This is a genomic window from Kitasatospora sp. NPDC059795 (assembly GCF_042732175.1).
Lineage (GTDB): Bacteria > Actinomycetota > Actinomycetes > Streptomycetales > Streptomycetaceae > Kitasatospora.
Map to the genome: position 1 here is coordinate 171,407 of NZ_JBHWID010000014.1, position 57,671 is coordinate 229,077.

45 protein-coding genes and 1 other RNA gene (2 of these 46 running past the window's edge) are annotated in these 57,671 nt (G+C 72.9%); 13 read left to right on the plus strand and 33 right to left on the minus strand.

Going from position 1 to position 57,671, the window contains the following annotated elements; genetic code table 11:
* The 7 genes from ACFV4P_RS26650 to ACFV4P_RS26680 all read right to left on the minus strand — a co-directional run.
* On the minus strand, nucleotides 1-199 hold the 5' portion of the coding sequence (locus tag ACFV4P_RS26650) for a S8 family serine peptidase (protein ID WP_380475215.1). 1,154 nt of this gene lie to the left of the window's left edge; only the first 199 of its 1,353 coding nucleotides appear in the window; it begins with the start codon at nucleotides 197-199; the stop codon falls past the left edge of the window.
* A 216-nt stretch (nucleotides 200-415) separates the two neighbouring features.
* Nucleotides 416-2,713, minus strand: a complete 2,298-nt coding sequence (locus ACFV4P_RS26655) for a xanthine dehydrogenase family protein molybdopterin-binding subunit (RefSeq protein ID WP_380475217.1) — start codon at nucleotides 2,711-2,713, stop codon at nucleotides 416-418.
* On the minus strand, nucleotides 2,710-3,768 hold the full coding sequence (locus ACFV4P_RS26660; protein ID WP_380475219.1) for a 2Fe-2S iron-sulfur cluster-binding protein: 1,059 nt from the start codon (nucleotides 3,766-3,768) through the stop codon (nucleotides 2,710-2,712). The genes ACFV4P_RS26655 and ACFV4P_RS26660 overlap by 4 nt, the downstream gene beginning before the upstream one ends.
* Nucleotides 3,765-4,661, minus strand: coding sequence for a xanthine dehydrogenase family protein subunit M (locus ACFV4P_RS26665; protein ID WP_073815384.1), 897 nt, complete (start codon nucleotides 4,659-4,661; stop codon nucleotides 3,765-3,767). The genes ACFV4P_RS26660 and ACFV4P_RS26665 overlap by 4 nt, the downstream gene beginning before the upstream one ends.
* 221 nt (nucleotides 4,662-4,882) lie before the next feature.
* A complete protein-coding gene (locus tag ACFV4P_RS26670; RefSeq protein WP_380475221.1) occupies nucleotides 4,883-6,505 on the minus strand; it encodes a beta-N-acetylhexosaminidase in 1,623 nt (540 codons plus the stop codon).
* Nucleotides 6,506-6,573: 68 nt separating this feature from the next.
* On the minus strand, nucleotides 6,574-6,849 hold the full coding sequence (locus tag ACFV4P_RS26675; RefSeq protein WP_030459614.1) for a DUF3039 domain-containing protein: 276 nt from the start codon (nucleotides 6,847-6,849) through the stop codon (nucleotides 6,574-6,576).
* 60 nt (nucleotides 6,850-6,909) lie between these two features.
* Nucleotides 6,910-7,488 carry a YqgE/AlgH family protein gene (locus ACFV4P_RS26680; protein ID WP_380475223.1) on the minus strand — a complete coding sequence of 193 codons (579 nt, stop codon included), beginning with the start codon at nucleotides 7,486-7,488 and terminating at the stop codon, nucleotides 6,910-6,912.
* Nucleotides 7,489-7,706: 218 nt separating this feature from the next.
* Between ACFV4P_RS26680 and murA the strand changes: the two genes are divergently transcribed.
* Entirely contained in the window at nucleotides 7,707-9,062 is a 1,356-nt protein-coding gene (gene murA / locus ACFV4P_RS26685) for a UDP-N-acetylglucosamine 1-carboxyvinyltransferase (RefSeq protein ID WP_380475225.1), read from the plus strand.
* A 71-nt stretch (nucleotides 9,063-9,133) separates the two neighbouring features.
* Here murA and ACFV4P_RS26690 read toward each other — a convergent pair whose 3' ends face one another.
* The 10 genes from ACFV4P_RS26690 to ftsE form a co-directional block, all read right to left on the minus strand.
* Nucleotides 9,134-9,415, minus strand: a complete 282-nt coding sequence (locus ACFV4P_RS26690) for an HU family DNA-binding protein (protein WP_014136004.1) — start codon at nucleotides 9,413-9,415, stop codon at nucleotides 9,134-9,136.
* 439 nt (nucleotides 9,416-9,854) lie between these two features.
* Nucleotides 9,855-11,330, minus strand: coding sequence for an NAD-dependent malic enzyme (locus ACFV4P_RS26695; protein ID WP_380475227.1), 1,476 nt, complete (start codon nucleotides 11,328-11,330; stop codon nucleotides 9,855-9,857).
* Nucleotides 11,331-11,658: 328 nt separating this feature from the next.
* Complete coding sequence (locus ACFV4P_RS26700; protein WP_380475229.1) at nucleotides 11,659-13,959, minus strand: HelD family protein; 2,301 nt, start codon at nucleotides 13,957-13,959, stop codon at nucleotides 11,659-11,661.
* Between the two features lie 147 nt (nucleotides 13,960-14,106).
* Nucleotides 14,107-14,485: a transfer-messenger RNA gene (gene ssrA / locus ACFV4P_RS26705) on the minus strand.
* A gap of 90 nt (nucleotides 14,486-14,575) precedes the next feature.
* On the minus strand, nucleotides 14,576-15,862 hold the full coding sequence (locus ACFV4P_RS26710) for an alpha/beta hydrolase (protein ID WP_380475231.1): 1,287 nt from the start codon (nucleotides 15,860-15,862) through the stop codon (nucleotides 14,576-14,578).
* A gap of 79 nt (nucleotides 15,863-15,941) precedes the next feature.
* Nucleotides 15,942-17,207, minus strand: a complete 1,266-nt coding sequence (locus tag ACFV4P_RS26715) for an alpha/beta hydrolase (protein WP_380475233.1) — start codon at nucleotides 17,205-17,207, stop codon at nucleotides 15,942-15,944.
* Between the two features lie 84 nt (nucleotides 17,208-17,291).
* Nucleotides 17,292-17,768: an SsrA-binding protein SmpB gene (gene smpB, locus ACFV4P_RS26720; protein WP_073815396.1), complete on the minus strand. Its 477-nt coding sequence runs from the start codon at nucleotides 17,766-17,768 to the stop codon at nucleotides 17,292-17,294.
* Between the two features lie 44 nt (nucleotides 17,769-17,812).
* Nucleotides 17,813-18,931 (minus strand): S41 family peptidase, encoded by a 1,119-nt coding sequence (locus ACFV4P_RS26725; protein ID WP_380475235.1) that lies wholly within the window; start codon nucleotides 18,929-18,931, stop codon nucleotides 17,813-17,815.
* 43 nt (nucleotides 18,932-18,974) lie between these two features.
* Nucleotides 18,975-19,883 (minus strand): permease-like cell division protein FtsX, encoded by a 909-nt coding sequence (ftsX, locus tag ACFV4P_RS26730; RefSeq protein ID WP_380475237.1) that lies wholly within the window; start codon nucleotides 19,881-19,883, stop codon nucleotides 18,975-18,977.
* An 11-nt stretch (nucleotides 19,884-19,894) separates the two neighbouring features.
* Nucleotides 19,895-20,584, minus strand: a complete 690-nt coding sequence (gene ftsE / locus ACFV4P_RS26735; protein ID WP_380475239.1) for a cell division ATP-binding protein FtsE — start codon at nucleotides 20,582-20,584, stop codon at nucleotides 19,895-19,897.
* Between the two features lie 261 nt (nucleotides 20,585-20,845).
* On the opposite strand from ftsE, the gene ACFV4P_RS26740 reads away from it, so the two are divergent.
* On the plus strand, nucleotides 20,846-21,040 hold the full coding sequence (locus ACFV4P_RS26740; RefSeq protein WP_073815405.1) for a hypothetical protein: 195 nt from the start codon (nucleotides 20,846-20,848) through the stop codon (nucleotides 21,038-21,040).
* A gap of 161 nt (nucleotides 21,041-21,201) precedes the next feature.
* On the opposite strand, the gene prfB is transcribed toward ACFV4P_RS26740, so the two are convergent.
* The 3 genes from prfB to ACFV4P_RS26755 form a co-directional block, all read right to left on the minus strand.
* A complete protein-coding gene (prfB, locus tag ACFV4P_RS26745; protein ID WP_380475241.1) occupies nucleotides 21,202-22,305 on the minus strand; it encodes a peptide chain release factor 2 in 1,104 nt (367 codons plus the stop codon).
* A gap of 34 nt (nucleotides 22,306-22,339) precedes the next feature.
* Nucleotides 22,340-23,587: a serine/threonine-protein kinase gene (locus ACFV4P_RS26750; protein ID WP_380475243.1), complete on the minus strand. Its 1,248-nt coding sequence runs from the start codon at nucleotides 23,585-23,587 to the stop codon at nucleotides 22,340-22,342.
* 130 nt (nucleotides 23,588-23,717) lie between these two features.
* Nucleotides 23,718-25,556 carry a protein kinase gene (locus tag ACFV4P_RS26755; protein WP_380475244.1) on the minus strand — a complete coding sequence of 613 codons (1,839 nt, stop codon included), beginning with the start codon at nucleotides 25,554-25,556 and terminating at the stop codon, nucleotides 23,718-23,720.
* A gap of 342 nt (nucleotides 25,557-25,898) precedes the next feature.
* On the opposite strand from ACFV4P_RS26755, the gene ACFV4P_RS26760 reads away from it, so the two are divergent.
* Entirely contained in the window at nucleotides 25,899-28,601 is a 2,703-nt protein-coding gene (locus tag ACFV4P_RS26760; protein ID WP_380475294.1) for an FtsK/SpoIIIE domain-containing protein, read from the plus strand.
* 21 nt (nucleotides 28,602-28,622) lie between these two features.
* Here the strand turns inward: ACFV4P_RS26760 and ACFV4P_RS26765 are convergent, their stop codons facing one another.
* Nucleotides 28,623-29,156, minus strand: a complete 534-nt coding sequence (locus ACFV4P_RS26765; RefSeq protein ID WP_380475246.1) for a M15 family metallopeptidase — start codon at nucleotides 29,154-29,156, stop codon at nucleotides 28,623-28,625.
* Nucleotides 29,157-29,299: 143 nt separating this feature from the next.
* On the opposite strand from ACFV4P_RS26765, the gene ACFV4P_RS26770 reads away from it, so the two are divergent.
* Complete coding sequence (locus ACFV4P_RS26770) at nucleotides 29,300-29,962, plus strand: response regulator transcription factor (protein WP_380475295.1); 663 nt, start codon at nucleotides 29,300-29,302, stop codon at nucleotides 29,960-29,962.
* Nucleotides 29,959-31,095, plus strand: coding sequence for a sensor histidine kinase (locus ACFV4P_RS26775; RefSeq protein WP_380475248.1), 1,137 nt, complete (start codon nucleotides 29,959-29,961; stop codon nucleotides 31,093-31,095). The genes ACFV4P_RS26770 and ACFV4P_RS26775 overlap by 4 nt, the downstream gene beginning before the upstream one ends.
* On the opposite strand, the gene ACFV4P_RS26780 is transcribed toward ACFV4P_RS26775, so the two are convergent.
* The 6 genes from ACFV4P_RS26780 to ACFV4P_RS26805 form a co-directional block, all read right to left on the minus strand.
* Nucleotides 31,046-31,579, minus strand: a complete 534-nt coding sequence (locus ACFV4P_RS26780; protein WP_380475250.1) for a hypothetical protein — start codon at nucleotides 31,577-31,579, stop codon at nucleotides 31,046-31,048. The two genes, ACFV4P_RS26775 and ACFV4P_RS26780, sit on opposite strands and share 50 nt — an antisense overlap.
* A 142-nt stretch (nucleotides 31,580-31,721) precedes the next feature.
* Entirely contained in the window at nucleotides 31,722-36,662 is a 4,941-nt protein-coding gene (locus tag ACFV4P_RS26785) for an NAD-glutamate dehydrogenase (RefSeq protein WP_380475252.1), read from the minus strand.
* Nucleotides 36,663-36,956: 294 nt separating this feature from the next.
* On the minus strand, nucleotides 36,957-38,591 hold the full coding sequence (gene pruA / locus ACFV4P_RS26790) for an L-glutamate gamma-semialdehyde dehydrogenase (protein WP_380475296.1): 1,635 nt from the start codon (nucleotides 38,589-38,591) through the stop codon (nucleotides 36,957-36,959).
* A gap of 91 nt (nucleotides 38,592-38,682) precedes the next feature.
* On the minus strand, nucleotides 38,683-39,339 hold the full coding sequence (locus ACFV4P_RS26795; RefSeq protein ID WP_380475254.1) for an HAD family hydrolase: 657 nt from the start codon (nucleotides 39,337-39,339) through the stop codon (nucleotides 38,683-38,685).
* Nucleotides 39,340-39,362: 23 nt separating this feature from the next.
* Nucleotides 39,363-39,905 (minus strand): hypothetical protein, encoded by a 543-nt coding sequence (locus ACFV4P_RS26800; RefSeq protein ID WP_380475256.1) that lies wholly within the window; start codon nucleotides 39,903-39,905, stop codon nucleotides 39,363-39,365.
* A 184-nt stretch (nucleotides 39,906-40,089) separates the two neighbouring features.
* Nucleotides 40,090-40,599, minus strand: a complete 510-nt coding sequence (locus tag ACFV4P_RS26805; protein ID WP_380475258.1) for a DUF6912 family protein — start codon at nucleotides 40,597-40,599, stop codon at nucleotides 40,090-40,092.
* A gap of 308 nt (nucleotides 40,600-40,907) precedes the next feature.
* On the opposite strand from ACFV4P_RS26805, the gene ACFV4P_RS26810 reads away from it, so the two are divergent.
* Nucleotides 40,908-41,423, plus strand: coding sequence for an Rv3235 family protein (locus tag ACFV4P_RS26810; protein WP_380475260.1), 516 nt, complete (start codon nucleotides 40,908-40,910; stop codon nucleotides 41,421-41,423).
* Nucleotides 41,424-41,509: 86 nt separating this feature from the next.
* Here the strand turns inward: ACFV4P_RS26810 and secA are convergent, their stop codons facing one another.
* Nucleotides 41,510-44,284 (minus strand): preprotein translocase subunit SecA, encoded by a 2,775-nt coding sequence (gene secA, locus ACFV4P_RS26815; protein WP_380475262.1) that lies wholly within the window; start codon nucleotides 44,282-44,284, stop codon nucleotides 41,510-41,512.
* Between the two features lie 219 nt (nucleotides 44,285-44,503).
* Between secA and ACFV4P_RS26820 the strand changes: the two genes are divergently transcribed.
* Nucleotides 44,504-45,670 (plus strand): winged helix-turn-helix domain-containing protein, encoded by a 1,167-nt coding sequence (locus ACFV4P_RS26820; RefSeq protein ID WP_380475264.1) that lies wholly within the window; start codon nucleotides 44,504-44,506, stop codon nucleotides 45,668-45,670.
* Nucleotides 45,671-45,688: 18 nt separating this feature from the next.
* On the opposite strand, the gene ACFV4P_RS26825 is transcribed toward ACFV4P_RS26820, so the two are convergent.
* A complete protein-coding gene (locus ACFV4P_RS26825) occupies nucleotides 45,689-46,402 on the minus strand; it encodes a response regulator transcription factor (RefSeq protein ID WP_073815440.1) in 714 nt (237 codons plus the stop codon).
* Between the two features lie 185 nt (nucleotides 46,403-46,587).
* Entirely contained in the window at nucleotides 46,588-47,280 is a 693-nt protein-coding gene (gene hpf, locus ACFV4P_RS26830; RefSeq protein ID WP_380475266.1) for a ribosome hibernation-promoting factor, HPF/YfiA family, read from the minus strand.
* A gap of 369 nt (nucleotides 47,281-47,649) precedes the next feature.
* Here hpf and ACFV4P_RS26835 point away from each other — a divergent pair, with 369 nt between their 5' ends.
* Entirely contained in the window at nucleotides 47,650-48,429 is a 780-nt protein-coding gene (locus ACFV4P_RS26835; RefSeq protein ID WP_073815444.1) for a ComF family protein, read from the plus strand.
* Here ACFV4P_RS26835 and ACFV4P_RS26840 read toward each other — a convergent pair.
* Genes ACFV4P_RS26840 through mtrA form a run of 3 tightly spaced genes read right to left on the minus strand, consistent with a single transcriptional unit; the run spans nucleotide 48,413 to nucleotide 53,038 of the window.
* On the minus strand, nucleotides 48,413-50,278 hold the full coding sequence (locus tag ACFV4P_RS26840) for an LpqB family beta-propeller domain-containing protein (RefSeq protein WP_380475268.1): 1,866 nt from the start codon (nucleotides 50,276-50,278) through the stop codon (nucleotides 48,413-48,415). The two genes, ACFV4P_RS26835 and ACFV4P_RS26840, sit on opposite strands and share 17 nt — an antisense overlap.
* Nucleotides 50,253-52,358, minus strand: a complete 2,106-nt coding sequence (gene mtrB / locus ACFV4P_RS26845) for an MtrAB system histidine kinase MtrB (RefSeq protein ID WP_380475270.1) — start codon at nucleotides 52,356-52,358, stop codon at nucleotides 50,253-50,255. Before mtrB ends, ACFV4P_RS26840 begins: the two co-directional genes overlap by 26 nt.
* A gap of 2 nt (nucleotides 52,359-52,360) precedes the next feature.
* Complete coding sequence (gene mtrA / locus ACFV4P_RS26850) at nucleotides 52,361-53,038, minus strand: MtrAB system response regulator MtrA (RefSeq protein ID WP_030459579.1); 678 nt, start codon at nucleotides 53,036-53,038, stop codon at nucleotides 52,361-52,363.
* 226 nt (nucleotides 53,039-53,264) lie between these two features.
* Here mtrA and ACFV4P_RS26855 point away from each other — a divergent pair, with 226 nt between their 5' ends.
* The 5 genes from ACFV4P_RS26855 to ACFV4P_RS26875 all read left to right on the plus strand — a co-directional run.
* Nucleotides 53,265-54,374, plus strand: coding sequence for a glycerophosphoryl diester phosphodiesterase membrane domain-containing protein (locus ACFV4P_RS26855; protein ID WP_380475272.1), 1,110 nt, complete (start codon nucleotides 53,265-53,267; stop codon nucleotides 54,372-54,374).
* Between the two features lie 5 nt (nucleotides 54,375-54,379).
* Entirely contained in the window at nucleotides 54,380-55,054 is a 675-nt protein-coding gene (locus tag ACFV4P_RS26860; RefSeq protein ID WP_073815453.1) for a DUF4129 domain-containing protein, read from the plus strand.
* Nucleotides 55,051-56,289, plus strand: coding sequence for a DUF4350 domain-containing protein (locus ACFV4P_RS26865; RefSeq protein ID WP_380475274.1), 1,239 nt, complete (start codon nucleotides 55,051-55,053; stop codon nucleotides 56,287-56,289). The genes ACFV4P_RS26860 and ACFV4P_RS26865 overlap by 4 nt, the downstream gene beginning before the upstream one ends.
* Nucleotides 56,268-57,272 (plus strand): MoxR family ATPase, encoded by a 1,005-nt coding sequence (locus ACFV4P_RS26870; RefSeq protein WP_073815454.1) that lies wholly within the window; start codon nucleotides 56,268-56,270, stop codon nucleotides 57,270-57,272. Before ACFV4P_RS26865 ends, ACFV4P_RS26870 begins: the two co-directional genes overlap by 22 nt.
* Before the next feature lie 112 nt (nucleotides 57,273-57,384).
* A protein-coding gene (locus ACFV4P_RS26875) for a DUF58 domain-containing protein (protein WP_380475276.1) crosses the window boundary here: on the plus strand, nucleotides 57,385-57,671 show its 5' end (the start). Its footprint extends 1,027 nt past the window's final position; 287 of the gene's 1,314 nt are visible here — the first part of the coding sequence; it begins with the start codon at nucleotides 57,385-57,387; its stop codon lies beyond the right edge, outside the window.

A 57,671-nucleotide genomic window follows, 5' to 3' on the forward strand; every position in this document is an offset into this window, starting at 1 on the left:
GCCCCGCAAGGTCTGGGTGGTTGGGATCCACACCGGCATCGATCACGGCGACGGTGACACCCTCGCCCCTGGTGATCGACCACACCTTGTCGAGGTTGAAGTACTGGTTCGCCCATTGCGTGTCACGAACTTGGTCCGCGGACGCCGTCGGCAGGCCAGCGAGCAGGAAACCCGCGGTCAGCGTGGTCGCGCCGAGCACGCGTGTGAGTCTGGTCAGCCTCATCAGTACCCCGTCAGTCGAGTGACAGCCCGTTCGTTCTCGCAACGCCCCCGGAACGCAGGACCGTTCGATGGTATCGCCCGCCCCGGCCTGTGCGCAGACCCTCTGTGACGAGCCCACTGCATTTCACCCGCCGCAGCCAACTGCGACTGCGACGGGTGTTCTGATGCAGCGTCTGCTGCCGCCGGGCGGTGCTCAGGCGAGGGTGGCGTCCTCCGGGAGGATGGGGAGGCGGCCGACGGGGAGGCCGGTGGCGGCGCGGACGGCGGCGGCGACGGCGGCGGGGGCGACGACGGCGGGGGCGGCGCTGACGGCTTTGGCACCGAAGGGGGCGACGACGTCGCGTTCTTCGAGGAGGGCGGCGATGCGGATGTCGGGGGTGTCGAGGGCGGTGGGGAGGCGGTATCCGGTGAGGGAGGCGTTGAGCGGGATGCCGTGTTCGGTGCGGAGGTTCTCGAGCAGGGCGAGTCCGACGCCCTGGGCGACGGCGCCCTCGATGCGGTTCTCGATCTGGCGGGGGTTCAGGGCCCGGCCGACGTCCTGGGCGACGGTCATGTCGACGACCCGGACGGCGCCGAGTTCGATGTCGACGTCGACGACGGCGCGCATCGCGCAGAAGGCGATGGAGACGAAGGCGTCGCCCTGTCCGGTCTCGGGGTCGAGGGGTTCGGTGGGGTGGGGGCGGCACTGGGCGGTGGCCCAGAGCTCGCGGCCTTCGAGCGCCTGGCTGACGGGCATGCCGAGCACACCGTCGTACGAGGTGATCTTCCCGTCGCTGATGGTGAGGAGTTCGACGGACATCCCGAAGTCCGCGGCGATCGGCTGCAGCATCTGGTGGCGGACCATCAGCGCGGCCCGTTCGACGGCGCCTCCGGAGACCCAGGTGTGCCGGCCGCGGGCGGCGGGGCCGGCCGCGGTCTGGTCGGAGTCGACGGGCGCGATGTACACCTCGCTGACGCCGAGCACGGACTGGACGATCTGCCGGGCGAGGGTGGCGAAGCCCTGTCCGGAGTCAACGGCGGCGCAGATGACGGTGGCGTGGTCGCCGGAGACCCGGACGGTCGCGGTGGAGACCTCGTCCTCGCCCTCGGCGCCGAGCATGTGCACCATGCCGACGGCGTAGCCGATGCCGCGTCGCACCGCGGCGGGGTCGCCGGCGCCGCCGGGTCCGCCGGGCAGCAGCCAGTCTGCCTCGGGGTCGTCGAGGGGCAGCGCGGGCAGCGGGGAGTCGGCGAGCGCGTCGAGCAGCGCGGTGACCGGCGCGGGGCAGGTGACGGCCTGTCCGGTGGGCAGCGGGTCGCCGGTGGACATGGCGTTGCGGCGGCGGATCTCCAGCGGGTCGACGCCGAGCTGCTTGGCGAGCTGGTCGAGCTGCGACTCGTACGCGAAGCAGCTCTGCAGCGCACCCTCGCCGCGCATCCGTCCGGCCGGCGGGTTGTTGGTGCGCACCGCCCAGGCGTCCACGAAGACGTTGGGGCAGGTGTAGGGGCCGACGGAGAACGCGACGGCGGCGGCCAGGGCCTCGGCGGAGACGTCGGCGTAGGCGCCGCCGTCGAGCAGGATCTGCGCCTCGACCTTGACCAGCGTGCCGTCGGCGTCGGCGTGGTGGCGGTAGCGCAGCAGCGCGGGGTGCCGGGTGGCGTGCGCCTGGAAGGACTCGGCGCGGGTGAGGGTCATCTTGACGGGGCGTCCGGTGCGCAGCGCGAGCAGCGCGAGGGTGACCTGGAAGGAGATGTCCTCGCGGTCGGCGGTGGCGCCGGGGACGCCGGTGGCGACGAGCCGGACCCGGTCGGGTTCGAGGCCGAGGCAGGCGGCGGTGCGGTCGCGGTCGCCGTGCGGGTCGGTGGAGGAGAGGTGCAGTTCGACGCCGCCGTCGGGGCGGGGCACGGCGAGGCCGGCTTCGGCGCCGATCGGGGCGGGGTCCTGCCGGCCGACCTGGTAGAGGCCTTCGACGACGATCGTGCCGACGGCGTCGGGGTCGCCGGTGCGCAGCGGCAGGTGCCGCAGCAGGTTGCCGTCGGGGTGCAACGGCGGGGCGTGGAAGGCGACTTCGGGGTCGGTGACGGGTTCCAGGAGCTCGTACTCGACCAGGATCGCGGCGGCGGCGACCCGGGCGGTGTCGGGGTGGTCGGCGGCGACGGCGGCGACGGGTTCGCCGTGGTGGCGCACCACGCCGGCGGCGAGCACCGGCCGGTCGGCGACGACGGGGGTGCCGTCGGGGCCGGCGGGCAGGTCGGCGGCGGTGACCACGGCGTGCACGCCGGGGACGGCGAGCGCGGCGGAGGTGTCGACGGAGACGATCCGCGCGTGCGGGTGCGGGGAGCGCAGCACGGCGCCCCAGAGCAGTCCTTCGGCCCACAGGTCGGCGGCGTACGGGTAGATGCCGAGGGCCTTGGGCAGGGCGTCGGTGCGCAGCGGGGAGGCGCCGAGGCCGGTGGTGCCGGTCTCGTCGTCCGCGGGGGCGGCCGCCGGGAGCTCGGTGGCGGAGGTCATGCGTTCTCGTCCTCGGGGAGCCTGATGCCGTGGGCGGGGGTGGCGTCGTGGCCGGGGGTGGCCTGGTAGCCGGTGTACTGGTGTCCGTAGTCGTCGGTGGCGTAGACGGTGCCGTCGTAGCCCGGGTCCTGGTGCGGGACGCCCTGGTAGACGCCCGGTTCCTGGTGCGGGGTGCCGTGCGGCGGGGTGGGCAGGTAGGGGGTGCCCTGGGCGGGGGTGCCGTAGAGGGCGCCGTCGGCGGCGGTGCCGTGGGCGGGGGTGGGTTCCCAGCCGGCGGGCGCGGGGGCCGCGTAGACGGCGTCGGCGGGGGCGGACCAGTCCTGGACGACGGGTTCGGCCTGTGCCTGCGGCGGGATCAACTGGTCGGCCTCGTGCCAGAGTTCGGAGTCGGCGTAGAGCGGCAGCTCGCCGGCCAGCGCGAGGTCGGCGAAGGACTGCTCGGTGGCCCGCGGCGGGGCTGCGGCGGCGGCCGGTTCGTCGGGTGCGGCGGTGGCGGCGGCCTGTTCGGCGGCGTCGAGTTCCGCTTCGAGGGCGGCTTCGCGGGCTTCGGCGACGGTCTGGACGGCGGCCAGGGCGCCCCGGTAGCCGGTGCAGCGGCAGAGGTTGCCGCAGAGCGCCTGGCGGGCCTCGATCTCGCTGGGCCGGTGGTTGCGCTGCAGCAGGTCGTGGACGGCCATCGCGAGGCCGGGGGTGCAGTAGCCGCACTGGACGGCGCCGGAGTCGGCGAGCGCCTGCTGGACGTCGCTGGCGCCGCCGCTGCCGGACAGGCCCTCGACGGTGTTGATCTCGCTGTCGGCGGCGAGCGCGGCGGGCACCAGGCAGCCGTTCACCAGCTGTCCGTCGACCTGCACCGAGCAGGCCCCGCACTCGCCCTGTTCGCAGCCGTCCTTGGCGCCGGCCAGGCCGAGGCGTTCGCGCAGCACGTACAGCAGGCTCTCGCCGATCCAGGCGTCGCTGACGGGTCGTTCGACGCCGTTGACGCGCAGTGTGTACGAGGCGGTGGGGCGCACGTCGCCGGTGAGCGCCCCGGGGTGGTTCAGCAGTTCGTCGGTCACTTCAGCGCCCTTCCCAACGCCCGGCGGGCCAGCACGGCCACGGTACGCCGCAGGCGGGCGCCGGCCGGGCCCGCCCCCTCGCCGCCGGCGGCGCCCTCGGGGACGCAGGCGCCGGCCACGTAGTCGCCGAACGCGGCGAGCGCGGCGGGGTCGATGACGACGGCGCCGTCCTCGCCGCGGGCGTCCCAGTCGATGCAGCCGGCCACCCAGTTCTCGGCCTCCAGCGGCCGCAGCGGGACGGGGGCGGCGGCGCCGACGGCGCAGCGCACGCCGCGTCGGGCGGGGTCGAGGACCAGGGCGACGGAGGCGGCGGCGCGGGACGGTCCGCTGCGGCCGGTGGACTTGAGGAACACCTGCGGGGCGTGCAGCAGCGGCACCCGCACCCAGGTGAGGAGTTCGCCGGGGCGCAGCGGGTCGAGTCCGGTGAGCAGGTGGCTGATCGGCACGTCGCGGACGCCGCCGGGCCGGGCGAGGGTGGCGGTGGCTTCGAGGGCGGCGAGCACCGGGAGGGTGTCGCCGGCGGGTGCGGCGGTGGCGATGTTGCCGCCGAGGGTGCCGACGTTGCGGACCTGCGGGGGGCCGGCGGTGCGGGCGGCGTCGGCGAGGGCCGGGATCAGGGCGGCGAAGTCGGGGCGGTCCATCCGGGCGTGGGTGAGTCCGGCGCCGAGGACGGCGGTGCCGCCGTCCTCGTAGCGCCAGCCGCGCAGTTCGGTGATCCGGCCGAGTCCGATCAGTGCGGCGGGCCGCAGCCGTCCGCCGTTGACGGCCTCCATCAGGTCGGTGGCGCCCGCCACCGGCACCGCCCCTGGGGTGGCGGCCAGCGCTTCGACCGCCTCGTCGACCGAGGACGGCATCATGATCGTCCGGTTCACCAGGTTCCCACCGTGCTCCATTTGCAGTGCGGCCTGCCGCCCGTAGGGTACGGGCGATCGGTGCGGGTTGGGCAACTCTGGCACACAAAGACCGCTGATCATTTCCGGGGTCGCGGACAGGTCCGAACAACTCGGGACAACTCCGGGCGCGAACGCGCACGAACACGACCTGGCCGATGTCCAGCTGATCGGCTGTTCATCTGATCATGACGTGGCGACCGCGCCCGAAGTTCCGGTACGTCCTATTCCGTCGATCCCGGCCGGCCGTCCGTCGGCCGGCCGACGATGCCGGGCTTGCGCTGCCAGGGGCGCGGGCCCTCGGGGCGGCGGTACTCGATGCCGAGCGCGTCGAGGCGCGGGTAGTGGCCGGCCATCCGGGTCTCGAAGCCGGCCCAGTCGCGGGCGGCGGGGTCGCGCGGCAGGTCGGACCAGGCGACCTCGGCGAACGCGGCGAGCCGCGGGAACACCTTGTAGTCGACGTCCCGGCCGTCGAACATGAACTCGGTCCAGATGTTCGCCTGGGTGCCGATGACGTGCCGGGCGGCCTGCTCGTCGAGCTGCGGCGGGACGGGCTCGAAGCGGTAGACGTCCTCCAGCGAGCGCACCCAGCCGACCGGGACCGGCTCGTCCTCGCCGCCGTCCTGCCGGTGGTCGAGGTAGACGTGCTGCTCGGGGCACATCACCACGTCGTGCCCGGCCTGCGCGGCGGCGATGCCGCCCTGGTAGCCGCGCCAGGAGGAGACCGCGGCGCCGGGGGCGAGGCCGCCCTCCAGGATCTCGTCCCAGCCGATCAGGCGACGGCCGCGCTCGGCCAGCCAGCTGTCGAAGTGCCGGATGACGTGGCTCTGCAGCTCGAACTCGTCGGCGAGGCCGAGCTCGGCGATCCGGGCCTGCGCGGCGGGGCTGGCCTTCCACTGGTCCTTGGGGCACTCGTCGCCGCCGAGGTGGACGAAGGTGGAGGGGAAGATCTCCAGCACCTCCTCCAGCACGTTCTCGTAGAAGCGCAGGGTGGCCTCGGAGGCGTTCAGGATGTTCTCGCTGACGCCCCAGTCGGTCCAGGTGCCGAGCGCGGCGGTGTCCACCACGTCGGTGTTGCCGAGCTCGGGGTAGGCGGCGATGGCGGCCTGGTTGTGGCCGGGCAGGTCGACCTCGGGGACGACGGTGATGTGCCGGGCGGCGGCGTAGGCGACGATCTCGCGCAGGTCGTCCTGGGTGTAGTAGCCGCCGTGCGGCTGGTCGTCGTGCCGCTTGCCGGCCCGGTAGCCGACCATCGACCGCTCCCGCCAGGACGCGGTCCCGGTGAGCTTCGGGTAGCGCCTGACCTCGATCCGCCAGCCCTGGTCGTCGGTCAGGTGGAAGTGGAGGACGTTCAGCTTGTGCGCGGCCAGCTGGTCGATGAACCGCAGCACGCCGGCCTTCGGCATGAAGTGCCGGGAGACGTCCAGCAGCGCGCCGCGCCAGCCGAACCGGGGCGCGTCGTGGATCTCCACCGCGGGCACCGTCCAGCGCGCGCCGGGCAGCGGCGCGGTGCGGTAGGCGGCGGGGCCGAGCAGCTGGCGCAGGGTCTGCGCGGCGTACGACAGGCCCGCGGCGCTGCCGCCGGTGAGCCGCACCGCGTCCGGGCCGGCGCTCAGCCGGTACTCCTCGGCGGCCAGGGCGTCGTCGAGCGCGAGCACCAGGCCGTCGGCCTGCCCGGCCGGGGCCGGGTCCAGGTCGAAGCCGGTGGCGGCGGACAGCTCGGCGCGCAGCCGGCGGGCGACGCCCTCGGCGCCGGGCGCGGCGGCGATCCGGCTGCCGGCGTGCAGCTCGAACGGGGCGGTGTCGGCGGGGGTGTGGACGTGCGACGGGGCAGGGATGAGGTCCATGCGCCTCATCCTGCCCCGGTGAACCCCGATTGGCATAGACCACTCGGGGCCCGCGTACGGCCCGGCCGTCAGTCCTTCTTGTCGTCCCCGCCCGGATTGTTCAGCCCGTCGAAGATCTCCTTGCACATCGGGCAGACCGGGTACTTCTTCGGGTCGCGGCCGGGCACCCAGACCTTGCCGCACAGCGCCACCACGGGGGACCCGGAGAGCGCGCTCTCCATGATCTTGTCCTTCTGGACGTAGTGGGCGAAGCGCTCGTGGTCGCCGTCCCCGTGCGAAGTCTGCGGGACGGGCTCGACCAGGGTGCCGGTGCCGAGGCCGCGCTCGGGCTCAAGAGTGCTCATGGGTGCCAAGTCTATGGGGGCCGCCCGGAAGGGGGCCACCATCCGGAGACAGGCTGCCGGTCAGTTCAGCGTCGGGTCGTCCGGGTAGGTGGCGAGCATCGCCAGCGGCCCGCGCTGGCGGCGCAGCACGGCCCGCCACATCCGGTCCGGCTGCACGCAGGAGACGTCGCCGGCCTCGCACTCCACCGGGTACCAGGCGCCCTCGGCGATCTCCTGTTCCAGCTGGCCGGGCGACCAGCCCGCGTAGCCGGCGAACACCCGCATGCCGCCGAGCACCCCGGCCAGCACCTCCGGCGGGGCCTCCAGGTCGACCAGCCCGATCGCCCCGTGCACCCGCCGCCAGCCGAGCGGCCCCGGGTGGGTCTCCTCGCCGGGCACCACGGCGATCGCCAGCGCGGAGTCCAGCCCCACCGGCCCGCCCTGGAAGACCACCGCCGGGTCCCCGGTCAGCGACGCCCAGCCGTCGAGCACCGCGGCCACGTCCACGGGGGTGGGCCGGTTGAGGACGACGCCGAGCGCGCCCTCGGCGTCGTGGTCGAGCAGCAGGACCACCGACCTGGCGAAGTTCGGGTCCGTCAGCACGGGCGTCGCCACGATCAGTCGGCCGGTGAGCGAGGGGGCCGCTTCCATGCCTGCCATGATGCCTCCCTACAGGCCCTGCGGGACACCCGGCAGGCCGTCGGCGGGGCCACCCGTCCGGCGCAATGGCGGTGCCGCTCGGCACCCCTTACAGCATGATCACCAATAGGGCACACGGGAACCAATCGCCCACCCTCTACCATCTATGAGGTGGCGAAGGGCCGTTCCCTCAGCTCCCCAGCCGAAAACCTCCCCTGCGCACCCGGATTGCGAGAACGATGACCGACGACGTCCTGCTGGTCCACGGCGGAAACCCGCTCGAAGGCGAGATCCAGATCCGCGGCGCCAAGAACCTGGTCCCCAAGGCCATGGTCGCCGCGCTGCTCGGCCAGGGCCCCAGCAGACTGCGCAGCGTTCCGGACATCCGGGACGTCAAGGTCGTCCGCGGCCTGCTGCAGCTGCACGGTGTCACTGTCCGCACCGGCGACGAGGAGGGCGAGCTGATCCTCGACCCGTCGCACGTCGAGAGCGCCAACGTGGCGGACATCGACGCGCACGCCGGCTCCTCGCGCATCCCGATCCTGTTCTGCGGCCCGCTGCTGCACCGCCTCGGCCACGCCTTCATTCCGGGCCTGGGCGGCTGCGACATCGGCGGCCGGCCGGTGGACTTCCACTTCGAGGTGCTCCGCCAGTTCGGCGCCACCATCGAGAAGCACCCCCAGGGCACCTACCTGGTGGCCACCCAGCGGCTGCGCGGCACCAAGATCGAGCTGCCGTACCCGTCGGTCGGCGCCACCGAGCAGGTGCTGCTGACGGCGGTGCTCGCGGAGGGCGTCACCGAGCTGCGCAACGCCGCGATCGAGCCGGAGATCGTCGACCTGATCTGCGTGCTGCAGAAGATGGGCGCGATCATCTCGCTGGGCACCGACCGCACCATCCTGATCACCGGCGTCGACGAGCTGGACGGCTACACCCACCGGGCGCTGCCGGACCGCCTGGAGGCCGCCTCCTGGGCGTGCGCGGCGCTGGCCACCAAGGGCGACATCTACGTCCGCGGCGCCGAGCAGATCCCGATGATGACCTTCCTGAACACCTTCCGGAAGGTCGGCGGCGCCTACGAGATCGACGACGCGGGCATCCGCTTCTGGCACCCGGGCGGCGAGCTCAAGGCGATCGCCCTGGAGACCGACGTCCACCCGGGCTTCCAGACCGACTGGCAGCAGCCGCTGGTGGTGGCGCTGACCCAGGCCACCGGCCTCTCGATCGTGCACGAGACGGTGTACGAGTCGCGGCTCGGCTTCACCGGCGCGCTGAACCAGATGGGCGCGCACATCCAGCTGTACCGCGAGTGCCTGGGCGGCACCCCGTGCCGGTTCGGCGCGCGCAACTTCAGGCACTCCGCGGTGGTCTCCGGCCCGTCCAAGCTGATGGGCGGCGAGCTGGTCATCCCCGACCTGCGCGGCGGCTTCTCGTACCTGATCGCGGCGCTGGCCGCCGAGGGCACCTCCACGGTGCACGGCATCGACCTGATCAACCGCGGCTACGAGAACTTCATGGACAAGCTGCGCGACCTGGGCGCGCACATCGAGCTGCCGTCGGAGGTCGACTCGGCCGAGGTCCAGCTGACCGCCTGACGCAGGGCCCGAACACGCCGGTGGCCGGCCTCCCCGAGGGGAGGCCGGCCACCGGTGCGTTCAGCGGAGGGTCACTTGCCCTTCGCGGCTTCCTTCAGCTTCGAGCCGGCGCTCACCTTGACGCTGAAGCCCTCGGCGATCTGGATCGGCTCGCCGGTCTGCGGGTTGCGGGCGGTGCGGGCGGCGCGGAGGGTGCGCTCGAAGGTCAGGAAACCGGGGATGGTGACCTTCTCGTCGCCCTTGGCGACGACCTCGCCGGTGATCTCGGCGAAGGCGGCCAGCACGGCGTCGGCGTCCTTGCGGGTCACCTCGGCGCGCTCGGCCAGCGCGGCCACCAGCTCACTGCGGTTCATGTGTACTCCTGTGGTCTGTTGCTCTGCCGTGCGCGGAGGCATGGCCGGTCCGCGCGACGGTGCTCGTTCAGGCGAGGGGTGGTCAGGGGCCGGGCTCGCACCGCGAAGCGCCGCAAACTGCCCGCCTGGGTACGAATCCTGCCCCGACCGGCACTGAGAAAGCCAATCGGGCACCGGCGTGGTTGACCCGAACAGCGCCCACCGGACAGAGGTGTGACGCTCCGTCGGCTCCGGGGTGGCCGGGGTGGGCGGCGGCCGGGACGACACGCCGTGGCACAACCGGGGACGTTCCGTACTTGTCGGACACGCCGCCTCGTGCCAGGGCTACCGTACGCCCTGTCACCGACAAGCCCAAACACGCCCCTTTCCCTTGTGTCGCAAGGGATCCGGCACGTTCGTCGCAATCCGGCCGCGGCGAACGTGCCGGGAGCTCACCGGCTCAGAGCTGAACGGCCGGGAACGCGGCGGTGTCGAGCGTTCCGACGATGCCCGAGGTGGGCTTCACGGGGGCCGTCTCGGCGTCCCCACGGGCCGCCACGGCGGCGTCCCGGACGGCCGAGGCGACGGTCTTGGCCACGCCGGGGTGGAAGACGCTGGGGATGATGTAGTTCGGGTTCAGCTCGTCGTCGGTGACGGTGGTGGCCAGCGCGCGGGCGGCGGCCAGCATCATCTCGGTGTCGACGCTGCTGGACTGGGCGTCCAGCAGGCCGCGGAAGACACCCGGGAAGACCAACACGTTGTTGATCTGGTTGGGGAAGTCGCTGCGGCCGGTGGCCACCACCGCGGCGGTCCGGCGGGCGACCGCCGGGTCGACCTCCGGGTCGGGGTTGGCCAGCGCGAAGACGATCGCGTCCTCGGCCATGGTGGCCAGGTCGTCGCCGTCCAGCACGTTCGGGGCGGAGACGCCGATGAACACGTCGGCGCCGGCCACGGCCTCCTTGAGGGTGCCGGTGCGGCCGGAGCGGTTGGTGTTCTCGGCGATCCAGCGCAGGCTCTCGTTCAGGTCCTCGCGGCCCTGGTGGACCACGCCCTGCACGTCCGCGACGGTGGCGTGCGCGACGCCCGCGGCCATCAGCAGCTTGAGGATCGCGGTGCCGGCGGCGCCCGCGCCGCTCATCACCACGCGGATCTCGCCGATCTCCTTGCCGACCACCTTCAGCGCGTTGGTCAGCGCGGCCAGCACCACGATCGCGGTGCCGTGCTGGTCGTCGTGGAAGACCGGGATGTCCAGCGCCTCGCGCAGCCGGGCCTCGATCTCGAAGCAGCGCGGCGCGGAGATGTCCTCCAGGTTGATGCCGGCGAAGCCCGGGGCGATGGCCTTGACGATCGCGACGATCTCGTCGGCGTCCTGGGTGTCCAGGCAGAGCGGCCACGCGTCGATGCCCGCGAAGCGCTTGAACAGCGCCGCCTTGCCCTCCATGACCGGCAGCGCGGCCTTCGGGCCGATGTTGCCCAGGCCCAGCACCGCGGAGCCGTCGGTGACCACCGCGACGGAGTTGCGCTTGATGGTCAGGCGACGGGCGTCCTCCGGGTTCTCGGCGATCGCCATGCACACCCGGGCCACGCCCGGGGTGTAGATCATGCTGAGGTCGTCGCGGTTGCGGATCGGCAGCTTCGAGGACATCTCGATCTTGCCGCCGAGGTGCATCAGGAAGGTGCGGTCCGAGACCTTGCCGATGGTGACGCCGTCGATCGCCCGGAGCTTCTCCACGATCTCCTCGCCGTGCGCCACCGAGGACGCCGCGACGGTGACGTCGATCCGCAGCGCCTCCAGGCCGGACGCGGTGACGTCGAGGCCGGTGACCGAGCCGCCGGAGGACTCGACCGCGGTGGTGATGGAGCTCACCGCGTTGCCGGTGGCCGGCACCTCCAACCGGACCGTGATCGAGTTCGAGACACTGGGCACCGTCGCCATCGACGTCCTTCTTCCTAGAATCAGCAGGCCGTGACCGGCCCGGTAATCGCGCAGCATGCTAGGTATCGATCGTCGCACCTACCGACCGCTTGCCAGAAATAACGTTCATTGAGTGTGCGGATCCGACAAACCGCCCCCGCCCGGTCAGGCGGCCTCCTTGCCCGCGGGCCGGGATGCGTTACATTGGAACGGCACCGGCTCGATCCAAGCCCCCGGGCCCAACCTTCGTCCCTTCGAGGGACCACTTGCCGCGAGGCGAGCATGGCGGGTCGGTGTTCAGCTTCACGAAGGCCCCCCACCTCCTGGTGGGGGGCCTTCGTGCGTGCGCCTACTTCAGCAGCGCGGGGACACCGGCTGCGTCCGGCAGGTCGTCCGGGCCGGACAGCACGGTCAGCCGCTGGGTGGCGCGGGTCAGCGCCACGTACAGCACCCGCAGGCCCGCCTCCGACTCGCCCGCGATGCCGGTCGGGTCGGCGACGACGGTGGCGTCGTACTCCAGGCCCTTGGCCTCCAGGCTGCCCAGCGCCACCACCCGCTCGCCCAGGCCCTCGGCCCAGGACGCGGCCTCCGCGCGGCGGTCCATCGGGACGACGATCGCGACGGTGCCGTCCACCTCGCCCAGCAGCCACTCCAGCTCGGCCCTGGCGGCCTTGCCGAAGGACTCCGCGCCGGTCTCCCGGACGGCCGCGAACCGCGGGCGGACGCCGGTCGCCCGGACCGCGCTCGGCGACGGGGTGCCCGGCGCGGCCAGCGCCAGCACCTTCGCCGCCACCTCGGCGATCTCCGCCGGGTTGCGGTAGTTCACGGTCAGCGTGTGCCGGCGGCGCGGTTTGCCCGCCAGCACCTCGTCCATCGCCGCCTGCGCCTCCTCGGGGAACGGCCAGGACGACTGCGCCGGGTCGCCGACGATGGTCCAGGTCGCCATCCGGGAGCGGCGGCCGATCATCCGCCACTGCATCGGCGTGAGGTCCTGCGCCTCGTCGACGATCACGTGCGCGTACTCGCGGCGCTCCTCGGGGATCCGCTCGCGCTCGCGCCTGCCGTACGCCCGCTCGCCGTACGTGGTGACTTCCTCCAGCCCGGTCAGCAGGTCGATCGCGTCGACCTCGCGGACCTTCGGGCGGGCCGGCTCGCCGAGCAGCACGTGCAGCTCGTCCACCAGCGCCACGTCGTGCGCCGACAGGTCGCCGGTGCCCCGGTCGTCCAGGTGCCGCCAGGACGCCGCCAGCAGGCGGGACTCGTCCGGGGTGACGGCGCGGCGGGCGATCCGGTTGGTGTGCCGGTGCTGGCGCAGCGTGGCCAGCACCCGGCGCGGGGTGACGGCCGGCCACCAGGCGTCCAGGAAGTTCAGGAACACGGCCTCGTCGGAGACGTACTCGTCGAAGGTCTCGCGTTCCTCCTGGCGCTGCTCGCGCTCGGCGTAGCCGGCCGGCTTCGGCAGGTCGCGGATCGCCTCCGACCAGAGCGCGTCGAGCAGCAGGCGGCGGGCGCGCGGGCGGAGCAGGTTGAGCGGGGTGCCGCCGCCGCCGACCACGTTGCCGCGGACGGCCTTGAGCCGGCCGGCGTCCAGCCGCAGCGCCTGGCCGCGGGCGAACACCTTTAGCTCGGTCGGCGCGCCCAGTTCGAGGGCGGCCCGGGCGGCCCGGCGCAGCAGCTGGACCATCCGCGAGGAGCCCTTGATCCGGGACACCTCCGGACTGTCGTAGCGGCCGGCCTCGATGCCGTCGACCAGGCTGCCGACCGCACGGATCGCGACCTGGCCCTCCTCGCCGAGCGAGGGCAGCACGCCCTCGGTGTAGGAGACCAGCAGCGCCGTGGGGCTGACCACCAGGATGCCGCCCGCGTAGCGGCGGCGGTCCTGGTAGAGCAGGAACGCGGCGCGGTGCAGGGCGACGGCGGTCTTGCCGGTGCCGGGGCCGCCGGTGACCAGGGTGGCGCCGGCCGCGGCGGCCCGGATCACCTCGTCCTGTTCCTTCTGGATGGACGAGACGATGTCGCGCATCGTGTGGCCGCGGGCCCGGCCGAGGGTCGCCATCAGCGCGCCGTCGCCGACCACGGCGAGTTCCTCGCCGCCCAGCGTCGGCGTCAGGTCGGGACGCAGCAGGTCGTCCTCGACGCCGATGACCTTGCGGCCCTTGGAACGGATCACCCGGCGGCGGATGACCCGGCCCGGTTCCAGCGGCGTGGCCCGGTAGAAGGGCGCGGCCGCCGGGGCCCGCCAGTCGATCACCAGCGGGCCGAACTCGGCGTCGAGCACGCCGAGCCGACCGATGTGCAGGCTCTCGGCGACCGCCGGGTCGGCCGGGTCCATCGGGGTCTGCGAGGGGATCCCGTGTTCCTCGGGCGCGTCGGCCTGCTGGAGGTCGATGCGTCCGAAGAGGAAGTCCTCGAACTCGTTGTTGAGTCGTTGCAGGTGCGCGCCGGCGCGGTACACCTGGGCGTCGCGCTCGGCGAGTGCGCCCGGTGTGCCCACCTGCACGCGCTTCGCGGCGTCCTCCAGGATGTACTCCGCCTCGGCGAGCTTCTCCTCCAGCCGTTGGTAGACGGTGTCGAGATGCTGCTGTTCCCCCGCGATCTCGCGGTCGCGGACAGTGTCGGTGTGGTGCTCGGCAGAGCCGTACGCGCCCAAGGAGCCCCCAGAGGTGCGGAGAAAAAGGCGGACGGACGATCTTACGGGATGAACTGTTCCGCGGACGAGGACCCCCCGGCCCGGAAGCGCCCCGGACGCACGAGAGCCGCCCTCCGGACGGAGGACGGCTCTGCGATGCACATGGGGTGGTGGAGATGCCGGGAATCGAACCCGGGTCCAGTGGAGAGGATTCAGGACTTCTCCGAGCGCAGTCCGCTGTGAGTTTCTCGGCCCTGGCAGTCACGCGGACAAGCCGCCAACAGGCCCAGCCACTGTTTGATTTCCCCGCCATCCCCGTGGCCGGGGTGGAAGGTTGAGTTCCCTAGATTATGCCAGGATCCGGGTCGGGAACGCCCCGGGCTGACACCCATTCACTTTCGCAGATCAGGCTGCGAGAGCGAACTGCTGGGAATCGCGCTTAGAGTTGGCGATTATATTTTTGCGACAGATGGTTAACGAGATCATTGCCGCGTTCCTCGGCTCGCTTCTCCTGTTTCGACAGCCACTGTCGAAACCGATCATCCCCATGTTTTATTGACAAACAGCACCGTCGGGCGAGGCCCTCCGGGTGATGCGCTGCCATAGTACTCGGGCGGCGCGTCAAGGGTCCAGCGCATTAACCAGCGGCGGCCGGCGGATTCGTCCCGGCCGCCCCCGGGGTGCCCAACTGCTGGGCCAGCCAAGGCAGTCGGCGTTCGAACGCGCCCGCCGCGAACTGCCAGGCGTGCCGTCCGGGCTCGACGCTCAGCCGGGTGCTCAGCCCGGCCTTCCCGGCCGCCGCCTCCAGCTGCTTGGCATGTGCGAGCTGCCCGCTCTCCTGGTCGCCGACCTCGAACAGCCCGGTCACCCCCCGGTACTTGCCGCGGTGCGCGGCCAGCACGGTCTGCGGGTCGTACGCGGCCCAGGCGGCGGCGTCGCCGCCGTACAGCTGCGCGATGGTCTGCTGCTTGTCGCCGATGTACGGGCCGAGGTCGCCGGAGATGTCCAGGAAGTGGCCGAACACCTCGGGGTGGGCGGCGGTCAGGGTGATCGCGCAGGTGCCGCCCATCGACCAGCCGGCCATCGCCCACTTCTTCGGGTCGGCGGAGGCGTTGAAGGTCTTCTCGACGTACTTCGGCAGGTCCTTGACCAGGTGGTCGGCGGCGTTCCCGGCCGGGCCGTCCACGCACTCGGTGTCGACCTTGAAGCCGCCGGTGGCGTCCGCGAACACCAGCACCGGGGAGAAGCCGTTGTGCTGGGCGGCGTAGGCGTCGGCGGTCTTCACGGCGTTGCCGGCCCGCACCCAGTTGTCGGGGGCGGCGAACTCGCCGCCGACCATCTCCACCACCGGCAGCTTGGGCCGCGTCTTGCTGCGGAACCAGGCCGGCGGCAGGTACACCAGCTCCTGCCGGTGCGCGAAGCCGCTCGGCACCGCGGGGACGTCCACCGCGACGACCCGGCCGGTGCCGGTGCGGCCGGTGGTGTGCAGCGCCTGGTCGAGGGTCATCTGGTCGGGCACCGGGGAGCCGGAGAGTTCGCCGATCGCGTCGCCGATCGTCGGGTAGTAGCCGGTCGCCGCGTTCAGTGTGTTGGCCCCGGCGAGCACCGCCAGCAGCACCGCGACGGGCGCCGCCGCCCACTGCCACCAGCGCGACCCGCGCCGGCCGAGCAGCACCGCGAGCACGGCCAGCAGCGCCACGCCCAGCCAGGCCCACAGCGCGGCCGGCAGCGGGTCGGTGATCCCGGACAGTTCCAGCAACCCGACCGCGAGCAGCGTCGCCGCACCGGCGGCCGCGCCGACCGCCACCGGCAGCCGGCGCAGCCACCAGCGTCGTCCGGGCCGGCCGATCACGGTCAGCAGCGCGGCGACGGCGAGCGCGCGCACCGTCCACGGGAACCAGCCGTCCAGCAGCGAGATGTCCACCCGGGGATGGTAGGCGGCCGGACGGCGGCGCGGCGGGCGGCCGGACGGACGGTGACGAAGCTGCGACAGTGCGGGCCGGTCAGCCGCCCGTGCCCTGCAGGCCGAGTTCCTGGGCGAGCCAGGGCAGCGACAGCTTGAAGGCGAACGCGCCGAACTGGAAGTCGTGCTTGCCGGGGTGGACCTCCTCCTTGGTGGTCATCCCGGCGGCCTTGGCGGCCTTGTCCAGCTCTTTGGCGGCCTGGATGTGCTTGGGCTCCTGGTCGCCGTTGAGGAAGTAGCCGCTGGAGTTCTGGTAGGTGCCCTTCTTGGCCTTGCCCAGCACCGTCACCGGGTCGTGGGCCTCCCAGGCGGCCTCGTCGCCGCCGTACAGCTCGTCGATGGTCTCCTGCTTGCTGCCCAGGTTCGGGCCCGCGTCGCCGGAGATGTTCACGAAGTGGCCGAACACGTCGGGGTGGACGACCGCGAGGTCTGTGGCGCAGGTACCGCCCATGGACCAGCCGACGACGCCCCAGGAGCGCGGGCCGGAGGCGGTGCCGAAGGTCTTCTCGATGTACGGCGGGACGTCCTTGACCAGGTGGTCCTCGGCCCGGCCGGCCTTGCCGTTGACGCACTCGGTGTCGGACTTGAAGTTTCCGGTGGCGTCGACCATCACCAGGATCGGGGCGTAGCCGTTGTGCGCGGCGGCGTACTCGTCGGCGGCCTTGATCGCGTCGCCGGCCCGTATCCAGTTGTCGGGGGCGGAGAACTGACCGGCGATCATCTCGACCACCGGCAGCTTGGGGCGGACCTTGGTGCGGAACCAGGCGGGCGGCAGGTAGACCAGTTCGTGGCGGTGCTTGAAGCCGCTGGGCTCGGCGGGGACGTCCACCGAGACGACCCGGCCGGCTCCGGCCTTGCCGACGGTGGTGAGGGCCTCCTCCAGGCTGATCTGCTGCGGCACCGGGGCGCCCGACAGGTCGCCCACCGCGGCGTCCACGCTGGGGTAGTAGCCGGTGGAGATGTTGATCGAGTTGGCGGCGCACAGCAGCGACAGTGCGGCCGCCACCGGCACCGACGCCATGTTCCACCACTCGGCGTCGCGGAAGCCGGCGGCCAGCCCGCCGAGCCCGAGCAGGGCGCAGCACAGCCAGAACCAGAGGCCGAACGGCAGCGGGTCGTCGATGCCGCCGAACAGGGCGACCAGCAGCGCGATCAGCGCGGTCAGCCCGACGGCGGCGCCGGCCACCCAGGGAAGTCTGCGGCGCAGCCAGAACGGACTGAGCCGGAACAGTGCCCCCGCGACCGCCACCAGAGCCAGGATCCGCAACGTCCAGGGCAGCCAACCGCTCAGCAGTGAGATCTCCACCCGCAGATGGTACGCAGGCTCCAACTGTCCGCGTACAACCGGGAGGTATCGCCGCTGACGTGCAGTCAGTCGCCGCCGGGCGGTTCAGCTCTGGCGGCGGCGGGCCGCGGCGACGGCGCGGTCGGACTCGCGGCGGTCCTGGCGCTCGCGCAGGGTCTGCCGCTTGTCGTAGAGCTTCTTGCCGACGGCGAGGGCGATTTCGAGCTTGGCGCGGCCGTCCTTGAAGTACAGGGACAGCGGGACCAGGGTGTGGCCGGTCTCCTTGGCCTTGGACTCGAGCTTCCGGATCTCCATCTTGTGCAGCAGCAGCTTGCGCTTGCGGCGGGCCGAGTGGTTCGTCCAGGTGCCCTGGGTGTACTCGGGGATGAAGACGTTGTCGATCCAGACCTCGCCGCCCTGGATGTACGCGTAGCCGTCGACCAGGTTGGCCCGGCCCTCGCGGAGCGACTTGACCTCGGTTCCGGTGAGCACCATGCCGCACTCGTAGGTGTCGAGGATGGTGTACTCGTGCCGCGCCTTCTTGTTCTGCGCGACCAGCTTCTTGCCCGTTTCCTTTGCCATAGCTCCGCCATTCTCGCATTTCGTGGGCGGCCTCGGCAGCCCCTTTACGGCGCGCCGGGCGCATCGGCCGGGCTGAGCCCGTCCAGCACGCGCAGCGCGAGGTCGTCCGTCCCGTTGTCGTCGCCGGCGGGGGCGGGGACGTCGGGCTGGACGCCGGTGCCGTCCGGGGAGCGGCCGGCCGGGGTCCGGTAGCGGCCGACGGTGAGTTCGAGGACCGAGCCGTCGGCGAGCCGGCTGGGCTGCTGGACGGTGCCCTTGCCGAAGGTGCGTTCGCCGACCAGGACGGCCCGGGAGCGGTCCTGGAGGGCGCCGGCGAGGAGTTCGGCGGCGCTCATGGTGCCGCCGTCGACCAGCACCACCAGCGGGACGGAGGTGTCGCCGCCGGGGGCTGCGGTCAGTTCGCGCTGTTCGCCGTGCGCCTGGTAGCTGGCCACGGGGCCGCCGTCGAGGAACGCGGAGGCGACGCCGACGGCCTCCTCGACCAGACCGCCGGAGTTGCCGCGCAGGTCCAGCACCACGCCGTGGGCGCCCGCAGCGGCGGCGCGCACCTGGCCGGCCACGCCCTGGGTGAAGGCGTGCACGGCGATCCGCGCGACCCCGGGGCGGGGGCGGTCGGTCTCCACCTCGCGGACGGCCAGTTCGGCGCGGGTCAGGCCGAGTTGGCGCACCTGCCCGTCGCCGCCCTGCACGCCGAGGCGGACCTCGCTGCCGGCCGGGCCGCCGCGCAGCCGGGAGACCACCTCGGTGACGGGCAGCCGGTCGGCGGGGACGCCGTCCACGCTGATCAGCCGGTCGCCGGCGGTGATGCCGGCCCGGTCGGCGGGCGAGCCGGGCAGCACCTCGGCCACCTCGGTGGGTCCGTCGCCGGCGCGCTGCACGGAGAGCCCGACGCCCGGGTAGCGGCCGCCGGTGAAGTCCCGGTACTGCTGCGGGCTGAGGTACGCCGCCCACCGGTCGCCGCTGGAGCCGACCAACTGCCGGGCCTCCTGCGGGCTGAGGTCGGCCCCGGACAGGTCGGCGCCGCGGACCCCGTCGGACGACAACGGGGCCCGGGGCGAACCGATCGGCTCGCCCCAGGCCCCGGAAGCGGCTCCGGCGAACAGCACGGCGCCGAACACCAGGCCGAGGGTCATCCCCTGGCGTACTCGCGGAGCGGTCGGCATGCCAGCGAGTGTAGGGCCACTCGCGGGCGGTGCCGACGGCCCGTCAGACCTTCAGGTACTTGCGGAGGGTGAAGAACGCCGCGATGCCGGCCATCGCCATACCGACCACCACCAGCAGCGGAATGACCGCCAACACCGAGGACAGGCCGATGAAGTGGATGAACAGCACCTTCTTCGCCAACCACCCCTGGATGAAGAAGTGCCCACCCAGAAGCAGCAACGAGGCCAGCGTCGCACCGAGCAGCGCGGAGAACGCGGCCTCCGCGATGAACGGCATCTGCACGTAGAAGTTGGACGCGCCGACCAGCCGCATGATGCCCGTCTCGCGTCGTCGGCTGAACGCCGACACCCGGACGGTGTTGACGATCAGCAGCAGCGCCACGCAGAGCATCAGCGCCATGATGACGAAGGCGGCGGTCTGCAGACCGCGCAGCAGGCCGAACAGGTTCTCCAGGATCTTGCGCTGGTCCTCGACCGACTTGACGCCGGGCTTGCCGGCGAACCGGCTCTGGATGACGTCGTACTTGGTCGGGTCGTCCAGCTTGATCCGCCAGGACGCCGGCAGCGCGTCCGCGCCGACCGCCGCGAGCAGCGGGTTGTCCGGGTTGGACTCCTTGAAGTGCTGGAACGCCTCCTGCGGGGTCTCGAAGGTGGCGCTCTGCACCAGTGGCGTCATCTTGTCCAACTCGGCCTTGACCTGCTGGATCTGGTCGTCGGTGGCCGCACCGGCCGCGCACTGGGGCGCGTTGTGGTCCGCCTTCGCGCAGAAGTAGATGCTGACCTCGACCTTGTCGTACCAGTAGTCCTTCATGGAGTTGACCTGGTCGCGGACGAGCAGCGAGGCACCGGCGAGGGCGAGCGAGAGCGCGACACTGACCACGACGGCGATCGTCATGGTCAGGTTGCGGCGGAGACCGACGCCGATCTCCGACAGAACGAACTGGGCGCGCATGCTTCTCTCTTCTAGCTCTGGTAGCCGTAGACGCCGCGGGCCTGGTCGCGAACCAGCAGGCCCTTGTCGAGCTCGATGACGCGCTTGCGCATCTGGTCGACGATCGCCTGGTCGTGGGTGGCCATCAGCACGGTGGTACCGGTCCGGTTGATCCGGTCCAGCAGCTTCATGATGCCGACCGAGTTCTGCGGGTCGAGGTTGCCGGTGGGCTCGTCGGCGATCAGCAGCATCGGACGGTTCACGAACGCGCGGGCGATCGCCACGCGTTGCTGCTCACCACCCGAGAGCTCACCGGGCATCCGCTCCTCCTTGCCGCCGAGGCCGACCAGGTCGAGCACCTCGGGCACCACCTTGTTGATGGCGCTCTTCGGCTTGCCGATGACCTCCAGGGCGAACGCCACGTTCTGCCCCACGGTCTTGTTCGGCAGCAGGCGGAAGTCCTGGAAGACGGTGCCCAGTTGGCGCCGCATGTGCGGCACCTTCCAGTTGGAGAGCTTGCCCAGGTCCTTGCCGAGCACGTACACGTCACCGGTGGACGGGCGCTCCTCGCGCAGACACAGGCGCAGGAACGTCGACTTGCCCGAACCGGACGAGCCGACCAGGAAGACGAACTCGCCCTTCTCGATCTCCAGCGAGACGTTGTCCAGGGCCGGACGGTTCTGCTTGGGATAGGTCTTGGAGACGTTGTCGAATCTGATCACGGCTGCATCACGGGGGCCATCCTAGGTGGATCGGAGCCAGTGACCATACGCGACGTCCGAAAGCACCCGCAGTGACCGAGCAGCTACCGTACGGGGTTTCGCGAGCTGCGGTTCCGGTTCGGACCCGAAAGTGCGAGCCAGGTCACAGGTCGACAACCCTTCCCCTCCGGGGGCTCAGGTGTCCGGAACCTGGCAGAGTGGTAGGAGAGTCGGAACCGAAGCCGCCTCCGGCACGTTGGCTATGCAGCAAGGAGGACACGCATGACCTGCGACCAACTGGTGTGCGCCAACTGCAACGGCCGCGTCATAGACGGACGCTGCCCGGTGTGTCGCGCCAACCGCGCCCGGCTCCAGCAGGAGCAGCACGGGCCGTTCGCCACGCTCAACCCGACGGTGCTGCTGGTCGTCCTGTGCGCCGCGGTGCTCGCACTGGCACTGCTGATGATGACGCGCTGACCCGAGACCACAGAAGAGAAGGGCCCCACCGCCGAAGCGGTGGGGCCCTTCCTCATTCCTCATTGCCTACCGGGCTCAGCTCTCCCGCTGCTTGCGCCACCGGATGCCGGCCTCGATGCTGCGTCCTTCGTTCATCTCAGCCGGCCTCCTCCCTTGCAGCGTCAGCTCTCCCGCTGCTTGCGCCACCGGATGCCGGCTTCGATGAAGCCGTCGATGTCGCCGTCCAGCACGCCCTGCGGGTTGCCGACCTCGTGCTCGGTGCGCAGGTCCTTGACCATCTGGTACGGGTGCAGGACGTAGGAGCGCATCTGGTTGCCCCAGGAGCTGCCGCTGTCCTTGAGCGCGTCCATCGCGGCGCGCTCCTCCTGGCGGCGCCGCTCCAGCAGCTTGGCCTGGAGGACGTTCATCGCCGAGGCCTTGTTCTGGATCTGCGAGCGCTCGTTCTGGCAGGAGACCACCACGCCGGTCGGGAGGTGGGTGATGCGGACCGCGGAGTCGGTGGTGTTGACGCCCTGGCCGCCGGGGCCGGAGGCGCGGTACACGTCGATGCGCAGGTCGCCCTCGTCGATGTCGACGTGGTCGGACTGCTCGACGACGGGGAGCACCTCGACGCCCGCGAAGGAGGTCTGGCGGCGGCCCTGGTTGTCGAACGGGGAGATGCGCACCAGGCGGTGGGTGCCCTGCTCGACGGAGAGGGTGCCGTAGGCGTAGGGGGCCTTGATGGTGAAGGTCGCGGACTTGATGCCGGCCTCTTCGGCGTACGAGGTGTCGTAGACCTCGGTCGGGTAGCCGTGCCGCTCGGCCCAGCGCAGGTACATGCGCATCAGCTGCTCGGCGAAGTCGGCGGCGTCCACGCCGCCGGCCTCGGCACGGATGTTGACCAAGGCCTCACGGGCGTCGTACTCGCCGGAGAGGAGCGTGCGGACCTCCAGCTCCTCGACGGCCTTCTTGACGGACTCCAGCTCGTGCTCGGCCTCGACGCGGGTGTCCGCGTCGTCCTCGGCCTCGGCGAGTTCGAACAGGACGCCCAGGTCCTCGACGCGGCTGCGCAGGGTCTCCACCTTGCGCAGCTCGCCCTGGAGGAAGGAGAGCCGGCTGGTGACCTTCTGCGCGTTCGCGACGTCGTCCCACAGGGTGGGGGCGGCTGCCTCCTCCTCCAGGGTTGCGATGTCTGCCCGGATCTTGTCCAGGTCGAGGACTGCCTCGATCGACGACATGGTCGAGTCGAGGTTCTTGAGCTCTTCGGAAGGATCGACGGCTGCCACGCCTCAAGGGTAATGGTTCGCCGGGGGGGCTCGGCTACAACCGGGGGTACCAGGTGCTCGACACCGCTCCGGCCGCATGCGCGGGGGCCTCGGCGGCGAACGCCGTCCAGGCGGCCGCGGCCCCCGCGAACAGCAGGATCACCGCGATCAGCACGGCCAGCGTGCGGCGGCGGCGGATCAGCTGGGCCCGGGTGCGGCGGTGGGCGGGCGCGGGCTGGGTGCGCTGGGCGCGGGACTCCTCCGCGTAGGAGGCGAGCTCCCCGGCGGACGGGCGGCGCAGGCTGGTGTGGGTGTCCCGGGTGGAGTCGGGGGTCGGCCCGGGCACCAGCGGGACGGCGGGCCCGCGGCGGCGGCGGTGGGTGCCGCGGCCGGCGTCGGCCTCGGCGTAGACGGCCTCGCCGGGGGTGGGCGCCTCCTCGGTGACGGCGCGCTGCGCGGGCACCGCGAGCGGGCCGACGCCGGCCAGTTCGGGCAGCAACTCGCGCAGCCGGGAAGCGAGTTCGGCGGCGCGCAGCCGGGAGGCGGGGGCCTTGGCGAGACATTCGGAGATGATCCGCCACAGGCCGTCCGGCATGCCTTCGACCGGCGGGACGTTCTCGGTGACGTGCCTGCGCAGCACCGCCCCGGTGTGGCCGCCGCCGAACGGGGTGGCGCCGGTGAGCAGTTCGTAGAGCACGGTGGCGAGGGCGTAGATGTCGACGGCGGCGCGCGGCTCCAGGCCCTCGATGATCTCGGGGGCCAGGTAGTCGGGAGTGCCGATGATCCGGGTGGCCCGGGTGCGGCGGGGGGCGTCGACCAGGCGGGCGATGCCGAAGTCGGTGAGCTTGGCGCGCGGCGCGCCGCCGGGGCCGGGCGGGGCGGCCAGGTCGAGCAGCACGTTCTCCGGCTTGACGTCGCGGTGCACGATGCCGGCGGCGTGCGCGGCGGCCAGGCCGTCGGCGACGTCGGCGATCACCGAGGCGGCGACCAGCGGGTCGAGCACGCCGTCGCGTTCCAGCCGGGTGCGCAGGTCGGTGCCCTGGACCAGGTCCATCACCAGGGCGAGGTCGCTGCCGTCGACCACCATGTCGTGCACCCCGACCACCCGCGGGTGGTCGAGGCAGGTCAGGGCGGTGCGTTCCTGGACGAAGCGGCCGACCAGGACCTGGTCGGCGGCGAGGTCCTCACGCAGCAGCTTCACCGCCACCGGCCCGTCCGGGCCCTCGCCGAGCCACACCGTGCCGGCCGAGCCGCGGCCGATCACCTGGTGAACCGTGTACCGGCTGCCGATCTTGCGTGCCAATGCTGCTCCGTGGGCTCGTGAGGTCGGTGCTCGACGAACAACCTACGCGCCCGCGGGGCCCCGGGGGGCCGTGGAGGGCCCCCCGAGCGGTTCCGATCCGGTGGAATTTCGCGGGATTGTCGACAAAGCGTCAATTCGAACCGGTGAGGCCGCCGATCCAGCCCTTCGCCGAATCGAACCAGCCCACCACGTTGTCCCAGTAGTGCGGCAGCGGCGTGAAGTTCCACAGCGCCAGGCAGCCGAGCGCCAGCACCACCAGCACCACCAGGCAGCCCTTGGCGCAGCCCAGGCCCGGGATCCACATCCGGTTGCGGCTGCGGCGGCGCGGCTCGCGCTCCCGCTCGCGGGACGGCTCCGGCTCCCGGTACGGCGGCTCCTGGCGGCGCGGCGGGGCCGGCTCGGCCCGGCGCTGCGGCGCGCCGTAGCCCTGCGGGCGGCCGTCGTAACCGGGCGGCGGGCCGGCCTGCTGGGCCTGGTACGGCGGCGGCGCGACCGGCGGACGGCCGCCGCGGCCCTGCTGGGGGTGCCCGCCCTGCGGGGGCTGCCCGCCCTGCTGGGGGTGCCGGCCGGCCTGCGGCTGGTAGGGGCCCTGCGGCTGGGCGTACCGGCCGCCGCCCGGGGGCTGCGGCGGCTGCTGCTGCGGGTGCGGGGCCTGGTACGGCGGCGGGGCGACCGGCGGGCGCTGCCCGGGCGGCGGGTACTGGCCGGCCTGGTAGGGGTGCGGCGCGACCTGCGGTGCGGCGAGGTCCTCCGGCTCGAAGTAGCCGATCCGGGTCTGCTCGTTGCGGTCCCGGGCGGCCTGCATCTGGGTCTGCCACGGGTGCGGGCCATCCGGCTGCGGCGGCTCGGGGGCCGCGGCCGGCATGGACGGCATGGACGGCATCACCCTGGTCCGGTCGGCGGGCGAACCGGGCGGGCCCGGCGGGGGGCTCATCAGCTGGGTGCGGTCCTCGGCGCCGGGGACGGCCTGGTGGGTCATGACCTGGGTGGCGGCCGCCGGGTCGTACCCGTTGCCGTTGGCGGGCGCGGGCGCGGGCGCGGGCGGCGGGGCGAGCGCCGGGTCGGGCAGCAGCAGCGCGCCGACCGCGAGCGCGGCGTCCACGGCGGCCGGGGAGGAGTGCACGCCGATGCCGGCCGCCACCACCCGCAGCGCCTCGGCCAGCGAGACGGCGGTGGGCCGCTCGGCCGGGTCCTTGCGCAGGCAGCGCTCGACCACCGTCCACAGCGGCTCGGGCATGGCGCGGGGGCGCTGCGGCTCCTGCGCGAGGTGGGCCTGGAGGACGGCCAGCGGGTTGTCGCCCTGGAACGGCGGGCGGCCGGTGACCAGCTCGTACAGCATGATGCCGGCGCCGTAGACGTCCACCGCGGCGGTCTGCGGGCGGCCGTCGGCGGACTCCGGGGCGACGTACACGGGGGTGCCGACGAACTCGTGGGTGCGGGTGATGCCCGGGGAGTCGGCGAGGCGGGCGATGCCGAAGTCGGTGAGCATCGGGTACATCTGCTCGCCGCCGTCGACGGCCAGGGTGGCCAGCAGCACGTTGGCGGGTTTCAGGTCCCGGTGGACCACGCCGTCGGCGTGGCTGGCGGCCAGCGCGTCGGCGATCTGCGCCATCAGCAGCGCGCCGGCGATCGGCGACAGCGGGCCGGACTCGCGCAGGTAGCGGAACAGGTCGGGGCCGTCGATCAGGTCCATCACCAGGGCGAGCAGCTCGCCCTCGACCACCAGGTCCCGGGTGCGCACGATGTTGGAGTGGGTGAGCCGCAGCAGGACGGAGCGCTCGCGCAGGAAGCGCATCACGACGTCCGGGTCGGCGGCGAGTTCCTCGCGCAGCACCTTCACCGCGACCGCCTGGCCGGGCTCCAGGCCCGGGACGACGACGTCCTCGCGCACCCGGCCGCGCCAGACCGTGCCGGTCGCTCCGCGTCCGAGGCTCTCCTCGAGCAAGTACTTGCTGCCGACAGGCCGCACCTGTGCACTCCGTTCGGTCACCTGGCGCCCGCTGCCGGGGCCGCGTTCCGGCACTCCCCCGTTCCCGTGAACGGCGCCGGGGCCTTGGGGAACCGCCCGCGTGCGAGGGCTCCCGTATTTTCGGCAACTCTAACGGTGCCCGCGCGGGTTTCCGAGGTGTTGCCGGGGCCGGTCGCGCACTGTCGGCCACCTGGGGAGTCCCGGTGTCCTTGACCTGACCCGGCGTCGGATTCACCATGGCGATGATCGCAAGATCGTCAAATCCGGTACCGTGCGCGGACTGTCCGTCCCGAGTGGCAGGATGGCTGGCACCACACGTGTGCAGAAGGGACCCCGGGCGTGATGCAGATCCGGCTCACCGTCCTTCGACCGCGCAGCGGCCCGACCGGCCCCGGGAGCTCTGCCGACGTCCTGGTCACGGCCCCGGCCGGCACCGCGCTCGGCGCCGTCGCCACCGCCCTGGCCGGCGCGGTCGGCGTCCGCGGCCCGCGCTCCGCCACCCACGTCCACCTGTACGCGGGCGAGGAACGCCTGGACGAGCAAATGCCGTTCGGCCACCCGCCGTTGGTCGACGGCGCCGTCCTCGCCCTCGGCGAACCCGACCCGGACACCGAGGACACCGCCGGGCAGCCCGCCGCCGAACTGCGCGTGGTCGGCGGCCCCGACGCCGGCGGCGTCCACCGCCTGCACGGCGAACGGATCCGGATCGGCCGCTCCACCGAGGCCGACGTGCCGCTCGACGACCCGGACGTCTCCCGCCTGCACCTCGCCCTGCACCTGACCGCCGACGGCCACGCCACCGTCCAGGACCTCGGCTCCACCAACGGCACCCTGCTGGACGAGCGCTACCTGCGCGAGGAGAGCGCCGAACTCGCGCCCGGCGCGCTCCTGCGGATCGGCGAGTCCACCCTCCAACTCGCCCACCCCGCCGACATAGCGGCCCGCACCACCACCCCCGACGGCGAGGGCCGGCTCCGGCTCGCCCCCCGTCCCACCGCCCGCACCGCGCCCGGCCGCCCCACCGCGCCGCCCACGGTCGACGAGGCACCCGAGGCCACCCACGGCGGCGGATTCGGCGGCCGCTGGCTGCGCCGCACCCGGCCCGAGCCGCCCGCCGTCGACACCGACCGCCAGCACGCCACCGCCCGCCTGCGGCAGGCCGCCAACCAGCGCGAACGCTTCCCCGACCCGGCCGCCCTGCTGCTCGCCGCCCTCGGCACCGGCCCCCGGCTGTGGGAACGCGGCCCCGACCACCCCGACGCGCTCACCCTGCGCCTCGGCACCGCCGACCTCCCCGGCGGCCCCGGCACCGCCCCCGGCACCCTGCTGCCCGCCGTCCCCGCCACCGTCGACCTGCAGACCGCCGGCAGCCTCGGCCTGGCCGGCCCGCGCCACCGCCTCACCGGCCTGGCCCGCGCCGCGCTCGCCCAACTCGCCGCCCTGCACCCGCCCAGCGGCCTCACCCTGGTCGTGGTCGCCCCCGAGCACCACGCCGAGGACTGGGCCTGGGCCCAGTGGCTGCCCCACCTGCGGCCCGCCCACGGCCAGGCCTGCCGGCTGCTGTACGGCCTCGGCCCCGAGCAGGCCGAGGCCCGCCTCGGCGAACTCGCCTCCGCCACCGCCACCGCGCCCGCCACCGTCGTCCTGGTCGACGGCGACCCCGGCACCGACGCTGCCCGGCGCGCCCTCGGCCTGCTGCTCCGACAGGGCCCCGCGGCCGGCGTGTTCGCCCTCTGCCTCGCCGAGACGCCCGAGGAACTCCCCACCGGGCTCGGCGCGTTCGGCCTCATCACCGGCGAGGTCGCCACCCGCCTCACCCTCGACCGGCCGGTCGGCGGCACCCGCGAACGCCTCACCGACATCGCCCTCGACGCGGTCTCCCCCGCCTGGGCCGAACGCCTCGCCCGCACCCTCGCCCCGCTGCGCGAGGCCGCCACCGACGGCGAGACCGCCCGCGGGCCGCTCCCCGAAGCCCTGCGCCTGCTCGACCTGCTGCGCTCCGAATCCCTCTCCCCCGCCCGGCTCGCCGAGAACTGGAACGCGCTGCCCGCCGGCGCGGGCGCCGCCGCCGCGCTGCTCGGCACCGCGCGCGGCCCGGCCGGCGAGGAGACCTGCGCCGTCGACCTCGCCGAGGACGGCGACCACCTGCTGATCGGCGGCGGCCCCGGCTCCGGCAAGTCCGAGCTGCTGCGCAGCCTCGCCGCCTCGCTCGCCGTCTCCGAACGCCCCGACCGGCTCGCCCTGCTGATGATCGACGGCGACCGCGCCGAGGACGGCGGCCTGGCCGGCTGCACCGACCTGCCGCACGTCACCGACCACGTCAACGCCGCCGAGGACCCGCGCGGCGCGCTGCTCGCCGCCGAACGCCTGCTCGACGAACTCTCCCACCGCGAAGCCCTGTTCGACGGCCTCGGCTTCACCGACTGGCACTCCCGGCGGCTCTTCGACAAGGCGCCCGCACTGGTCGGCGGCCCGGCCGGCGACCGCGTCCGCGTGGTCGAACCCCGCCGCTCTCCCGACAACCCGCCCGCCGACGCCGCCCCCGCCCGCCTGGTCGTCGTCGTCGACGACTACGACGCGCTGCTCGGCCCCGCCTCCCCCGGCGGCCGCCCGCTGGCCCGCGCCCTGGCCGCCGCCGCCACCCGCGGCGCCCGGCTCGGCGTCCACGTGATCGCCACCACCGGCGAGCCCGAGGCCACCACCGGCACCGAACTCGACGAGGCCGCGCAGCTGCGGATCGCCCTGCGCACCGAACAGCCCGGCGACTCCGACCTGCTCATCGACCTCCCCGACGCCGCCGCGCTGCCCGGCAGCACCCCCGGCCGCGGCTACCTGCGCCGCCCCGACGGCGCCGTCACCGCCTTCCAGGGCGCCCGGGTCAGCGGCCGCATCCCCCGCACCGCGACGCTCAGACCGACCGTCGTCGCCCAGCGCCTGGAGGACCACGGCGCCGCCCCCTCCCCCCGCCCCGTCCGCGAACTCGGCAACGGCCCCACCGACCTCGCGCTGCTCGCCTCCGCCCTCCGCCGCGCCACCGAGAGCTGACCGCCGCCGCCCGGACGCCGCTCAGCCGGCGGCGTCCGGGAGCTGCGACGGGCAGCGGCCGCCCGGCGTGGTGAGCAGCTCGAAGTGCCACATCTCGTTGGCGTACACCTGGCACAGCCCGTACTTCGCGCCCTTCCGGTTCAACCAGTCGTCGGCATCGGTCGGCCCGACGTCCACCGCCTTGCCCGACACGTGCGCGGACTTCTCCGGCGTGTTCACGTACCGCCGCGCCAGCTCCGGACTGCCGTGCTTCGCCACCGCGGCGTCCAGCAACCGCTGCTGGTACCCCCGGCTGCGCCACCCCGAGGTGATCCGCAGCTCGATCCCCTGCGCCTTCGCGTCGGTGGCGGCGGTACGCAGCGCGGCGAGCAGCGCCGGATCGAGCTTGCCGACAGCGGGCGAGTCGGTGTCGAACGGGCTGGCCGAGACACCGGCGGCCAGCTCCCCGTCGGCCGCCCGCGCCCGCTCCGATCCCCCCACGGCAACCACCGCCACCGCACCGAACACCGCCACCGCCCCCACCCCGGCAACCGCCCACCGCGTCGTCTTCCGCATCTCCGCCTCCTGCTCCGTACACGTGCTTCCGGGTTCCATTGCAGGGACAGCGCTGTTGCGAGGGCGTCTGCGTTTCCGGATACGTTTTCGACACGCGGTGTCGGGTTCAATGGATGTCCGATTGCCGAGGAGCGGAGCTGTGCGTGCGGGTGCTGGTGGTGGAGGACGAGGAGTACCTCGCCGAGGCCGTGCAGGCGGGGTTGCGGTTGGCGGCGATCGCCTGCGACGTCGCGGGGGACGGCGAGGCGGCGTGGGAGCGCCTGGAGGTGCACCGGTACGACGTGGTGGTGCTGGACCGGGACCTGCCGGGGATGTCGGGGGACGAGGTGTGCCGGCGGATCGTCGCGGCGGGCCTGGGCTGCCGGGTGCTGATGCTGACGGCGGCGGCCCGGCTGGACCAGAAGGTGGCGGGCTTCGAGCTGGGCGCGGACGACTACCTGACCAAGCCCTTCGACCTGCCCGAACTGATCGTCCGACTGCGGTCGTTGGCGCGCCGCCCGGAGCAGTCCGCGCCTCCGGTGCTGGAGTTCGCGGGCCTGCGGCTGGATCCGTTCCGCCGCGAGGTGTTCCGCGACGGCCGCTATGTCGCGTTGCCGCGCAAGCAGTTCGCGGTGCTGGAGGTGCTGATGGCGGCGCGCGGCGGCGTGGTGAGCGCGGAGGACCTGTTGGAGCGGGCCTGGGACGAGCACGCGGACCCGTTCACCAACGCGGTGCGGATCACCATCTCGGGCCTGCGCAAGCGTCTCGGTGAGCCGTGGGTGATCCACACCGTGCCGGGTGTCGGCTACCGCCTGGACGCGGCGTGAGCCGCCCGCGTCGGTTGACCGCCCGGATGCGGCTGACGTTGAGCTACACGCTGTTCACCGTGACCACCGGCGTGCTCTGCCTGGGCGTGGTGTACGTCGGGATGAAGTACGTCCCCAACTATCCGTTGACGTCGGCGAATCCGCGCTACCGCTCGGACGCCCCGTCGCGGCAGGAGATCCTGCGTTCGCTGCTCACGGCGGAGGCGTTCGCGCTGGTGCTGCTGACGGTGGTGGGGATGGCGGGCGGCTGGCTGGTGGCCGGGCGGGTGCTGCGGCCGTTGCAGGAGGTGACGGCGGCGGCGCGGCGGGCGTCCGGCGGGGATCTGCGCCATCGGATCGCGTTGGCGGGGCCGCGGGACGAGTTCACCGATCTCGCGGACGCGTTCGACGAGATGCTGGCCCGGCTGGAGCGCTCGTTCGAGGCGCAGCAGCGTTTCGCGGCGAACGCCTCGCACGAGCTGCGCACGCCGTTGGCGATCGATCGGACGATGCTGCAGGTGGCGGCGGCCGACCCGGCGGGGCAGGACTGGCCGCGGCTGGTGGGGCGGCTGCTGGACACCAACCGGCGCGGCATCGAGGTCACCGAGGCGCTGCTCCAGCTCGCCGAACTCTCGCACGGCACACCGGAGTCGGCGCCGCTGGAGCTGTCCGCGACGGTCCGCGAGGCGCTGGCGGCGGTGGCCGCCGAGGCCGCCGACCTGGGCGTGGTCGTCACCGACGAGCTGGCCGCCGCCCCGGCCGTCGGCAACGAGGTGCTGCTGCGGCAGGCGGCGGTGAACCTGCTGCAGAACGCCGTCCGCCACAATCTGCCGACCGGCGGCCGGGTCGAGGTCGCCACCGGCGCGGACCCGGAGCACCCCGGCCGGGTCCGGTTGACGGTGCGCAACTCCGGTCCGGTGCTGGAGAGTTCGCTGGTCGCGACGCTCACCGAGCCGTTCCTGCGCGGCGGCGGCCGGACGGCGCGGCGCGGCCGGGCGCGGCGGGGGCACGGCCTGGGGCTGGCGATCGTCGCGGCGGTCACCGAGGCGCACGGCGGGCAGCTGCGGCTGGCGGGCAACCCGGACGGCGGTCTGACGGCGGTGCTCAGCCTGCCCGGTAGGGCAGGTAGTGGGGCTGCGGGCGCGGCCAGCTGAGGTCGAGGAAGAGCGGGTAGTCCTCGCGTTCCAGGCAGCGCAGCAGGAACGCGGGGAAGGCGCCGCGGGTGGCGTACCACTGGCCGGTGTCGCTGACCACGGCGATCGGCCAGCGGTCGGGGTCGGGGCCCTGGGCGAGGAAGAACCAGGCGCCGCCGAAGTGGTCGGCGCCCCAGCCGATCAGGCCGCCGGGTTCGGGGTGGTACGGGAACGGGTCGAAGTCGTGGTTGCGCTGCTGGCCGGGCTGCCAGCCGTACCAGAGCCCCCACAGCTCCCGGGCCTCGTCCGCCGTGCCGTCGACCGGCCCGAGGACGGTCAGGAAGCCGTCCAGCGTGCCGGGGCCCCAGCGGTCCACGAACGTCTTGTAGCCGCTCGGCAGGCGGACCCCGAGGAACTCCTCGGCGGCGTCCCAACTCCCTTGCGGGGCCTGCCGGTCGGGCTCGCCGAGCAGCGCGGCCAGTCGGTCGAACACAGCCTCCGTCATGCCGGCCATTGTGCCGCAGAAGCCGAACAGGCCCACGAACCCACAGAACCCGCAGAAGCCGGAAACCCCGGAAACCCCGGAAACCCAGGAGAAGCCCGAAGGGGCCCCGGGCACAGTGCCCGGGGCCCCTTCGGGGCTGTGGTCAGCGACCGGCGCGCAGCAGGGTGCGGATGACCCGCATGGCGACCGAGAGGCTGGACAGCTCGTAGTTGTCCGAACCCCTTATGTCGTCGAGGGTGGTGCGGGCCCGACCGAGCAGGTTGCTGTTGAGCTCGGCCCACTCGGTGTAGCGCTCCTCGGGGCTGGCCCCGGCGGGGAGGGCGGCCAGCACGTCCGCCGTGAGGGCGGCGTGCGCGGCGTACAGGTCCTCGCGGATCGCGGCGCGGGCCATCGAGGACCACCGGTCGGTGCGCGGCAGTTCGATGATCCGGTCGAGCAGGTGGCTGATCTCCAGGCGGTCGCCGAGGTCGTAGTACAGCTCGGCGACGTCCATCACGTCGGCGTCCGAGCGGTCCGCGACACCGACGATGTCCAGCGTCGGGAACGCGGAGGACAGCCCGGCCATCCGGCCGGCCAGCTCGTCGGGGACGCCGGCCGAGGACAGCTTCTGGTGCACCGACTCGTACCAGGCGAGGTCCTCGCCGCGCAGCGGCTTGGGCAGCGAGTCCCAGACCTGGTTGACCCGGTCGTGGAAGAACGCGATGGTGCCGGCGATGTCGAGCGGCTGGCGGCGGTTGCCCAGCATCCAGCGGGTGGCGCGCTCGACCAGGCGGCGGGCGTGCAGCCGCATGGTGGTCTGGATCTTGGCGCCGACCTGGTTGTCGAGGCCTTCGACCTGGTCCCAGAGCTGCTCCAGGCCGAACACCGCGCGGGCGGCGGCGTGGGTCCGGGCGATCTCCTCCATCGTCGCGCCGGTCTCCTCGCGGAGCCGGAACGCGAAGGTGCAGCCACCGCGGTTGATCGTGTCGTTGACGATCAGCGTGGTGATGATCTCGCGGCGCAGCGGGTGGTTGTCGATCTGCTCGGCGAACCGGGCGCGCAGCGCGCTCGGGAAGTACGCGTGCAGCACGTCCCGGAAGTACGGGTCGTCGGGCAGGTCGGTGGCGAGCAGCTCGTCGGCCAGGGTGATCTTGGTGTAGGCGAGCAGCACGGACAGCTCGGGCTGGGACAGCCCGCGGCCGGCCTGCTGGCGCTCACGGATCTGCTTGTCCGCGGGCAGGTACTCCAGCGCCCGGTCGAGCTGGCCGTTGGACTCCAGCCGGTTGATCATGCGGGCGTGCACGTTGACCATGCTGACCGCTTGCTCGACGGCGTTGGCGAGCACCACGTTCTGCGCGTAGTTGTTGCGCAGCACCAGGTGGCCGACCTCGTCGGTCATCTCGGCGAGCAGGGTGTTGCGCTGCTTGACCGTCATGTCGCCGTCGGCGACGACCTGGTTGAGCAGGATCTTGATGTTCACCTCGTGGTCCGAGGTGTCGACGCCGGCCGAGTTGTCGATGGCGTCGGTGTTGATCCAGCCTCCGCTGGACTGCGGGCCGCCCTGCGAGGCGTACTCGATCCGGCCGAGCTGGGTGCAGCCGAGGTTGCCGCCCTCGCCGACCACCCGGGCGCGGATGGCGCTGCCGTTGACCCGGATCGAGTCGTTGGCCTTGTCGCCGACCTCCGCGTTGGTCTCGGTGGAGGCCTTGACGTAGGTGCCGATGCCGCCGTTCCAGAACAGGTCCACGGGGGCCTGCAGGACGGCCTTCATCAGCTCCGCGGGGGTGAGCTTCGCGGCCTCGATGCCGAGCCGCTCGCGGACCTGCGGCGACAGCGCGATCGACTTGGCGGAGCGCGGGAAGACGCCGCCGCCGGCCGAGATCAGCGACTTGTCGTAGTCGTCCCAGGAGCTGCGCGGCAGGTCGAACAGGCGGCGGCGCTCGGCGTGCGAGGCGGCCGCGTCCGGGTTCGGGTCGAGGAAGATGTGCCGGTGGTCGAACGCGGCGACCAGGCGGATGTGCTCGGACAGCAGCATGCCGTTGCCGAACACGTCGCCGGACATGTCGCCGATGCCGATGACGGTGAAGTCCTCGGACTGGGTGTCGACGCCGAGCTCGCGGAAGTTCCGCTTGACGGACTCCCAGGCGCCGCGGGCGGTGATGCCCATGCCCTTGTGGTCGTAGCCGGCCGAGCCGCCGGACGCGAACGCGTCGCCCAGCCAGAAGCCGTACGACTCGGCGACGCCGTTGGCGATGTCGGAGAACGTCGCGGTGCCCTTGTCGGCGGCGACCACCAGGTAGGTGTCGTCCTCGTCGTGGCGGACCACGTCGACGGGGTGCACGACCTCGCCGGCGACCAGGTTGTCGGTGATGTCGAGCAGCGCCGAGATGAAGGTCTTGTACGAGGCGACGCCCTCGGCGAGCCACGCGTCACGGTCGACGGCCGGGTCCGGCAGCTGCTTGGCGACGAAGCCGCCCTTGGCGCCGACCGGCACGATGACGGTGTTCTTGACCATCTGGGCCTTGACCAGGCCGAGGATCTCGGTGCGGAAGTCCTCGCGCCGGTCGGACCAGCGCAGACCGCCGCGGGCGACCTTGCCGAAGCGCAGGTGGACGCCCTCGACCCGGGGCGAGTACACCCAGATCTCGAAGGCGGGGCGCGGCGCGGGCAGGTCCGGGATGGCCTTGGGGTCGAACTTCATCGACACGTACGAGTGCCGGTTGCCCTCGTCGTCGTGCTGGAAGAAGTTGGTCCGCAGGGTGGCCTTGATCAGGTGCAGGAAGGAACGCAGGATGCGGTCCTCGTCCAGCGACACGACCTCGTCGAGGGCGCCGTCCAGCTCCTCCAGGATGGCGTCGGTCAGCTCGTCGCCGCCGGAGCGGTGGCTCGGCGAGAGCCGGGCCTCGAACAGGTTGACCAGCAGCCGGGTGGTGTGGGTGTTGTTGTTGAGCGCGTCCTCCATGTAGTCCTGGGAGAACGTGGAGCCCGCCTGGCGCAGGTACTTGGCGTAGGCGCGCAGCACGACGGCCTGACGCCAGGTCAGCTTGGCGGTGAGGACCAGCTCGTTGAAGCCGTCGTTCTCGGCCTGGCCGCGCCAGGTCGCCGCGAAGGTGTCCTGGAAGCGCTCGCGGTCCTCCTCGGTGAGGTCGGTGCCCTCGCGGAGCTTCAGGCCGAAGTCGACCACCCACGCGGTGGTGCCGTCGGTGCGGCGCAGCGCGTACGGGTGCTCGTCGAGCACCTCGACGCCCAGGCGCTGCAGGACCGGCAGGACCTCGGTGAGCGAGATCGGGCCGCCCACCCGGTAGATCTTGAAGCGGCGCTCGTCGTCGCCCGCGCCGACCGGCTGGTACAGGTTCAGGCGGAAGTCGCCCTCGCCGGCCAGCGATTCGATCTGCTTGAGGTCGGCGACGGCGGTGCGCGGCGGGAAGTCGGCGCGGTAGCCGTCGGGGAACGCGGTGGCGTACTTGTGGCCCAGCTCGGCGGCCTTCTCCTCGCCGAACTCGGTCTGCAGCTGGTCGTTGAAGCCGTCCATCCAGAACCGGGCGGCCTCGGCGAGCCGGTTCTCGATCCGCTCGATGTCGGCGTCGGACAGCTGCGGCAGCTCGGTGCCGGGGGCTACCCGGACCACGAAGTGCAGGCGGGTCAGCACCGACTCGGTGGCGTACACCGTGTAGTCGATGGTGTCGCCGTCCAGCTCCTCCTTGAGGATGCTCATCAGGGCGAGCCGGATGCGGGTGGTGTAGCGGTCGCGCGGCAGGTAGACGTACGCGGAGAAGTAGCGGCCGTACTCGTCCTGGCGGAGGAACAGCCGCAGCCGGCGGCGCTCCTGGAGGTACAGCACGCTGGTGGCGACGGACTGCAGCTCGGCGGCCGCGGTCTGGAACATCTCGTCGCGCGGGAAGGTCTCCATGATCTGGAGCAGGTCGCGGCCGTCGTGGCTGTCGCCGGAGAAGCCGGCGCCCTCCATGACCTCCTGCACCTTGCGGCGCACCACGGGGATCCGGGTGACCGACTCGGTGTAGGCGGCGGAGGAGAACAGGCCGAGGAAGCGGCGCTCGCCGATCGGCTCGCCGGCGGCGTTGAACTTCTTCACGCCGACGTAGTCGAGGTACGCGGGGCGGTGCACGGTGGCGCGGCTGTTGGCCTTGGTGAGGACCAGCAGCTTCTTCTCGTGCGCCTTGAGGCGGACGGGGGCGGAGAGCCGGCCGAACGCCTCGGAGACCGGGTGGTGGTCGGAGTCGTGGCTGAGCGGGTCGGAGCGCAGGATGCCCAGGCCGGTGCCGGCGACCGTCTTGAGCACCTCCTCGCCCTCGTGCTCGACCAGGTCGTACTCGCGGTAGCCGAGGAAGGTGAAGTGCTCGTCGGCCAGCCAGCGCATCAGCTCCCAGGCCTCGCCGACCTCCTGCTCGGCCAGGTGCGCGGGGGGCTGCTCGGCGAGCTCGTCGGCCAGTCGGAGCGCGGAGTCGCGCATCTTCGACCAGTCCTCGACGACCTCGCGGACGTCGCCCAGCACGCGGCGCAGACCGGCCTCGATGTCGCGCAGGTCCTCGCGGGCCGTCTCGCGGTCGATCTCGATGTGCATCCAGGACTCGACCACGGCGTCGGCGGGCCACTCGGCGCCGGCGGCCTGGGCGCGGTTGCAGGCGTCGACGTCGAGGATCTCCAGCAGCTTGCCGGTGATGTCGCGGCGCACCGCCAGCTGCGGGTGCACGACCAGGTGGATGGCGCGGTTCAGGCGGGTCAGCTCGTTGGTGACCGAGTCGACCAGGAACGGCATGTCGTCGGTGACGATCTCCACCACGGTGTGCCCGCAGGACCAGCCGTTCTCCTCCACGGTCGGGGTGGAGACCCGGACCTCGGCGGTGCCTTGGGGCCGCTTGAGGCCCAGCCGGTAGTGGGAGGCCGCGGCACCGTAGACGTCCACCGGGTCCCGGCTGATCAGGTCCTCGGGTGCCGTGTGGAGGTAGTAGTGGTGCAGGTAGGCGGCCAGAGCGCCGTTGCTCAGCCCTTCCCCGGGCGCCGCTCCCCCCACCTGGCTGTTCTCAGCGGCTGCTGCTGCCTTCTTGAGCAGGTCGGCCTTGGCTGCGTCCAGCTTGGTCTGCATGGCTGTTTGGCTCCTGTCGCGCGCCGTTGCGTGACTCGGTGATGACTGGTGGGTGCACCGCCGGGCCCCGTCCGCAATCCTCCCGCACGCACCGGGTGGAAAAGCGCTCATGGCACGCATGAGTCGCGTTCCGCCCGGGTACGACAAGTCGTTTGGCCTGCGTGACCGAAACCGGCGACGCCAGCCAGCCTAACGTGGCGAAACCGGGGTGTCAGGGGACATGAAGGCGCAATCCTGCAGGAAGATCGTTCCTTCCTGGACACCTTGTCCAATGCTGTTCGAACGGCTTGTACGTCACTCGGGTGACCACTCCATGTGGGGGTGGACGTAGTCCGTCGGAGGAGTGAACGTCTCCTTGATCGACCGGGTGGACGTCCAGCGCTGCAGGTTCTGCGCCGCGCCCGCCTTGTCGTTGGTGCCGGACGCCCGGCCGCCGCCGAACGGCTGCTGGCCGACCACCGCGCCGGTCGGCTTGTCGTTGACGTACAGATTTCCCGCGGCGAACCGCAGCCGCTCCACGGCCCGGGCGATCGCCCGCCGGTCCTGCGCGATCACCGAGCCGGTCAGCCCGTACGGAGCGGCCTCGTCGACCCGGTTCAGCGCGTCCTCCCAGCGGCTGTCCTCGTACACCTGGACGGCCAGGATCGGCCCGAGGTACTCGGTGGAGAAGATCTCCCCGCGCCGGTCGCCGCCGAGCAGCACGGTCGGCCGGACGAACCACCCGATCGCGTCGTCGTACTGGCCGCCGGCCAGCAGCACGACCTGCGGGTCGGCCAGGGCGCGCCCGATCGCGTCCCGGTTGCGCGCGAAGGCGCGGGCGTCGATCAGCGCGCCCATGAAGTTGCTCAGGTCGGTGACGTCGCCGACGGTCAGCGCGTCGACCTCGCCGAGGAAGTCCTCCTTGATCCGCCGCCACAGGCTGCGCGGCAGGTACGCCCGGGACAGCGCCGAGCACTGCTGGCCCTGGTACTCGAACGCGCCGCGCAGCATCGCGGTCCGCAGCACCGCCGGGTCCGCGGACGGGTGCGCGATCAGGAAGTCCTTGCCGCCGGTCTCGCCGACGATCCGCGGATGGCTGCGGTAGCGGCCGATGCCGCGGCCGATCTCCTGCCACAGGTGCTGGAAGGTCGCGGTGGAGCCGGTGAAGTGCAGCCCGGCCAGCGCCGGATCGCGCAGCGCCACCTCGGTCACCGCCTGCCCGTCGCCGGTGACCAGGTTGACCACGCCCGGCGGCAGACCGGCCTCCTCCAGCAACCGCATCAGGAAGTGCGCGGACAGCATCTGCGCCGGCGCGGGCTTCCACACCACCGTGTTGGCCATCAGCGCGGGCGCGGTCGGCAGGTTGCCGGCGATCGCGGTGGAGTTGAACGGGGTGATCGCGCAGACGAAGCCCTCCAGCGGGCGGTGGTCGGCGCGGTTCCACACCCCCGGCCCGGAGATCGGCTGCTCGGCCAGGATCTGCCGGGCGAAGTGCACGTTGAACCGCCACAGGTCGACCAGCTCGCACACGTCGAACTCGGCCTGCTGCACGCTCTTCGACTGCCCGAGCACGGTGGCGGCGACGATCGTCGCCCGCCACGGCCCGGCCAGCAGGTCCGCAGCGCGCAGGAACACCGCCGCCCGGTCGTCGAACGACAGCCCCCGCCACTCCGGCGCCGCCGTCAGCGCCGCGTCCACCGCGTCCCGCACGTCGGCGGCGGTCGCGTTGCCCAGCACGCCGAGCTTCGCCGCGTGGTGGTGCGGCTGCACCACCTCGATCCGCTCCCCGCCGCCGAGCCGCTGCTCGCCCCCGACGGTCATCGCCAGCGCGGTGTGCTGCCCCGCCAGCCCGTCCACCGCCCGCAGCAGCCGGGCCCGCTCCGGACTGCCCGGGGCATACGCCTGCGGCGGCTCGTTGACGGGCGTGGGGACGGTGGTGACCGCGTCGATCGGCATGCTGCTCAACTGCTCCGTACGGTGGTGCGTGCGCTTCCCCTTCCAGGGTGAACGCGCGTACCCCCATTGACGTGCTGTGACACGCCTAGCCGGCGAGTTCCTCGGCGACGGCGACGGCCTCCGCCAGCGAGTCCACCACCGGGACGCCGACGTGCACCAGCTTCTCCCGGGTGTGCGACCCGCCCGTCCACAGCACCGCCTTGAGACCGTGCGCCAACGCCGCCTGCGCGTCGTCCGCCGCGTCCCCGATCAGCACGGTGCGCCGCCGGTCGATCTCCCCGCCGAGCGCCGCCAGGTGCCCGGCCAACTCCTCCGCCTTCCGCCCGCCGGAGTCCCCGCGCCGCCCGTCCACCCGCACGAAGTGCCGGGTGAGGCCGAACGCGTCCACCGCCGGTACCAGCTTCTCGTGCTCGTACATCGACAGCACCGACTGGCTGCGCCCACCCGCCGCCCACCCCGTCAGCAGCTCCTCCACGCCCGGCGTCAACCCGCAGCTCGGGAACAGCTCCGTGTACTTCAGGTGGAACGCGTCGTCCAACTCCAGCCACTCGGCCCGGCTCGGCATCCGCCCCAGCAGCCGCTGGTAGAAGTTCGGAATCGGGATCTCGTACTGCGCCCGGTATTCGTCGAGCGTCATCGGCCCGATCCCGAGCAGCGCGAACGCCGCATTGCTGGCCCCCAGCACCGCCGGCATGTCCGACAGCAGGGTTCCGTTCCAGTCCCAGACTATGTGTGTACGCACCCGCCAAGGGTACGGGCCGACGCTCAGGCCGACGCCTTCCCCGCCGCCACCAGCGCCGCCAGCGCGGTGCGCTGCACCCAGGCCAGCAGCGCCACCGTCACCCCCGCCATCACCAGCGCGAACAGCACGTGCCCGGCCGTCGAGGACACCGTCGCCCCCAGCGCCCCGAGCAGCAGGTGGCTGCCCAACCGCAGCCCCACCAGTGCGAACGCCACCTTGCGCGTGCCCTTGCCGCGCCACAGCAGCTTCGCCAGCTTCAGCCGCCGGCGCAGCACGGTCAGTGACACGGCGAGGTTCAGCGCCCCCAGCGCCACCAGTGCCGGCCAGGCCGACGGGAACGCCCGCAGCAGGTCGAACGCCCCCGCCAGCACACCCTCGAAGCCGAAGAACCACACCGGCAGCCGCATCCCCGCGACGCTCGGCACCCCGGCGTTCCCGGCGTCCCCGGCCTGCTCGACCCGCTCGGCCTGCTCGACCCGCTCGACCTGCTCGACCCGCTCGACCTGCTCGACCTGCTCGACCTGCTCGACCGCCACAACCGCCGCGCCGACCGTGATGCTGCTCATGACGTCCCCCGTGTGCCCGCCCCCCGGCCCTTCGCCGGCGATGCACACCACCTTGCCGGTCCGCCCGGCCCCCCGGCAGGGCCCGCGCTCACCGACCCGGCATGACGGATGTCATGGCCCCCGATGGCCCCCGAAAACGCGGAGGACCCCGCCGCGGCGGGGTCCTCCGGCGGGGTCTCGCAGGTCAGCCGATCAGGCCGGGGATCTCCTGGGTGGCGAACCAGAGCAGCTCGTGGTCCTCCGCGCCGTCCACGGTGAACTGCGCGTCCTGGTCGCCCTGGTCGGCGGCGGTCACCGCGTCGGCGGCGGCGGCCACGTCGGCCTGCACGTCCGGGTCCAGGTCGTCGGCGTGCACGGCGGCGGCCTTCACCAACCGGATCGGGCCGCCCAGCACCACGCGGCCCAGCGAGGCCTGGTCCTGGTACTCGTCGCCGGGGAACGGCGTCACCGCGGAGTCGGCGACCTCGACGGCCACCACCACGCGCCGGCGCGGCGCCTTCGGGTCGGCGGCCAGCAGCCGGACCGAGGACAGCGCCGCCCGGTTGAGCGCCGCGTACTCCAGCTCCTCCAGGTCGTCGCTGACGTACCACTCGCGCAGCGCCGGAGTCACGGCGTACGCCACGCTCTGCTCCAGGACGCCCTCGGGGTGCGCCACCGCCAGGTCGTTCAACGTGGTGGGCACGTACACGCGCATGGGGGCACCCTTCTCGGTCACAGTGCGACGGGTCAAGAATACGCAGCCCGCGGGCCGCCGGTCCGCGCTGGGCCGGTCAGGGGACGGACGGTGTCCCCCTTGGTGCCGCCCGGCCACCACCCGACGGCCGACCGTGCGTCAACTCCGCGCCCGACCGCGCCCACCGCATCCCGTCCGCCGCCCCGGGCCCCACCCGCACGGGTGGACTTCCCGGGCGCTTCGCCCGCGCGGAACACGGCTTGGGCCCGCCGCCGTACGCCCGGTACCAAGGTCCGACACAACCTCCCCCACCGACCCGAGAAGGCGCGATGACCGAGCAGCTCACCCGGACGCCGGGCCCCCGCATCCGCCCGCTGGTCCACCCGGTGCACTCCGCCCGCCGCCCGGTCCGGCACCCGCATCCGGTCGGCGCGGCCGACCGGGCCGTCCGCAGCCCGCGGGCGGCCTGCGGAAGCGGCGGTCGCCCGGCCCGGCCGCGCAGCCCGGCGCCGACCCGGACGGGGCACAGCGAGCTGGCGGCCCGTTTCGCCCGCCGCCTGGTGGAGGTGCTGTGCGGGGCCCGCCCGGTGCACCAGTTGCAGCGGCACACCACGCTGCCGGGGTTCCACCAGCTCGCGGCGCTCACCCGCGGCGGGCCGCTGCGCCCGCGCGGCCGGTCCTGGCAGCCGCGGCTGGGCCACGTGCACGACTCGGCGCCCTCGCCGGGCACGGTGGAGGCCTGCGTCCGGGTCGAACTCGGGCCCCGGCACCACATGCTGGCGTTCCGGCTGGAGCAGCACACCCGCACCGGCCAGTGGCAGTGCGCCGCCGTCGAGGCCCGCTGACCACCGGCAGCGGGCGACGGCCCCGGAAAGCGGCGGGGCGCCACCCCCGGGAAGGAGGTGGCGCCCCGTCACATCGACGCTGCGGGTCAGCCCTTGCGGCGCCGGCCCTTCGCGGCCTTGGCGGCCTTGCGGCGCTCGGCGCGGGTCAGGCCGTCCCCGTCGGGAACGAGACCCTCCTCGTCGAAGTCGCCCTCGACCACGCCGCCGCCGACCTCGTCGGACGGGGCGGTGTAGTGCAGCTTCTTGCGCTCGGGGGCCTCCAGGCCCTTGGCGCGGATCTCCGGGCGGGCCGCCGGGATGGCGTCCTTCTCCAGCTTCTCCAGCAGCACCTGCTCGTCGTCCGGCACCGGGACCTCCTCGACCTGCTGCTCGACCTGGACCTCCAGGTTGAACAGGTAGCCGACGGACTCCTCCTTGATGCCCTCCATCATCGCGGAGAACAGGTCGAAGCCCTCGCGCTGGTACTCGACCAGCGGGTCGCGCTGGGCGTAGGCGCGCAGCGCGATGCCCTCCTGGAGGTAGTCCATCTCGTAGAGGTGCTCGCGCCAGCGGCGGTCCAGCACCGAGAGGACGACGCGGCGCTCCAGCTCACGCATGATCTGGTCGCCGAGCTGGTCCTCGCGCCGGCCGTAGGCGGCCTGCACGTCCTCCTGGATGACCTTGGTGAGGTACTCGGTGGTGACGCCGCCGTTCTCCGCGGCATCCTCCTCCAGCTCGTCGAGGTCGAGCTGGATCGGGTAGAGCTGCTTGAGCGCCGTCCACAGCTTGTCGAGGTCCCAGTCGTCCTCGAAGCCCTCGCCGGTGGCGGCGTTGACGTACGCGGCGACGGTGTCGTCCATGAAGTGGCCGACCTGCTCCTGCAGGTCCTCGCCCTCCAGGACGCGGCGGCGCTCGCCGTAGATGACCTCGCGCTGGCGGTTGAGGACCTCGTCGTACTTGAGGACGTTCTTGCGGATCTCGAAGTTCTGCTGCTCGACCTGGGTCTGCGCGGAGGCGATGGCGCGGGTGACCATCTTCGACTCGATCGGCACGTCCTCGGGGACGTTCGCCATGGAGAGCACGCGCTCGACCATGCCGGCCTTGAACAGGCGCATCAGGTCGTCGCCCAGCGACAGGTAGAACCGGGACTCGCCCGGGTCGCCCTGACGGCCGGAGCGGCCGCGCAGCTGGTTGTCGATCCGGCGGGACTCGTGGCGCTCGGTGCCCAGGACGTACAGGCCACCGATCTCCTGCACCTCCTCCTGCTCGGCCTTGACCGCGACCTTGGCCTTCTCCATCGCGGCCGGCAGCGCGCTCTCGTACTCCTCCGGGGTGTCCTCCGGAGTGACGCCGCGCTGGGCGAGATCGGCGGCGGCCAGGTGCTCGGGGTTGCCGCCGAGCATGATGTCGGTGCCGCGGCCGGCCATGTTGGTGGCGACGGTGACGGCGCCCTTGCGGCCGGCCTGGGCGACGATCTGCGCCTCGCGCTCGTGGTGCTTGGCGTTCAGCACCTCGTGCGGGATGCCGCGCTTGCGCAGCTCCTGCGACAGGTACTCGGACTTCTCGACCGACACGGTGCCGACCAGCACCGGCTGGCCCTTCTCGTGGCGCTCGGCGATGTCCTCGACCACGGCGGCGAACTTGGCCGGCTCGGACTTGTAGATGAGGTCCGGCTGGTCGATCCGCTTCGGCGTCTTGTTGGTCGGGATCGGGACGACGCCCAGCTTGTAGATCTGGTGGAACTCGGCCGCCTCGGTGGTGCCGGTGCCGGTCATGCCGGACAGCTTCCCGTACAGGCGGAAGAAGTTCTGCAGGGTGATGGTGGCCAGCGTCTGGTTCTCGTTCTGGACCTCGACGCCTTCCTTGGCCTCGATCGCCTGGTGCATGCCCTCGTTGTAGCGGCGGCCCGCCAGGATACGGCCGGTGTGCTCGTCGACGATCATGACCTCGCCGTTGATCACGACGTAGTCCTTGTCCGCCTTGTAGAGCTCCTTCGCCTTGATGGCGTTGTTCAGGAAGCCGACCAGCGGGGTGTTCACGGACTCGTAGAGGTTGTCGATGCCCAGGTAGTCCTCGACCCGGGTGACGCCCTCCTCGAGGATGCCGACGGTGCGCTTCTTCTCGTCGACCTCGTAGTCGCGCTCGATCTTGAGGCGCTGGACCAGCTTGGCGAAGTCGGCGTACCACTTGGTCGCCTGGTCGGCCGGGCCGGAGATGATCAGCGGGGTACGGGCCTCGTCGATCAGGATCGAGTCGACCTCGTCGACGATCGCGAAGTTGTGGCCGCGCTGCACCAGTTCGTCCTGCGACCACGCCATGTTGTCGCGCAGGTAGTCGAAGCCGAACTCGTTGTTGGTGCCGTACGTGATGTCCATCCCGTACTGCTTCTTGCGCTCGGCCGGCGACATGTTCGCCAGGATCACGCCGACTTCGAGGCCCAGGAAGCGGTGCACCCGGCCCATCCACTCCGAGTCGCGCTCGGCGAGGTAGTCGTTGACGGTGATCAGGTGGACGCCCTTGCCGGTCAGCGCGTTCAGGTACGCCGGCAGGGTGCCGACCAGGGTCTTGCCCTCGCCGGTGCGCATCTCGGCGACGTGGCCGTGGTGCAGCGCGGCGCCGCCCATGATCTGCACGTCGTAATGGCGCTGGCCCAGGACGCGCTTCGCGGCCTCCCGGACGGTCGCGAAGGCCTCGGGGAGGAGGTCGTCCAAGGTCTCCCCGTCGGCGAGCCGGGCCTTGTACTCGTCGGTCAGTGCGCGCAGCTCGTCGTCGGTGAGGTTGACGAAGTCCTCTTCGATCGAGTTGACCTGGGCGGCAATCCGCTGCAGCTTGCGGAGGATCTTGCCCTCGCCTGCGCGCAGGATCTTGTCGAAGACGGACACGTGAGCGGGCTCCTTGCCTGGATCGGCTCTGGATTGGTGACGGAGGGGAGTCCACCCCACCGTACGGGCCATCGTATGCGAGGAGGCCGAGCCCCCGGGAGGTCCGTCAGCACGCTATTCCTGTGTCACCCCTGGGGGCACATCGGCCGAAGCAGGGTACAAACGGTCAAAGCGCTCGGGCGTGGCCGGGCTGTCAGTGCCCTGCTCTAGCCTCGCCCCATGGCCGCGACCCCTGCCCCGACCGTCCGGATCTCCGCCGACCACGCCCGCCGGCTCGCGCTGCGCGCCCAGGGCATGCTCGGCTCCCCCGACCGCCGCGCGGGCGCCCGCGGCGTGCTGCGCCTGCTCGGCGCCGTCCAGCTGGACACCATCTCGGTGCTGGCCCGCTCGCACGAACTGGTGCCGTACGCCCGGCTCGGCGCGGTCGGCCGCAAGCCGGTGGAGCAGGCGTACTGGGGGCACGGCACGGCCTTCGAGTACTGGTCGCACGCCGCCTGCATCCTGCCGATCGAGGAGTGGCCGCTGTTCGCGTTCCGCCGCCGCGCCAACCGGGTCAAGGGCCGGGTCTGGGGCCACCAGGTGTCGGAGGAGGTGTACGCGCAGGTCATCGACCAGCTGCGGGCCGAGGGCCCACTGACCTCCACCCACCTGGGCGGGGCGAAGAAGACCGCCGAGTGGTGGGACTGGTCCGACACCAAGATCGCGGTGGAACGCGCGCTGGCCTTCGGCGACGTGGTGGTCACCGAGCGGCGCGGCTGGAAGCGCGTCTACGACCTCGCCGAACGGGCCGTCCCCGGCGATTTGTTCGAGCAGGAGCTGTCCGACGCCGAGTGCCTGGAGCGCCTGGTGGCGCAGGCCGGCACGGCCCTCGGAGTGGCCACCCGGGCCGACCTGATGGACTACCACCGCCTCAAGGGCGCCCAGGTGGACGCGGCACTGCCCGCCTCCGGCCTGGTCCCGGTCGCGGTGGAGGGCTGGTCCGCCCCCGCCTGGGCCGACCCGGCGGCCCTGGAGACCGAGCCCCGCGGCCGGCACCGCACCACCCTGCTGTCCCCGTTCGACTCGCTGATCTGGGACCGCCCCCGCACCGAACGGATCTTCGGCATGAGCCACCGCCTGGAGGCGTACACCCCCAAGCACAAGCGGGTGCACGGCTACTTCGCGATGCCGCTGCTGGCCGGCGGCCGGCTGGCCGGCCGGGTCGACCCGGCCCGCGAGGGCGCCACCCTGGTGGCCCGCCAGGTCTCGCTGGACGGCCCGCGGTCGGTGCCGGCCCTCGCCGAGGCGCTGCGCGAGGCCGCCGACTGGGTGGGCTGCTCGGACGTCCGGGTCGAGCGGCTCGACGACGAGGCGCTGCGGCCGGAACTGGAGAAGCTGCTGGGCTGACGGGCACTCAGCGGGCGCTCAGCCTATTTCGAGGATCTTTTCACGCATCGCGTAGACCACGGCCTCCATCCTGGAGTGCAGTTGCAGCTTCTCCAGGATGTTGCGCACGTGGTTCTTCACGGTGTTCTCGCTGATGAACAGCTCCTTGGCGATCTCCCGGTTGTTCATCCCGGTGGCCACCAGCTTGAGCACCTCCAGCTCCCGGTCGGTCAGCCGGGGCGCGGGCACCAGTTCCCGGTCGTCCGAGCGGCGCTGGATCATCGACTTGAACTCGGTCAGCAGCTTGGCCGCCATCGACGGGCTGATCTGCGACTGGCCGTCGGCCACCGCGCGGATCGCGGTGGCCACCTCGTCGGTGGAGATCTCCTTCAGCAGGTAGCCGGTCGCCCCCGCCTTGATCGCCTCGTAGAGGTCGGCCTCCTCGTCGCTGATCGTCAGCATGATGATCTTGGCGCTGGGCACCACGTCCTTGATCGCGGTGCACGCCTCGATGCCGCTGCGCCGGGGCATCCGGACGTCCATCAGGATGATGTCGGGCAGCAGGTCGGCGGCCTTCAGCACGGCCTCCGCGCCGTCCCCCGCCTCGCCGATGACCCGGATGTCCTCCTCCTCGGCGAGCACGATCTCCAGGCCCCGGCGGAACAGTGCGTGATCGTCCACCACCAGGACCCTGATCGGCTCCGCGCGACGCGGCGGGTAGCCGGCGTCCTCCGGGCCCAGGCTCTCCCCCATCCGCTTCTCCCCCGCCCTCCGCGTGTCACCGTGACGCGCCCATCATTCCACGCCCCGGACGGCCTGTGATCACCCTGTGACGCCGAACCGCCCAGCTGGGTGACTCCCCGAACGCCGGTGACCCCGGCGGCCGTTCACGGCCACCGGGGTCACCACATCCTCCGTTCGACGGACGCGGCCGCCGCTCACTCCTCGTCGGGGCCGTTGATCGCGCCCCCGGCCCCGGCGAAGTCGACCGCCGCGGCCTGGTCCTCCTTCAGGTGGATCACGCCGTAGTGGTAGCCGTGCCGGCGGTAGACCACGCTCGGCATGCCGCTGTCCTTCTCCTGGAACAGGTAGAAGTCGTGGCCCACCAGTTCCATCGCGTACAGCGCCTGGTCCAGCGACATCGGCGCGGCCGCGTGCGTCTTCTCGCGGACCACCAGCGGGCCGTCCCCCTCGACCTCCAGGCTGCCCGCCAGGGTCTTGCGCGGCGTGCCGTTGACGCCCTCGGTGGCCTCCGTCGCGGGCAGGGCGGCCAGCGCGGCGGTGGCCGCGGCGACGCTCACCGGGCCGCGCCCGTTGGTGCCGCCCTTCTGCACCCGGCGGCGGTCGGCGGACTTGCGCAGCTGCGCCTCCAGCTTCGCCGAGGCGAGGTCGAGCGCGGCCCACGCGTCGTTGGCGGACGCCTCGGCCCGGATCACCGGGCCCCGGCTGCGGAGGGTGATCTCCACCCGGTCGGAACGGTCGGCCTGCCGCGGGTTGTGCTCCTTGGACACCTCGACATCCAGGCTGATCGCCTTGGTGTCGAACTTCTGGACCTTCTCCAGCTTCTCGGCCACGTGCTCGCGGAACCTCTTGGGCACCTCGGTCTTGCGGCCCTTGACGACGATGTCCACGCAGAACTCCGATCCCTTGTGCTGACCGGCCCGGAGTGCGTCCCGGACCGGCGTGAGACCCAGCCGGACCAGCCGGTCACCGCCCGCCCCCGGAACACCGCCCGGGGAACCCGCGAGAACCGCCGGCCCCTTACCTCACTTCCTCCCCACCAGGAGCGTTCGAAACCCCTGGAGCCCTTATGCAACACCTCACCCGGGGATCTCGCCTCCCCAGTCGAACGAACGTACCGACAAGCGTTTGACAGTCCGGCTGTTCCTCCCTGTCTACCCTCCTACGGGTGAAACAGTGGTAAACGGCTGGACAACACGCCTGGCACCACCGACCGTATGGCTGAACTCGCCGCCCGGCGAGCGTTCCGGAGGGTTTCCGTGACGAGCCGCAGCACCGCCCACCGGCCCGGATCCGGCCCCGCACCGGTCCTCGCCGCCCTGCTCGACCTGCTGATCCCCGCCCGCTGCGCCGGCTGCGGCGACGGCCGCACCGGCCTGTGCCCACCCTGCCGGGGCCTGCTCGACGGCACCGCCGCCGGGCCCGCCGGGCCGCTGCGCCCGCCGCCCGGCCTGCCGCCGGTGCACGCCGCCGCCCCCTACGCCGGGCCGGTGCGCCAACTGCTGCTCGCCCACAAGGAACGCGGCGCGCTGCGGCTGGCCGGCCCGCTCGGCGGCGCACTGGCCGCCGCGGTCCGCTCCGCCACCGGCGCGGGCGCCGCCCCGCTGCTGCTGGTGCCGGTGCCGTCCGCGAAGGCCGCCACCCGGGCCCGCGGCCACGACCCGATGCTGCGCCTGGCCCGGGCCGCCGCCCGCGAACTGCGCCTGGGCGGGGTGGCGACGCTGGTCGCCCCGGTGCTGCGGCAGGCCCGTCCGGTCGCCGACCAGGCGGGCCTGGGCGCGGCCGAGCGGCACCGCAACCTGCACGAGGCGCTGACGGTGCCGGCCCGGCTGGCCGCCCGGCTGGCCGGGCACCGGCTGGTGCTGGTGGACGACCTGGTCACCACCGGCGCGAGCCTCGCCGAGGCGGCCCGGGCGCTGCGCGCGGCGGGCTGCCCGCCGCGGGCGGCGGCCACCGTGGCGGCGGCCGTCCGGCGCGGCCCCGGGCCGGTCCTGCGGGGCGCGCCCGCCGGGGAGGCCGGGCTCAGCCCGGGTAGATGAACGCCGCGGGCGTCGCCTTGCTGGTCACCGCGTGCCACTGGTTGTCCTTCAGCCGGTACACGCCGTTGCCGGACGCGGCGAGCACCGCCGGGCCGACCTGGTCGGCCTGCACCCGGGCCTCGGTGGCGGACAGCGCCGTCATCGACTCGCCGCCCTGCAACGGGGATTCGGTGGACTGCGAGCCGTCGGTGCCCAGGAAGTGCAGCTGCTGCAGCCGGTCGGTCTCCTTTCCGAGCACCACCAGCTGATCGGTGTCGCTCCAGGAGACGGCGGCGACCTCGGCGAGCTGCGGGGCGGGCTCGCGCAGCCCGGTGATCCGGGCGGTCGGGGCGGCGGCGGTGCCGCCGTGCGTCACCAGGCCGAGCGACAGCTTGGTCTTCCCGTCGGGGCCCCGCAGCAGCAGCGCGATCCGGGCGCCGTCGGAGGAGATCCGCAGTGCCTGCACGGAGCGCTTGTCCAGCCCCTCCACCGTCACGGGGACGACGGTGGGCTCGCGCACCATCAGCACCCGGGGCGCGGCCGGGTCGCGGTCGACCAGCCACAGGTCGCCGCGGCCGTCCCAGCTGGGCGAGGCCAGGCCCTGCGGGGCGTGGCTGGAGACGAGCGGCTCGCTGTACTTGTCGGACGCGGTCAGGCCGGCGCGGTACAGGTTGCGGCCGTCCTTGTCGATCACCGCGACGGCGTTGCCGTCCCGGCGGACGGCGAGCTCGCCGGGCCGCGGCTGGCCGCCCTGCGCGGGCTGCCCGAGCACCCCGGCGACCGGGACGGGCTCGGCGGCGGCGCCCGGGCCGGGGTCCCCGCCGGGCCGGCCGTAGCGGGTGAGCCGGCCGTCGGCCAGCTGGATGTACGCCTGCATGCCGCTCTCGCCGCCCGCCAGCGCGCCCGGCGCGACCACCGCGGCGTCGGCGCTGCTGATCGCGCAGCCGCCCTTGGGCGAGGACAGTTCGAGCCTGCTCAGCTTGCCCTGCTGGTCGGCCAGGGTCTGGAAGAACTGCTGGGCCAGTTGCTGGCAGCCGGCCGGGTTCTTCCCGAGCTCGACGCCGTCCACCTTGACGGAGGCGACCCGGTTGTCGCCGGCGGTGGCGCTGAGCACCTTGACGCCTTCGATCGGGCTGGTGACCACCGGAGCGAGCCACAGCGAGGGCCCTTCGACGGTGGCCCGGACGGCCTCGGTGAGCGGATCTATTCGGCGGCGCAGGTAGATCGGGTCGGGCACCAGCACCGGGTTGGCCTGGACGCGTTCGCTCGGGTCGGTGACGGCGAAGAAGTACCGGTGGACCGGCTTGTAGGTGTTCTTGAAGTTGGTCAGGTCGACGATCAGGCCGTCGGGCAGCTCGTTGATCCGCCACTGGCCGGCGTCGGGGCCCTCGGCGACCTTCACGAACGTGAAGGTCTCCCGGTACTCGCTGGAGCGGGCCTGGTAGGTGTGCCGGACGTCGAGTTGCGCGACCTGCGTGCCGGTGACGTTGATCGGCACGCTGGTCTCGTCCGGTCCGGGAACGGGACGGCCCAGCCGCGGGGGTTCGGCCAGCACCACGACCTGCGCGTCGGGGCGCCAGCGCTTGGCGGCGTCCGCGGTCAGGTACTGCTTGGCGGTGTCGTAGTTGGCCTGGTCGGCGTTGGAGGAGTCGAGGAAGCCGGCCAGCAGGTCGCCGGGGCTCTCGCCCTTGTGCGGGGCGACCGGGTAGACGTGCACCTGGACGCCGTCGGCGGCGCCCTGCGGCACCTCCAGGCGGTGCGCCGCGCCGCCGGACGGCATCGCGACGCAGCCGGTGGCGGTGATCGCCAGCAGTGCCGCGCCGCCCAGGGCGCGGGTCCGCCGATCAGTCGTCCTGTCGTTCCTGTGCACCGGGGGTCCCCTCCTGGTCAATATCGGCGCCGTCCGGTGCGGGCGGGGCCGGCTGCGTCGGGCGGCCACCCCGGTCCACCACGATCTGTGCGCCGGTGGCACCGTATCCGGCAGCCCCGGCACGGACGTCGGACGGGTCCGCGACCGGGGCGGCGCTCGGCCGGCCCAGGCCCGGGCCGATGCTGAGCACGCCGCCGAGGCCGGAGCCGAAGGTGGAGCGCTCGTTGGTGTCCGGGGTCTCCGGAACGGCGACGGGCTCGCCGCCGCGCACCGCGCGTCGGTAGGGCGTGCCGGCCGAGGCCATGCCGCGGTTGTGCCGGGAGTCCTCGGGCTCCAGCCGGAACGGGGCCCGGGAGATCTCGCCGCCGCGGGTGCGCGGCAGGGTCAGCCGGAAGTGCGAGCCGCCCCCGGGCTCGCCCCAGGCCTGGAGCCAGCCGCCGTGCAGGTGGGCGTCCTCGACGGCGATGGACAGGCCGAGGCCGGTGCCGCCGGTGGTGCGGACCCGGGACGGGTCGGCGCGCCAGAAGCGGTGGAACACCCGGGAGGCCTCGCCGGGCTTCAGGCCGATGCCGTAGTCGCGCACGCCGACGGCGACCGCGCCTTCGCCCGCGCCGAGCCGGATCACCACGTCCCGGCCCTCGCCGTGTTCGAGCGCGTTGACCACCAGGTTGCGCAGGATCCGCTCGATCCGGCGGCTGTCGACCTCGGCGATCACCGGGGTCTCGCCGCCGCGGATCAGCACCGCGCTGCCCTTGGCGCGGGCCAGCGGGTCGGCGGCCTCCACGACGCGGGTGACGATGTCGCGCAGGTCGACGGGTTCGGCGTCCAGGATGGCCGCGCCGGCGTCGAAGCGGCTGATCTCCAGCAGGTCGGCGAGCAGCGACTCGAAGCGGTCCAGCTGGTCCTGGAGCAGCTCGGCGGAGCGGGCCGCCATCGGGTCCAGGTCCTCGCGGCTGTCGTAGATCAGGTCGGCGGCCATCCGGACGGTGGTCAGCGGGGTGCGCAGCTCGTGCGAGACGTCGGAGACGAACCGCCGCTGCACCCGGGAGAGCTCCTCCAGCTTGCGGATCTGCGCCTGCAGTCCGTTGGCCATCCGGTTGAAGGAGTCGCCGAGGCGGGCGATGTCGTCGGTGCCGGTGACCTTCATCCGCTCGTCGAAGTGCCCGGCGGCCAGCCGCTCGGAGATGCCGGCGGCCATCCGCACCGGGGTGACGACCTGGCGGACCACCAGCCAGGCGATGCAGCTCAGCAGGATGACCAGGAACAGCCCGGCGGTGGCCAGCGTCCCCATCACCAGGTTCAGGGTGCTGGTCTCCTGGTAGAAGGAGAAGACGTAGTACAGCTGGTACGGGTTGCCGTCGGGCCCGTTGAACTGCTTGCCGATCGCCAGGCCCTTGTTGTCGTCGGGCTTGGCCTGGCTGTCCGGCGAGCGGAGCAGTTTGACCGGCTGCTCGTGCGGGACGGACGGTTCGGCGGCGACCAACTCGCGCATCTCGTTGGTGATCGTGTCGGGCAGGATCGAGCCCGAGTAGCGGGCGCCGCCGCGCAGGCCGGCGCTGGCGGCCGTGTCTTCCTGGCCGCCGGGCCCGATCGCGATCACCGAGTAGACGCCGGCGCCGCCGGACGCCAGGTCGGAGACCTGTTTGGTCAGCCAGGCGTTGATCTGGTCGCGGGTCGGGTCGGCGGTCGCGCCGGCCTTGGCCTGCAGGTTGATCGCCTCGTTGATCTTGTCCTGCTCGATCTGGAAGCCGCCGATGGCCTGCCCGTGGGCGGCCTTCTGCTTGGCCTCCAGCAGGCCGGTGCGCACCTGGGCGACCACCACCACGCCGAGCACCAGCACCACCACGAAGGACAGCAGCAGCGTCGCCGCGACCACCCTCAGCTGGATCGAGCGGCGGTACAGCGACAGCACCCGGCCCACCGGGTGCCGGAACTGCCGGATGACCGGCGCGAACAGCGCCGTCCACCACCGCCGCCGGCGCGGCTGCCCGGTGGTGGAACTCAGCACGTCGCCGCGCACAGCAGCCTCCCCGCCGGAGAAGTCGTCCGACGGGGAGGCGGCGGCCTGCTCCTCGCTCATCCTCAGCTGGGCCCGGCCTTGTAGCCGACGCCGCGCACGGTGACCACGATCTCCGGGCGCTCCGGGTCCTTCTCGATCTTGGAGCGCAGGCGCTGCACGTGGACGTTGACCAGGCGGGTGTCGGCCGCGTGCCGGTAGCCCCAGACCTGCTCCAGCAGCACCTCGCGGGTGAACACCTGCCAGGGCTTGCGGGCCAGCGCGACCAGCAGGTCGAACTCCAGCGGGGTCAGCGGGATGCCGCGGCCCTCGCGCTTGACCGAGTGCCCGGCGACGTCGATCACCAGGTCGCCGATGGTCAACTGCTCCGGCGTGGGCTCCTCGGCCCGCCGCAGCCGGGCCCGGACCCGGGCGACCAGTTCCTTGGGCTTGAACGGCTTCGTGACGTAGTCGTCGGCGCCGGACTCCAGGCCGACCACGATGTCGACCGTGTCGGTCTTCGCGGTCAGCATGACGATCGGAATGCCCGACTCGGCCCGGATCTGCCGACACACGTCGATGCCGTCCCGTCCGGGCAGCATCAGGTCGAGCAGTACGAGGTCCGGCTTGGTCTCCCGGAAGGCGGCCAGCGCCTTGTCCCCGTCCGCGACGAAAAACGGCTCAAAACCCTCACCACGCAGCACAATGCCGAGCATCTCGGCAAGTGCGGTGTCGTCATCGACGACGAGGACACGTCCCTTCATGGCTCCATCTTCTCATCACCCCAATGTGACCTGACGCACAGCTGTTCCGTTGCCGGCCCCCCGGCCGTCGACCGAAGCAGTCATACCATCGCAAAGGTATCGGCTCCTGGGCCCTGCTCGGACCGTTGCGGATCAGCAACGGGATACCCCTGGGGTACGCGTGCGCACCATGGCACGATGTCACCCCGAAGCACCTGTTCCAGGGTGCCCCGTCGAGGAGCGTCGATTGTCCGAGACCCCGGGTTGGACTTCACCCGGTTCTCCCGAGCCAGCGCCCGGGCCGTCCGAAACCGGCCACCCGGCTCCCCCGGCCCCGCAGGCCGCCGCCACGCTCGCGCCTCCGCCGCCCGGACCGCCCGGTCCGGCCGGTCCGGCCGGACCGCTCGGACCGACGCCCGGCATCATCCCGCTGCGCCCGCTCGGCTTCGTCGAACTGATGGACAGCGCGTTCGCCCTCGTCCGCACGTACTGGAAGGCCGCCTTCGGGCTGAGCCTGATCCTCGCGTGCTTCGTCGAACTCGTCCAGGCCGGCGTCTCCTGGTGGATCCACGTCTCCGGCAGCTACTTCGACGCGGTGTTCTCCACGTACTACACGGTGCCGCTCGAAATGCTGGCCGGCGTGGTCTCCACCGGCCTGCTCACCCCGATCCTCGGCAACAGCCTGCTCGGCCGTGACACCACGGCCAAGGAGGCCTGGGCGCAGACCCGGCCGCACCTCGGCCGGCTGGCGCTGCTGGCCCTGGCGCACACGCTGATCATGATCATCGTGTTCGCCGCGCCGATCGCCCCGCTGGTGGCGCTGGCCGCCCTCGGCGACCAGCCCGCCTGGCTGCTGCTCGCGGTGCCCGCCGTGCTGCCCGGGATCTGGGTGTGGACCAAGCTGATCCTCGCCACTCCCGCGCTGGTCCTGGAGAAGCAGACCGTGGTCGGCGCCCTCAAGCGCTCCTGGCGCCTGGTCCGCGGCTCCTGGTGGCGGATGTTCGGCACGCTGATCGTGTTCGAGCTCTTCATCGGCCTGCTCGCCGCGGTGCTCACCGTCCCCGGCGAGCTCGTCACCTTCTTCATCGGCGCCTCGCCGTCGAACCTCGGCCACGTCTCCGACGGCGACGCCGCGATCGGCATCGGCATCATGGCGGTCTGCGGCATCCTCGCCAAGACCCTCACCATCCCGCTGGTCGGCACCCTGTTCGCGCTGCTCTACGTCGACCAGCGGATCCGCCGCGAGGCGCTCGACCTCGAACTCGCGGCCGCCGCCGGCCTGCCCGGCCACTACCTGCCCGCCGCCGCCACCGCCACCGCGCCCGTCCCGGGCCAGTACCCTCCGCCGGGAGTCTGATCATCATGGGACTTCGGGGGGGAGGGGTGCTGCTCGCGGACAGCATCCCGGTCACCGTGCCGCGCGACGCCGCCCGCGACGCCGCACACGAAGAACTCCGCAAAGCCATCTACCACCAGCACGAACCCGGGCTGGTCGAGCGCTTCATGGACTGGCTCCAGCACCAGCTCGACCGCCTGACGGGCAGCGCCGGCGCACCGCTCGGCGGCGGCGACGGCGCCGCCCTGGTGGTGGTGCTCGTGCTGCTCGCGATCATCGCCGTGCTGCTCTGGCGACGCTACGGCCGGCCCCGCCGCGAGGCCCGCTCCAAGGGCCTGCTGTTCACCGCCGACGGCCCGCGCAGCGCCGCCCAGCACCGCGCCGACGCCGCCGCCCACGCCGCCCGCGGCGCCTGGGCCGACGCCGTCCGCGAACAGATGCGCGCCCTGGTCCGCGGCCTGGAGGAACGCACCGTCCTCGACCCGCGCCCCGGCCGCACCGCCGTCGAGGCCGCCGCCGAAGCAGGCCGCAGCCTGCCCGATCGGGCCCGTGAACTCGCCTCCGCCGCAAGGCTGTTCGACGACATCGCGTTCGGCGAGCGGACCGCCGACGAAGCGTCCTACCGGCTCCTGGCCGACCTCGACCGCGCCCTCGAACGCACCCGCCCCACGCCCGTGGCGGCCGGCGGAGGAACCGCATGACCACCACCGCACCCCCGCCCGCCACCGCCGACCCCGCCGAGCTGCCCGCCGTCGACCGGCCGGACGCCGCGCCCCGCACCACCCTGCGCACCCTGTGGCGGCGCTGGCGCTGGCGGCTGGTCGCCGTCCTCGCCGTGCTGGTGGTCGGCGCCATGGTCGCCGGCATCCCCGCCAGCAGCTCCTCCGGGCCGCTCGACCCGCGCTCCGGCGACCCGTCCGGCACCCGCGCCGTCGACCAGATCCTCCGGAACACGTACGGCGTCACCAGCCGCACCGCCACCACCGAGAGCGAACTCGCCGCCGCCCTGCGCGCCGACGACACCACCCTCGTCCTCACCTTCCCCGCGGAACTGACCGAGCAGGAAATCACCCGGCTCGCCGCGATCCCCCGCGGCGCCAACAGCCGGCTGGTGCTGCTCGACCCCGACCACTCCGCGCTGAACGCCTTCGCGCCCGGTGTCTCGGGCGCCTCCTACGTTCCCGAGAGCACCGTCGTCGCCCCCGCCTGCACCCTGCCCGAGGCCGCCAACGCCGGTGCCGCCGAACTCGGCGGCGAGAGCTACCACCTCGGCGCCCACGACGTCGGCTGCTATCCGGACGCCGACGGCCGCCACAGCGTGCTCAGCCGCACCACCGGCAGCCAGCAGGTGATCGTGCTCGGCAGCCGGCGGATGTTCACCAACGAACGCCTCGACCACGAGGGCAACGCCGCACTCGCCTTCGGCCTGCTCGGCGCCCACCACCAGCTGGTCTGGCAGCTCCCCGACCACGCCGTCGCCACGCCCGACGCCCCGCACGACAAGACCATCGGCGACCTCGTCCCGGCCGGCTGGAGCTGGGGCGCCCTGCAGCTCCTGTTCGCCGCCCTGCTGGCCGTCGTCTGGCGCGCCCGCCGACTCGGCCCGGTGCTCAGCGAACGGCTGCCCGCCGTGGTCCGCGCCTCCGAGACCACCGAGGGCCGCGCCCGGCTCTACCACCGCGCCAACGCCCGCGGCCACGCTGCCGAAACGTTGCGCCGCGCCGCCCGCCGCCGGACCGCCACCGCCCTCGGCCTCCCGCACACCTCCGGGGACCCCGACCCGGCCGCCCTCACCGAGGCCGCCGCCGCCCGGCTCGGACGCCCCTCCGCCGACCTCCAGCAGCTGCTGTACGGCCCGGCCCCCTCCGACGACGCCGCCCTGCTGCGGCTCGCCGACGACCTCGACGACATGGAATGGCAGGTACGACAGCCGTGACCGACCAGCTCTACAAGACCGACCCCGGCCAGACCCGCGACGCCCGCGCCGCCCTCACCGGCCTGCGCGACGAGATCGGCAAGGCCGTGGTGGGCCAGGACGCCGCCGTCACCGGCCTGGTCGTCGCGCTGCTCTGCGGCGGCCACGTCCTGCTCGAAGGCGTCCCCGGCGTCGCCAAGACCCTGCTGGTCCGCACCCTCGCCACCGCCCTCGACGTCGAGACCAAGCGCATCCAGTTCACCCCCGACCTGATGCCCGGCGACGTCACCGGCTCGCTGGTCTACGACACCCGCACCGCCGAGTTCTCGTTCCAGCCCGGGCCGGTCTTCACCAACCTGCTGCTCGCCGACGAGATCAACCGGACCCCGCCGAAGACCCAGGCCTCGCTGCTGGAGGCCATGGAGGAGAAGCAGGTCACCGTCGACGGCGAACCCCGCAAGCTCCCCGACCCGTTCCTGGTCGCCGCCACCCAGAACCCCGTCGAGTACGAGGGCACCTACCCGCTGCCCGAGGCCCAGCTCGACCGCTTCCTGCTCAAGCTGGTCCTCCCGCTGCCCACCCGCGAGCAGGAGTTCCAGGTGCTCTCCCGGCACGCCGGCGGCTTCGACCCGCGCGACCTCGCCGCGGCCGGCGTCCGGCCCGTCGCCGGCCCCGCCGACCTGGCCCAGGCCCGCGCCGAGATCCGTGCCCTCACGGTCTCCCCCGAGGTCCTCGCGTACATCGTCGACCTGGTCCGCGCCACCCGGAACTCGCCCTCGCTCGCCATGGGCGTCTCCCCCCGCGGCGCCACCGCGCTGCTCAACACCTCCCGCGCCTGGGCCTGGCTGGCCGGCCGCGACTACGTCACCCCCGACGACGTCAAGGCCCTCGCCCTGCCCACCCTCCGGCACCGCATCCAGCTCCGCCCCGAGGCCGAGATGGAAGGCACCACCGCCGACAGCGTCATCCAGGCCGTCCTCGCCCAGACGCCCGCGCCGCGCTGAGGCCTGTCCGCAACCGTCGGCGCCGCCGGGGAGAGAGCGCCGACTGCCTCTCCCCCGGCGGAAGTTCGGCCACCTACGCGTCCACTGCTCCAGAAAGCGAGCCCCGCACCCCATGGCCCTGACCGGCCGCACGGCCCTCGTCGCCGCCCTCGGCGCCCTCCTGGTCGGCCTCGTGCTCCCCTCCTGGACCGGCATCGGCGTGGTCATGCTGCCGCTGCTCGCCGCGATCGTCGCCGACCTGGTGCTCGCCGCCCCCGTCCGCCGCCTCACCCTCGAACGCTCCGGCGACCCCAGCGTCCGCCTCGGCGAAGCCGTCACCGTCGACCTGCTCGTCGGCAACCCGTCCCGCCGCCCGCTGCGCGCCCGGATCCGCGACGCCTGGTACCCCTCCGCCTGGGC

Bases quoted from the DNA above. Each gene is read 5' to 3' on its own strand.
- ACFV4P_RS26655 (WP_380475217.1), bottom strand. From the start codon at position 2,713: ATGACCTCCGCCACCGAGCTCCCGGCGGCCGCCCCCGCGGACGACGAG.
- ACFV4P_RS26665 (WP_073815384.1), bottom strand. From the start codon at position 4,661: ATGGAGCACGGTGGGAACCTGGTGAACCGGACGATCATGATGCCGTCC.
- ACFV4P_RS26670 (WP_380475221.1), bottom strand. From the start codon at position 6,505: ATGGACCTCATCCCTGCCCCGTCGCACGTCCACACCCCCGCCGACACC.
- ACFV4P_RS26675 (WP_030459614.1), bottom strand. From the start codon at position 6,849: ATGAGCACTCTTGAGCCCGAGCGCGGCCTCGGCACCGGCACCCTGGTC.
- ACFV4P_RS26680 (WP_380475223.1), bottom strand. From the start codon at position 7,488: ATGGCAGGCATGGAAGCGGCCCCCTCGCTCACCGGCCGACTGATCGTG.
- murA (WP_380475225.1), top strand. From the start codon at position 7,707: ATGACCGACGACGTCCTGCTGGTCCACGGCGGAAACCCGCTCGAAGGC.
- ACFV4P_RS26690 (WP_014136004.1), bottom strand. From the start codon at position 9,415: ATGAACCGCAGTGAGCTGGTGGCCGCGCTGGCCGAGCGCGCCGAGGTG.
- ACFV4P_RS26695 (WP_380475227.1), bottom strand. From the start codon at position 11,330: ATGGCGACGGTGCCCAGTGTCTCGAACTCGATCACGGTCCGGTTGGAG.
- smpB (WP_073815396.1), bottom strand. From the start codon at position 17,768: ATGGCAAAGGAAACGGGCAAGAAGCTGGTCGCGCAGAACAAGAAGGCG.
- ACFV4P_RS26725 (WP_380475235.1), bottom strand. From the start codon at position 18,931: ATGCCGACCGCTCCGCGAGTACGCCAGGGGATGACCCTCGGCCTGGTG.
- ftsX (WP_380475237.1), bottom strand. From the start codon at position 19,883: ATGCGCGCCCAGTTCGTTCTGTCGGAGATCGGCGTCGGTCTCCGCCGC.
- ACFV4P_RS26740 (WP_073815405.1), top strand. From the start codon at position 20,846: ATGACCTGCGACCAACTGGTGTGCGCCAACTGCAACGGCCGCGTCATA.
- ACFV4P_RS26760 (WP_380475294.1), top strand. From the start codon at position 25,899: ATGCAGATCCGGCTCACCGTCCTTCGACCGCGCAGCGGCCCGACCGGC.
- ACFV4P_RS26765 (WP_380475246.1), bottom strand. From the start codon at position 29,156: ATGCGGAAGACGACGCGGTGGGCGGTTGCCGGGGTGGGGGCGGTGGCG.
- ACFV4P_RS26780 (WP_380475250.1), bottom strand. From the start codon at position 31,579: ATGACGGAGGCTGTGTTCGACCGACTGGCCGCGCTGCTCGGCGAGCCC.
- ACFV4P_RS26785 (WP_380475252.1), bottom strand. From the start codon at position 36,662: ATGCAGACCAAGCTGGACGCAGCCAAGGCCGACCTGCTCAAGAAGGCA.
- ACFV4P_RS26800 (WP_380475256.1), bottom strand. From the start codon at position 39,905: ATGAGCAGCATCACGGTCGGCGCGGCGGTTGTGGCGGTCGAGCAGGTC.
- ACFV4P_RS26805 (WP_380475258.1), bottom strand. From the start codon at position 40,599: ATGCGCGTGTACGTGCCCACCACGTTGAACGACCTGGCGGTGGCGCAC.
- ACFV4P_RS26810 (WP_380475260.1), top strand. From the start codon at position 40,908: ATGACCGAGCAGCTCACCCGGACGCCGGGCCCCCGCATCCGCCCGCTG.
- ACFV4P_RS26820 (WP_380475264.1), top strand. From the start codon at position 44,504: ATGGCCGCGACCCCTGCCCCGACCGTCCGGATCTCCGCCGACCACGCC.
- ACFV4P_RS26825 (WP_073815440.1), bottom strand. From the start codon at position 46,402: ATGGGGGAGAGCCTGGGCCCGGAGGACGCCGGCTACCCGCCGCGTCGC.
- mtrB (WP_380475270.1), bottom strand. From the start codon at position 52,358: ATGAGCGAGGAGCAGGCCGCCGCCTCCCCGTCGGACGACTTCTCCGGC.
- mtrA (WP_030459579.1), bottom strand. From the start codon at position 53,038: ATGAAGGGACGTGTCCTCGTCGTCGATGACGACACCGCACTTGCCGAG.
- ACFV4P_RS26860 (WP_073815453.1), top strand. From the start codon at position 54,380: ATGGGACTTCGGGGGGGAGGGGTGCTGCTCGCGGACAGCATCCCGGTC.
- ACFV4P_RS26865 (WP_380475274.1), top strand. From the start codon at position 55,051: ATGACCACCACCGCACCCCCGCCCGCCACCGCCGACCCCGCCGAGCTG.
- ACFV4P_RS26870 (WP_073815454.1), top strand. From the start codon at position 56,268: ATGGCAGGTACGACAGCCGTGACCGACCAGCTCTACAAGACCGACCCC.